Genomic DNA, 55819 nt, shown 5'->3' with positions numbered 1-55819 from the left:
CGACCAGCTCGGCGGGTACCGCATCTGGGAGCTGCGCGGGGCGATGGCGGCGCTCGGGGTCGTGGACGTCCGCTTCCTGGGCGGACCGGGGCGGTACCGCGACTCGGGGATGATGGGCACGCCGGCCAACGACCACCCGCGCGCGTTCTGGAACGCAGACCTCGACGAGGCGGTGGCGCACGCCGTCGCCGTCGTCCGCGAGGTCCGGCCGCAGGTCCTGGTCACCTACGACGAGTTCGGTGGCTACGGCCACCCCGACCACATCCAGGCCCACCGGGTGGCGATGCGGGCGGTCGAGGCCGCGGCCGACCCCGGCTACCGCCCCGATCTCGGCCCGGTCTGGGACGTGGCGAAGGTGTACTGGTCGGCCATGCCGCGCTCGGTGGTGCGGGAGGGCATCGAGGCCCTCGCCGCGCTCGGTGAGGCCTCGCCCTTCGAAGGGCTGGGGGACGTCGACGACGTGCCCTTCGTGGTCCCCGACGAGGTGGTCGACTGCGCCGTCGACGCCCGTGCGTACGCCGACCGCAAGGACGCCGCCATGCGCGCCCACCCGACCCAGATCACCGTCGACGGGCCGTTCTTCGCCCTGTCGAACAACCTCGGCCAGGAGGTGCTCGGCGTCGAGTACTACCGGCTGGTCAAGGGCGAGCGCGGACCCGGCGCCGGGCCGGACGGCCGGGAGGACGACCTCTTCGCCGGTCTGCCCGGGTGAGCCGACGAGGGCCGGTCGCGCGCGCCGGTCTGGGGGTCGCGGCGGTCGTGGTCGCGGCGTGGCTGGCGATCGTGGAGGTGTTCTGGCTGCCGCTGCGGGTCGGTGGCGTGCTGGTGCCCGTGTCGGTGGTCGCGGCGGTGGTGGGCAACCTGCTGCTGGTCCGCGCGGCGCTGTGGCTGAGCGGGTCGAAGGTCGTCGCCGCGCTCCCCGCGGTCACCTGGCTGGTCGTCGCGCTGGCGGCGATGCAGCGCCGCCCGGAGGGCGACCTGCTGCTGGTCTCCGGGGGTGCGCTGGGCGCGGCGAGCAGCGCGTTCCTGCTGCTGGGTGTGCTGGCCGCGGCCCTCGCCGTCGGCCTGGCCCTCGGCACGCCCGTCCGGCGGACCACGCCCGCGGGACCCGGCCGACGGGCTACGTCCGCGGAGCCCACCGGTGGTGCTCGGTGAATCCCGGCCGCGCGTAGCGGGCCGGCGCCGGGCGCAGCGCCTCAGTCCCGCCGAGGAGGCGTCACCGCACCGTGCGCGGCCGGCAGCGGGCGGGCGTTCAGCCAGCCCAGCACCCGCCCGGCCGGCATGGGCCGGGAGATGTGGTAGCCCTGGGCGACGTCGCAGCCCCACTCGCGCAGGGCGGCGAGCGCATCGGCGTCCTCGACGCCCTCGACCACCATGCTCATCCCGAGGTCGCGGCTCAGCTGAAGCGTGCTGCGCACGATCGCCGCCGCCCGCGGGTCGGAGGTCAGGTGCGTGACGAAGCTGCGGTCGAGCTTGAGCTCGTCGACCGGCAGCGCCCGCAGGTAGGACAGCGACGAGTACCCGGTGCCGTAGTCGTCCACCGAGAGACGCACGCCGAGCCGGCGCAGCCCCGCCATGACCTGCTGGCTGCGGGCGGCGTCGGCCATGAGCACGTCCTCGGTGATCTCCAGGACCAGCGCGCCGGCGGGCACCGAGCAGGCGTCCAGCAGCATCGCCACCTGCTCGGGCAGGGCGACGTCCTGCAGGTTGGACACCGACAGGTTCACCGCGACCGACAGGTCGTGGCCGTGGGTCCGCCAGGTGTGCAGGTCCCGCAGCGAGCGTTCCAGCACGCGCAGCGCCAGCCGGCGCATCAGACCGGCCTGCTCGGCCAGCGGCAGGAAGACGTCGGGGTAGAGCAGGCCGCGCTCCGGGTGGTTCCAGCGGACCAGCGCCTCCACCCCGACGACGCTGCCGGTCCGCAGGTCCAGCTGGGGCTGGTAGTGGTTGTCCAGCTGCTCGCCGTCGAGGGCGGACCGCAGCTGCTCCAGGGTCTCCAGCCGGTCGCGGGAGGCGGGGGTGCCGTCGGGTGCCCACACCTCGTAGCCGTGGCGCCCGCGCTTGGCCGCGTACATGGCGGTGTCGGCCCGGGCCAGGAGCAGCGAACGGTCCCGGCCGTGGTCCGGGCACAGGGCGATGCCGATGCTGGCGTCCACGTGCAGGGACGTCCCGTCGAGGACGAAGGCGTCGCGCAGCGCGGCGCCCAGGTCCTCGGCCACCTCGCGGGCCCGTGCGGCATCGGCGTCGGGCAGCAGGACGGCGAACTCGTCACCGCCCATGCGGGCCAGCAGGTCCGCGGGGCCCAGGGTCCGCTCCAGGCGGGGACCCACCAGGCACAGCAGGTCGTCGCCGACGCTGTGCCCGAAGCTGTCGTTGATCTCCTTGAACCGGTCGAGATCGATCATGAGCAGGGCGCAGCGCCGGTCGCGGTCGCCGTAGACGGTGGTCTCGACCGTCTCGATGAACTTGCGGCGGTTGGCCAGCCCGGTGAGCGGGTCGTGGTGCGCCTCGGTGGCCAGCTGCGCCAGGCGTTCCTGCTCGGCGGCGCGCAGCTCGGCGTTCTCCACCACCAGCGCCCCCTCGAGGGTGACCTGCCGGACGGCGTCGCGCACCGACGAGCTCCAGGTGCGGGTGGCACCGACCGATCCGGTGACCACCAGGCCCAGGAGCCGGTCGCCGGACATCAGCGGCACGCTGATGTAGGAGTTGACCTCCAGCGCCCGCACGAGCTCCGGATCGAGCAGGTCGGTGGCGGCGGCGTCCTCGACGAAGACGGCCGACTTCTCCTCGCTCGTGAGCCGCCACAGGGGGACGCCGCTCGCCGGGCGGCCGACCAGGCGGGTCTGCACCACGTGCTTGTGCTCCTCCGGCCAGTCGACGTGCCGGACCTCGCTGATCCGCCCGTCGCCGTCGACCAGGTAGGCCGCGCTCCGGTCGGTGCCGGCCAGCCGCTGGACGGCGCGGGCCAGCACCTCGGCGGCCGCGGCAGCCCCGGTCACCGCCGAGCCGTCCACCAGGAGCTGCCGGACGACGCGGGCGATCGTGAGCGACGCCGCACGGGCCTGGCTGGTGCGGGCCTGCTCGATGACGCCGCCGAGGTGCGCACCGGCGGCAGCGGCCAGCCGGCGGACGTCCTCGGAGAAGGGGCGGACCTGCGTGCTGTCCAGCGTGAGGACGCCGGCCAGGTCGGGGCCCCGGCCGAGCGGGACCGCCAGCGCGGAGGCGATGTGGAACGAGTCGGCCCACCACGCCGAGATCGACCCCGACTCGCGGTCGGCGGTCATGGGTGTGCCGGTGCGCAGCACGGTCTCGGCCAGCTCGGGGGCGACGGGCGCGTTGCGGAACTGCCGCCAGGTGGCGAGGTCCTGCCGGCCGTCGGCGTAGGCGGCCATGCGGGGGACGAGCCGGCCGTCCTCCAGCAGGAAGACGCAGGCGCGCTCGACCTCGCCGAGCTCGGCGAGCTGGCGGCAGGCCGAGCCGAGCAGGTGGTCCATCGACTGGGCCTGCGCGGCCGACTCGATCAGCTCCAGGAGTACGGCGGCCTGGGCCAGCCGGCGCTGCTGGGTGCGCCGGCTCCACGCCTCGGCCAGCGCCGCGGCGATCCGCGGGGCCACCTGGCGCAGCAGGTGGGGGGCTGCGGCCGCGGCGGGCTCCACGGTCAGGACGCCGACGACCTCGCCGCCGAGCACCAGCGGCTCGCCGTGCGCCGACCGGATGCCGACCTCGGCCAGGTGGCGGTCCTCGACGCGCCGCCCGTCGGCGTGGGCGACGATGCCCCGGCGACCGGTGACGACGGCGGAGAGGAAGGGGGAGTCGGCCAGCACGGCGGGGGTGCGCAGAGCCGGGTGCAGGGGGAGCGCGTCCTGGGTGGCGCAGCCGGACTGCCGGTACGGGACGACGAGGCCGGTCGTGGCCTCGTGCACCCACACCGACACCCGTGTCGCGCCGGAGGAGGCGCGCAGCCGGGAGAGCAGGTGCACCAGGGCGGCGTGCGCGTCGAAGGGGGACGCCGACGGCTCGGGCCGCGACGTCCCCTCCTCCTGCGTCGTCCGGGACACGTGATCGAGATCGGCGCCCCGGCCGGCTGCTTGAGCGGGGGCCGGTGACCCACCCCGATGGGGGGAGACCGCCCGGAGCTGCCTCTCCCGTGCCCCGGCCGGGGGACGCGGCGGGTGGCCCGTGGCACGTCGACCGGCGCGGGAGGTGATACTAGGGGTGCATCTGACGCGACCGGCCCCGGCCGGCGCGCCGCCCGAGAGTCCCCGGGAGGGAACCCCGTGACCTACGTCATCACCCAAGCCTGCGTCGACGTTCTCGACAAGGCGTGCATCGACGAGTGTCCGGTGGACTGCATCTACGAGGGCGACCGGATGCTGTACATCCACCCCGACGAGTGCGTCGACTGCGGGGCGTGCGAGCCGGTCTGCCCGGTGGAGGCCATCTACTACGAGGACGACGTCCCGGACAAGTGGAAGGACTTCTACAACGCCAACGTGGAGTTCTTCTCCGACCTGGGCAGCCCCGGTGGCGCCGCCAAGACCGGGAAGATCGGCAAGGACCACCCGCTGGTGGCCGCGCTCCCGCCCCAGGGCGAAGGCCACTGACCGCTCCGGTCCCCGGCGCGCCCCGGGCGCTTCCGGACTTCCCCTGGGACTCCCTGGCGGGTGCACGGGCGCGGGCCGCCCAGCACCCGGGCGGTGTGGTCGACCTGTCGATCGGCACGCCCGTCGACAGCACACCCGCGGTGCTGCGCGAGGCGCTCGCCGGGGCGGCCGACGCTCCCGGCTACCCGACCGCGCTGGGCACCGCGCAGCTGCGCACGGCCGCCGCGGACTGGCTCCGCCGGCGGCTGGGTGTGCACGTGGGCGACCCGCTGGGCGCCGAGCCCTCGCTCATCCCGACGGTCGGCTCCAAGGAGCTCGTCGCACTGCTCCCCACCCTGCTGGGGCTGTCCGGTGCCGCCGGCACCGTGGTCGTCCCGGAGGTCGCCTACCCGACCTACGAGGTCGGCGCCGTGCTCGCCGGCCTGGCCGTGCACCGGAGCGACACCCCGCCGGCCGACGCGGTGACGCCTGCCCACCCACCCGTCTCGCTGGTCTGGCTCAACTCGCCGGGCAACCCCCACGGGCGGGTGCTGACCGACGACGAGCTGCGGCGATGGGTCGCCTGGGGGCGAGCGCACGGCGTGCCCGTCGTGGCCGACGAGTGCTACATCACGCTGGGCTGGGACGTGGCGCCCCGGTCGATCCTGCACCCGGAGATCGCCGGCGCGGACCACACCGGCCTGCTGGCCGTGCACTCGCTGTCCAAGCAGTCGACGGCCGCCGGTTACCGGGGCGGCCTGCTCTCGGGTGACCCGGCGCTGGTGCGCCGTGCCTGGGAGGTGCGCCGCCACCTCGGCCTGCTGGTGCCGGGGCCGGTGCAGGCCGCCATGGCCGCCGCCCTGGACGACGACGCGCACGTCGACGCGCAGCGCGAGCGGTACCGCCGGCGGCGGGACCGGCTGGCCGCGGCGGTGCGCGCGGCCGGGATGCGGATCGACCACTCCGAGGCGGGCCTCTACCTCTGGGCCACCCGGGACGAGGACTGCTGGCTCACCATCGACCGGCTGGCCACCCTCGGGATCGTCGCCGCCCCGGGCAGCTTCTACGGCCCGGCCGGGGCGCGGCACGTCCGGCTGGCGCTGACCGCGACCGACGAGCGGATCGACGCCGCGGCGGAGCGCCTGGCCGCCTGACGAGGTCAGCCGGCCGTGGTCAGGTGCGGGGCCGGGACGGGGTCCGTCTCCGGAACCGTGGACGACCGCGCATGTGAAGCGGCGTCGCGGCAATGGACCGTCTCGCCCAGCGTCGCCTGTACTCGGGTCATGACATCGGAGGCCATCCTCGTGACCGGTGGTACCCGGACCACCGGGAGCCCCGTGGTGGGCGGCCGCCGCTCCCGGGTGGAGCCCGCCGGGGAGCACGTGGCGGCGCACGTGCGACCGGCAGTGCTCCGGTGACCGGGGTGCTGGTGCACGCCGGCGCGCTGGGCGCCGGCCTCGTCTCCGGGGCCTTCAGCGTCTTCAGCCTGGTGGTGATGCCCGCCCTGGTGGCCGTCCCCTGCCCGGTGGGGGTGGCGGCGATGCAGTCGGTGAACCGGACGGCGATCCGCCCGGTCTTCCTCACCCTGCTGTTCGGCACGGCGGTGCTGTGCCTGGCCGCCGGGGGCGCGGAGCTGGCCGGCGCCCGCCGTCCGGGCGTCCTCGCCGCGGGACTGCTCTACCTGGTCGGCGTCGTGGGCGTCACGGTCGCGGCCAACGTCCCGCTCAACGAGGCGCTCGCCCGGTGGCGGCCGGACGCCGCGGCTCCGGGGGACTGGACCCGCTGGGTCCGCCGGTGGACCTGGTGGAACGGCGTCCGGGCGCTGGCTGCCGCCCTCGCCGCCGTCCTCCTCGTCGGCCCGGCGTGATCCCCCCGGGCGGTCAGACGGGTTCGCGGTACTGGATCACGGTGCCGGGGCCGACCCGCCGCGCGGCGGTGAGGCTCAGCGTGGCGCGGCGGAAGATCTCGCCGGCCCGGCTGGCGGCGTCCACCGGCGCGATGCCCGCCGCCGCGGACACCCCCGGGATGCCCAGCGCGAGCACCGCCGAGACCAGCCGGGTGGCGGCGGTCTGCGCGGCCGGCACCGGACCGGCGAGCACGATGCCGAAGTCCGCGGGCCCGCAGGAGGCCACCCAGTCGTCCCCGCGGATGGAGCGGGCCAGGAGCGTGGTGACCTGCGCCAGCGTGTCCGGCGGGGTGGGCCACCCGTCGTCACGGCGCAGCAGGCCGAGCGCGATGAGGCTGGTGGGCTGCTGGCCGGCTGCCGGCAGCTCGTCGGCCAGTCGCTGGAGCAGCGCCTCCCGGGAGGGCAGGAGGGCGGTCACGTCGGTGGGTGCGGCGGGGACCGCGCGGGGGAGGTCGTCGGACGCGATCGTCATGGCGAGGACGTCGGTGCCGCCGAGGTGTTCGTTGAGCGTCGCGCCCGCCACGTCCCCCTGCCGGGGGACCCCGAGTGCGCCGGGACCGGGCGCCCGGCCGTCGTCAGGCGCAGTCGAGCGTCTCCGCGGCCAGGGCGGCCGTGAGCTGCTGCGCCATGCCCTCCCACTGCTGGTACAGCTCCGGGTACCCCGAGCGCTGCACGGCCTGGGCCATCTCGGTCAGCCGGCCCGCCTCCCACCCGGGGATGGTCACCAGCCCGTCGTAGAACTTGCCGGCGGCGTACACCGGGTCGCGCACCTGCTCGGGCGTGCCCCACCCCTGGGAGGGCCGCTGCTGGAACAGCCCCAGGGAGTCGCGGTCGCCGTAGTCGAGGTTGCGCAGCCGCGACTCCTGCTGGGCGGTGGCCAGCGCGATGACGACGGCCCGGTCGGGCAGCCCGCGTTCCCGGCCGACCCGGGCGATGGTGGCCGCGTTGGCGGCCTGCTCGGCGGTGACCGTGACCGAGCCGTCGGGCACGGTGCAGGTGCCGGTCGCGGGGGGCTGCCAGTGCCGTTCGGCGCCCCAGCCCGCGCCGGCGAGGAGGGCGGCGGTCACCAGCAGCGCCGGCCACCACCGGACCAGCCCGGTGGCGCCCCCGGACCGGCCGGACCGCTGGGCCGCCGGGCGGCGGGCCGGAGGGCGCCGGCGGGGGCGGCGCGCGGTGCCGCGGCGTGCGCCGCCGTGCCCGGCGGCGCGGCGGCGGGCGGCCGGCCGGGCACGGGTGGTGCTGCGCGCCCGGGCTGCGGCGTGGTGCGTCGCGGTGCGGGGGCTGGTCATCGTCCACCGACTGTAAGCGTCGTTCCCGGCCGTTCCTCGGACGCGGCCACGGTGCAGGGGCGCGAGGCGTGCCGGAGGTGGGACGCGCGGGCGAGCCCTCCGGGAGGGGCTGTTCCCACCCGGACGGCGCCGATAGCGTGTGCCCGCCGTCGAGGAGGAGCCATGGTTGACGTCCTGCTGCCCGGGATCACCGCCACGCGGGTGCCCACCCCGCGACTGACCCAGAACGTCGTGCACCCGGCCGCCGTGGAGCCGGCGGAGCTCGCCGCCGCCGGCGGCGAGGTCGTGCTCTTCGTGCACGGCAACGTCAGCTCCGCGCTCTTCTGGCAGCAGCCGCTGCTGGCCCTGGCCGAGGTGGCGCGCGTGCGGCCGGTCGCGGTCGACCTGCGCGGCTACGGCGACACCGATCCGCTCCCGGTGGACGCGCGCCGGGGCGTGCGCGACTGGGCCGACGACGTCGCGGCGCTGGTGGAGACCCTCGGCGTCGATCGGGTGCACCTGGTCGGCTGGAGCATGGGCGCGGGCGTCGTCCTGCAGTACCTGCTCGACGCGCCCGCGCGGGTCGCCTCGGTGACGCTGGTGGCCCCGGTATCGCCGTACGGCTTCGGCGGCACGGCTGGGCCGGAGGGGCGCCGCCTCGCCGAGGACGGCGCGGGCTCCGGGGGCGGTGCGGCCAACCCCGAGTTCGTCGCCGCGCTCGCTGCCGGCGACACGAGCGCCGACAGCCCGACCAGTCCGCGGTCGATCCTGCGGGCGTTCTACGTGGCTCCGGGGTCCCTGCCGCTGGACCCCGCGATGGAGGACGTCTTCGTCGCCTCGATGCTGTCCACCCGCACCGGTGCCGACCACTACCCGGGCGACTCCGTGCCCAGCCCGACGTGGCCGGGAGCGGCCCCCGGGGAGCGCGGCGTGCTGAACACGATGGCGCCGACGGTCATGGACGTGTCGGGTGTCGCCGAGCTGGCCGGCAAGCCCCCGGTGCTGTGGATCCGGGGGGATGACGACGCGATCGTGTCGGACACCTCGGTGTTCGACCTGGCCCACCTCGGACAGCTGGGTGCGGTGCCGGGCTGGCCGGGTGAAGCGGTCTGCCCGCCGCAGCCGATGGTCGCCCAGACCCGCGCCGTGCTGGAGCGGTACGCCGCGGCCGGGGGCACCTACCGCGAGGTCGTCCTGCCCGGGGTCGGGCACTCCCCGCACGTCGAGCGGCCCCAGGAGTTCGTGGTGGCCCTGCTGGAGCACCTCGACGTCCCCGCGGAAACGTCGGCCTGAGCCCCCGCCGACATGGGCTCGTCGCACCGAGTGGGACCCGGAGGGTTCCGCGCAGGCACGACCCGATGGCCCCCTGCAGGGTCCCGCCGCGAGCGTGCGAGCGGTGGGGGGCAGGGGGTCCTTCTCCTATGTGTTCGCGTGCAGGTCGGCGTTGAGCGCGCCCCAGTTGCCGTCGCGCGGGAGCGCCTCGAGCGCGCCGCTGACGCTGTTGCGCCGGAAGAGCAGGCCGCTGCGCCCGGAGAGCTCCTTGGCCTTCACCTGGGAGCCGTCGGGCAGCGTGACCCGTGACCCGGCGGTGACGTAGCACCCGGCCTCGACGACGCAGCCGTCCCCGAGCGAGATGCCGATCCCCGCGTTGGCGCCGAGCAGGCAGCCGCTGCCGATCGAGATGACCTGGGTGCCGCCGCCCGACAGGGTGCCCATGATCGAGGCGCCACCGCCGATGTCGCTGTCGGCGCCGACGACCACACCGGCGCTGATCCGGCCCTCCACCATCGAGGGGCCCAGCGTGCCGGCGTTGAAGTTGACGAAGCCCTCGTGCATGACCGTGGTGCCCTCGGCCAGGTGGGCGCCGAGGCGGACCCGGTCGGCGTCGGCGATCCGCACGCCGGACGGGATGACGTAGTCGACCATCCGCGGGAACTTGTCGACGCCGAAGACGGTCACGTGGCCGAGGGCCGCCCGCAGCCGGTGGGCGTTGAACGTCGCCGCCTCCACCGGCCCGGCGCTGGTCCAGGCCACGTTCGTGAGGAGGCCGAACACGCCGGTCATGTTCGCCTCGTGCGGCTTGATCCGGCGGGTGGACAGCAGGTGCAGCCGCAGCCACACGTCGTGGGTGTCCACCGGCGGCTGGGAGAGGTCGGCGATCACCGTGCGGACGGCGATGACCTCCACCCCGCGCGCCTCGTCGCGGCGCACCAGGCCGCCGTAGTCGGGCCCCAGCTCACCGGAGAGCTCGAGCGCGCCCAGGCGGGTGGTCCCCGTGGCCGCGCCCGCGGGGGCCTCGAGCCGCGGCTCGGGGTACCAGGTGTCCAGCACGGTGCCCGACGGCGTGACCGTGGCCAGGCCGGCGGCGGATGCGGAGACGGGGGCGGACGCTGCGTCAGTCACGACGACGACGCTACCCAGCGCCTCCCCGTGCCGCCGCGGCCGGTGGTGAGGGGCAGGAGCGGCCTGGCTGCAGGGACCCGGGGCGAGCGTCAGCGAGTCCTGGGGGGCAGTCAGGTCCTTTCACTAGGCTTCCTCGTCGTGAGCACACCGCCGCCGCTCGACCTGTCCGCCGACGTCCTCGCGCTCACCCGCGCCCTGGTCGACGCCCCGTCGGTGTCGGGCAGCGAGGCGGCCCTGGCCGACGCGGTCGAGGCGGCGCTGCGGGCGCTGGGCGGGCTGGAGGTCGAGCGCATCGGCGACGCCGTGCTCGCCCGCACCAACCTCGGGCGGCCGACCCGGGTGGTCCTGGCCGGGCACCTGGACACGGTGCCGATCGCCGACAACGTGCCCAGCCGGCTGGACGAGGCCACCGGCCGCCTCTACGGCTGCGGCACCAGCGACATGAAGGCCGGTGACGCGGTGATGCTGCGGCTGGCCGCCGTCTTCGGCGTCCCCGGGGCGGAGCCGGCCCACGACCTCACGTTCGTCTTCTACGACAACGAGGAGGTCGAGGCGGTGAAGAACGGCCTGGGTCGGGTGGCGCGCGAGCGGCGCGGCTGGCTCTACGGCGACCTGGCGATCCTGCTGGAGCCGACCGACGGCGAGATCGAGGCCGGCTGCCAGGGCACCCTGCGGGCCGTGCTGGCGACCAAGGGCCGCCGGGCGCACAGCGCGCGCAGCTGGCTGGGGGAGAACGCCATCCACGGGCTGGCCGGCGCGCTCGCCGTGCTGGCCGCCTACCGGCCGCGCGAGGTGGAGATCGACGGCTGCACCTACCGCGAGGGGCTCAACGCGGTGGGCATCGCCGGTGGGGTCGCCGGCAACGTGGTCCCCGACGCGGCGTCCCTCACCGTGAACTTCCGCTACGCCCCCGACCGCGACGAGGACGCCGCCGAGGCGCACGTGCGCGAGGTCTTCGCCGACGCGATCGCCGCGGGCGCGACGCTGACCGTCGTCGACAACGCCGGTGGGGCGCTGCCCGGCCTCGCGGAGCCGGCCGCCGCCGCGTTCGTGGCCGCCGTGGGCCGCCCGGCGCGCGCCAAGCTGGGCTGGACCGACGTCGCCCGGTTCGCCGCCTTCGGCATCCCCGCGATCAACTACGGGCCGGGCGACCCCCAGCTCGCCCACACGCGCGAGGAGCACGTCCTGGTCGACCGGCTGCAGCCGACCGTCGACGCCCTCACCGCCTACCTCTCCGGGAGCACCGCATGACCGCCACCCCGCCGTCCGACGGCCGACGGCCGCGGCCCACCCGCCACCGCGGCCCGATCATGCTGCGCGGCGGCGAGCCCGACCCGCAGCGGCAGGGGTCGACCACCGACCAGCGGTTGCTCGACAAGCGGGGCCCCAGCGACTGGGTGCACACGGACCCGTGGCGGGTGCTGCGGATCCAGAGCGAGTTCGTCGAGGGCTTCGGGCTGCTGGCCGAGTTGCCGCGCGCGGTCAGCGTGTTCGGCAGCGCCCGGACGCCGCGGGACCACCCGCACTACGCCACCGGCGTCGAGCTCGGGGCCGCGCTGTCCCGGGCCGGGTACGCCGTCATCACCGGGGGCGGCCCCGGGGCCATGGAGGCGGCCAACAAGGGCGCCTCCGAGGCCGGGGGCATGTCGGTCGGGCTGGGCATCGAGCTGCCGTTCGAGCAGGAGCTCAACGAGTGGGTCGACGTCGGCATCTCGTTCCGCTACTTCTTCGTCCGCAAGACGATGTTCGTGAAGTACGCGCAGGCCTTCGTGATCCTGCCCGGGGGCTTCGGCACGCTCGACGAGCTGTTCGAGGCGCTCACCCTGGTGCAGACCCGCAAGGTCACCCGCTTCCCGGTCGTGCTCATGGGCAGCGAGTACTGGTCAGGCCTGATCGACTGGATCCGCGACACGATGATCGCCGAGGGCACGATCAGCCCCGGCGATCTCGACCTGGTCACCGTGACCGACGACGTCGCCGAGGCGGTGGCGGTCATCCAGGCGGCCGAGGCGGCGCGCCAGGCAGGGGACAGCGGCGGGGGGATGCGGGCGCCCGTCGACACCCGCCCGTCCGACGCCTGACGTGCTCTCCTTCGTCCTCTTCGTGCTCGCCGTCCTGCTGGTCGGTGGCGCACTCTTCCTCGTGGCCTCGCTGCTCATGGGGCGGGGCGAGAGCCAGCCGCCGGCGGACCCGGGACGGTCGCCGGTCGAGCTGCCCGACGACCGGCGCGTGGTGGCCGACGACGTCCGGGCGCTGCGGATCGCGGTCACCGCCCGCGGCTACCGGATGGTCGAGGTCGACTGGCTGCTCGACCAGCTGGCGCAGACCCTGGACGAGCGGGACGCGGAGATCGCGGCGCTCCGCGCCGAGCTGGCCGCACACGGCCGGCAGGAGGCGCCGACCGATCCCGGCGTCGAGCGGACCGACCGGGAGGGGACGCGGGATGCCTGAGCTGGTGGAGCGGGTGGCGGTCGAGGCGCCTGCGGAACGGGTGTGGGCCGCGCTGACCGACTGGTCGCGGCAGGGCGAGTGGATGCTCGCGACCGACGTGCGGACCGTCGACGGGCCCGCGCAGGGCGTCGGCGGCCGGCTGGCCGCGCGTACCGGGCTGCCGGCGCCCGGCGGGTTCCGGTTCGGGTTCCTCGACACCATGGTGATCACGGCGTGGGACCCGCCGCGCCGGGTCGAGGTGCAGCACACCGGCCGGCTGGTGCGAGGGCCGGGCATCTTCGAGATCGAGCCGCGGGGCGAGCAGAGCACCTTCGTCTGGACCGAGCGGCTCGACCTGCCCTACGGGGTGCTCGGCCGGGTCGGCTGGGTGCTGGTCAGGCCGTTCGCCCTCCTGGGGATCCGCTGGTCGCTGCGGCGCTTCGCCGCCTTCGCCCGCACGTACTGACCTGCCGCGGGGTGGGACCGGCGATCGGTGAGGATGTGCCGGTGCGCGACGGGACGACGGAGGCGGGTTCGTGAGCCGGCGGGGCTGGGCCCTGTTCCTCACCATGTCGGTGATCTGGGGCGTGCCCTACCTGTTGATCAAGGTGGCCGTCGAGGAGGTGTCGCCGGTCGTGGTGGTCTTCGCCCGCTGCGCGATCGGAGCGGCCCTGCTGCTGCCCTGGACGGTCGCCCGCGGCCAGCTGCGCCCGGCGCTGCGGCACTGGAAGCCCCTGCTGCTGTTCACGGTGCTGGAGATGACCGGGCCGTGGCTGCTGCTCGCCTACGCCGAGCAGACCCTGTCCAGCTCGCTCACCGGTCTGCTGGTGGCCGCGGTGCCGTTCGTGGCGGCCCTGGCCGCCCGGCTCGCCGGGGAGGAGGAGCGGCTCACCCCGGTGCGGGTGCTGGGCATGGGCATCGGCGTGGTCGGGATCGCGGTCCTGCTCGGCCTGGACATCGACGGCGCGCAACTGCTGCCCCTCGTCGCCGTCGGGCTGGTGGTCGTGGGGTACGCCACGGCGCCGCTGGTGGTCAGCCGGGCCCTGCCCGAGGTGCCCGGCGTGGCCGCGAGCTCCCTCGCGCTGCTCGTGACCGCGGTGGTCTACGCGCCGTTCGCCGTCCCGCGGCTCGGCCAGGTGGCCGACGCGTCCGGGGAGGCGCAGCTGTCGCTGCTCGCCCTCGGCCTGCTCTGCACCGCGGTGGCCCTGGCCCTGTTCTTCGCGCTGATCCGCGAGGTGGGGCCGCAGCGGGCGCTGGTCATCACGTTCGTCAACCCGGCCGTGGCGGTGCTCCTCGGGGTGCTGCTGCTCGGCGAGCCGTTCACCCTCGGTCTCGCCCTGGGGCTGCCGCTGGTGCTGGTCGGCTGCGTCCTGGCGACCCGACGCGGGAAGCAGGGCCCCGAGCCGAGCGTCGAGGCGGTGGACGCCGCGGCCCGCTGAGCGGTGCGGAGCCCGCTGCCCGGCGGAGGGTCGTCGGTGGGCGGCGCTAGCGTCCGGGACGTGCAGCGCTGCGCCTGGGCCACGAGCGCCCCCGAGTACATCGCCTACCACGACGAGGAGTGGGGGGTCCCGCTCCACGGTGACGACGCGCTGTTCGAGCGGTTGTGCCTGGAGGCGTTCCAGTCGGGGCTCTCCTGGATCACCATCCTGCGCAAGCGGCCCGCGTTCCGCGCTGCGTTCGCCGGCTTCGCGATCGACGCGGTGGCCGCCTTCACCGACGAGGACCGGGCGCGGCTGATGGCCGACGCGGGCATCGTCCGGAACCGCGCCAAGATCGCGGCGGCCGTCACGAACGCCCGGGCGGCGCAGCAGCTGCCCGAAGGGCTGTCCGAGCTGCTGTGGTCGTTCGCGCCCGACGGTCCGCGTCCTCGCCCCGCCACCCTCGCCGACGTGCCGGCGACGAGCCCGGAGTCGGTGGCCATGGCCAAGGAGCTCAAGCGACGCGGCTTCGTCTTCGTCGGCCCGACCACGGCCTACGCGCTCATGCAGGCGACCGGGATGGTCGACGACCACGTCGCCGACTGCTTCCGGGCACACCCGGCCGAGGGTGCGAGGGCGGGCTGAGGTCACTCTGACGGACCTCCTGTTGGACGGAGCGCCCCCATACGGGATCATTGCCCCGGAGCTCACAGCATCGGACGCCTCGCTCCTGCCAGCAGGCAGGCGCGTGGCCGGCGAAGGAGGCACGCATGGCGGCCATGAAGCCGCGCACGGGTGAAGGTCCCCTCGAGGTCACCAAGGAAGGGCGCGGCCTGGTCATGCGGGTACCGCTGGAAGGCGGTGGGCGCCTGGTCGTCGAGCTGTCGCCCGACGAGGCGGCCGCTCTCTCGGAGGCCCTGAAGGGCGCGACCAGCTGATCTCTGCGCGGCTCCACCCCCGGGTGGCGGTGCGCAGGACACGACCCGGCCCCGGGCCGGGGCCGGCGCAGGGGTGCTGCTGAGCTGGCCGCGTGCCAGGAGCCGGGAGAAGCTGGACGGGTGGAGGAAGGCGCATGAGCGAGGACCAGGGGGTCGTGTTCCCGGCCGGGTCCGACGGACGCCGGAGCACGGCGGCGCTGGGCCGGGCCGTCGTCGCGGATGCACTGCGCCCCGCCGACGCCGCCGGCGCGCTGGCCGCCGAGCGGGAGACCAACTGGCGGGCGGGCTACCTGACGCACTTCCGCCGGCTGGTGGAGGCCGGGCTGCCCTCGCCGGAGGCGGCGCAGGCCATCGCCGCTGCCGGGCTGGCGTCCCTGCACTCGCGGATGCGGGTGGCCGGGCCCGAGGGGGAGGCCGACCTCGCCGGGCTGACCACCGCGCCCGCCGGCCGGGTGCTGCACACGGTCGAGGTGACCGGCACCGCCGAGCCGGAGCGGGAGCTGTCGCTGCCGTTCCGCGGCGGGCGGCTGCGGGGTGACGCCCTGCTGCGCCGGCTCGACGACTGGGTGGCCGCGGGGGTCGTGGAGCCGTCGTGCGCGGAGGCGGTGCGCACCGTGGCGGCGCACCCCGAGTGGCTGTCGCTGCCGGACACCACCGTGGTCGTGCTCGGGGCGGGCGCCGAGATGGGACCGCTCACCGCACTGCTGCGCTGGGGCGCCCGCGTGGCCGGGGTGGACCTGCCCCGCGCGCCGCTGTGGGAGCGGGTGCTCGACATCGCCCGGTCCGGCGCCGGCACCCTCCTGGTACCCGTGGCGGAGCCCGGGTCGGAGCCCGACCCGGCGCGCGCGGGAGCCGATCTGATCGCCGAGGTCCCCGCGGTGGCCGACTGGGTCGCGGGGCTGTCGGGCTCCCCGGTCCTGGGCAACTACGTCTACGCCGACGGTGCCACGAACGTGCGCGTCTCGGCGGCCGTCGACGCGCTCACCGTGCGGCTCGCGGGTGCGCGGCCGGAGCTCGCGCTGGCGTTCCTGGCCACCCCGACCGACGTCTTCGCCGTCCCCGCCGAGGCGGTGGCGCAGTCGGTGGAGGCGTACGCGCGCCGCAGCCGCACGGCGAAGCTGCTCGGCCGCCCGCTGCGGACGGTGTCGGGCGGCCGGCTCCTGCAGCGCGCCTACGTGCCCGGCACCGACCCGGGCATCGCCGACAGCCTGGTGGCGCAGCAGGGCCCCAACTACGCGCTGGCCAAGCGGCTGCAGCGGTGGCGGGCGACCGCCGCACGCGCGGCGGGCAGCACGGTGTCGATGAACGTCGCCCCGCCGACGCGGACCCGCTCGGTGGTGAAGAACCGGGCCCTGGCCGCGGCCTACGCCGGCGCCCACCGGTTCGGCGTGGAGATCTTCGAGCCGTCGACGTCGAACGTGCTCATGGCCGCGCTGCTCGTGCACGACCTGCACACCGGCGGCGGACCGGCGCACGAGCACCCGTGGCAGGACGAGGCGCACGAGGCCGCGCACGGCGGGTTGTGGCGCGCGGCGTACCAGCCACGCAGCGCGCTCGGGCTGGCCGCGCTGCTGGGCTACGGCGCGGCCCGCGGCTGACCGGACCGCGTCGCCGGTACTGGTGCGACGGGTCCGGGCGGACCACAGTGGGCTCCCCGAACGGTGGGAGCGCCAGATGGCCGGGTTGTTCAGCGCACGCACCCTGCTCACCGTCCTGCGGACCGGGAACGCCCGGGCCCGGTTGCGGGCCACCCGTGACGGGCAGGCCGCGGTCCGGCTGAACCTGGGCGCCGCGGCGCTGCACACCGGCGTCCTGGACGCGCTCGGCGACCGTGCGGTGGCGACCCCGGAGCTCGCCCGCCGGCTGGCGGTGGCCCGCGACGACCTGCTCGCAGCCTTCCTGCGGGTGCTCGCGGCCGCCGGCCTCGTCCGGGAGGACGCCGCCGGCTGGTCCCTGACCAGCGCCGGGCGCGCCCTGCGGGACGACGACCTGGTGCGGGCCTCCTACGAGGCGTTCGCCGGGTTCCACACCGGGCTCTACCGCCACCTCGGTGACCTGCTGGCCGGTGGCCCACCGCGGCGGGACGTCGCCGAGCAGGGGGCGGTCATCGCCCGGGTGTCGGCCGCCTTCGAGCCGTTCGTCGACGACGTCCTCCGGGAGACGGTGGCGGACGTGTCCCCGCGGCGGGTGGTCGACGTCGGGTGCGGCGCGGGGCTGCAGCTGGCCGCGGTGCTGGCGGCGGCTCCGCAGGCCGAGGGCGTCGGGGTGGACGCCGACGCCGACGCCGCCGCCCTCGCCGAGCGCACCCTCGAACGGCGCGGGCTGGCGGGACGGGCGCGCATCGTGCGGGCCGACGTCCGGGAGCTGCCCGACGAGGGCGGGTTCGACCTCGCGCTGCTGGCCAACGTCGTCTACTACGTCCCGGTGGCGGAGCGCGTCGCCCTGTTCGCCGACGTGGCGGGGCTGCTCGCGCCGGGGGGCACCCTCCTGGTCGTCACCACCGTGGCGACGCCGCAGCTGTTCAGCCGGCACTTCGACCTGCTGCTGCGGGCGCAGGAGGGCGGCATGTCGCTGCCGGGGGCCGCGGACCTGGTCGCGGGGCTGCGCGCGGCCGGGCTGCGACCGGGAGAGACCCGGCGGATCGCCCCGGGCGCCCCGCTCGTGGCCGTCGCGGCCGTCCGGCCGCGGTGACCGGACCGGTCAGGCCGGGCCGACGAGCTCCGCCACGATCTCCGCCGAGAGGCCCACCAGCGGCAGCCCCCCGCCGGGGTGCGCCGAGCCGCCGACCAGGAACAGCCCGGGGATGCGCGAGGCGTTGCCCGGGCGCAGGAACGCCGCCCGGGAGCCGTTGCTGGAGCTGCCGTAGATCGACCCGCCGACGCTGCCGGTGCCCCGCGCCAGGTCGGCCGGCGTCCGGATCTCCCGCCAGCGGAGGCGGTCCCGGACGTCGAGCCCGCGGCGGGCCATGACCGCCAGCACCCGGTCGGCGTACCGCTCGGCGAGCCCCGGGGCGTCCCAGTCCACCCCGTGCACCGGATCGTGCCGCGGCGCGTTCACCAGGACGAACCACGACTCGCTGTCGCCGTCGGGCACCAGCGCCGGGTCGTCGGGCGCGCTGACGTAGACGGTGGGATCGGGCACCGGGCACGGTCGGCCCGCGTACCGGCCGGTGCCGAAGACGGCGTCGAACTCCGCGTCGTAGTCGTCGGGGAAGAGCACCGTGTGGTGCTCCAGCCCCGGGGTCCGGCCGCGCAGCGCCAGCAGCAGCACGAACCCCGACAGCGACGGTGTGGCACGGGCCAGGTCCCGCCGGACGCCGCGGGTGCGCCGGTCGGTGGGCAGCAGGTCGGCGTGCAGCGCGGCGGCGTCGACGCCGGAGACGACGACGTCGGCGCGCAGCCGCTCGCCGTCGGCCAGCTCCACGCCCGCAGCCCGGCCGCCCGCCACCAGCACCCTGCGCACCGCGCAGCCGGTGCGGACCGCGGCGCCGCCCGCGACGGCCCGGTCCCGCACCGCCGTCCCGAGCCGGTGCAACCCACCCCGCACGTACCAGGAGCCGAAGGCCTGCTCGGCGTAGGGGACGGTGGCCAGCACCGCCGGCGCCCGGCGCGGGTCCGAGCCGGAGTAGGTGGCGTAGCGGTCCAGCACGGTGCGCAGGTGCGGGTGGCGCAGGTGGCGGTGACCGAGGCCGCGCAGCGACCGCCACGGCGCGATCGCGGCGACGTCGGCCGGGCGCCGGGCCAGCCGCGCCAGCGTCGTCGCCCCGGCCAGGGGGGTGCGCAGGAACGGCTCCTCGCTGATCCGCCACATCGCCGCGGCCCGCTCCATCAGGGCGGCCCACTGGGCTCCGGCGCCGGCCCCCAGCGCGTCGTCGAGCGCGGCGGGGACGGCCTCTGCGCGGCCGGGCACGGTCAGCCGGGTGCCGTCGGCGAACCGGTAGCCGACCGCCGGGTCCAGCCGGACCAGGTCGACGGTGTCCTCGAGCCGGCTGCCGGTCGCGGCGAACAGGTCGCGGTACACCTGCGGCAGGGTGACCAGGCTCGGCCCGGTGTCGAAGGCGTGCCCGTCGCGGGTGAACCAGCCGAGCTTCCCGCCGACGTCGGGCGCCTGTTCCACGACGGTCACCGCGTGTCCGAGGGCCGCCAGCCGCGCGGCGGCCGCCAGCCCGCCGAGCCCGGCGCCCACGACCACCACCCGCGCCACCGACCCACCGTAGCCAGCCGGCCCGGAGCGCGTCGGCGGGACGGGGCCCTCAGCGCGGGACGGCGAGCGCCAGCACGGCGAGGTCGTCGGGCTCGTAGCGGGAGCCGGCCAGCTGGGCCTCGACCGCGGCCGAGATCGCGCCGACGGCCGCTTCCGGATCGGCGACCGGCGCGCCGGCGACGACCCGCAGCAGCGCGTCCTCGCCGAACTGCCGCCCGGCGTCGTCCCGCGCCTCCGTGACGCCGTCGGTGTAGAGCACCAGGGTCGACCCGGGAGGCAGGTCCAGCGTGGTCTCGGTGAGCTCGACGTCGGCATCGATCCCGAGGGGTGGGCCGGCGGTCCCGACCGGACGGGCGTCGGAGTCCGCATCGGAGACGACGGGGAGCGGGTGCCCGGCGACGGCGAGACGGACCCGGTGGCCCGGCCCCGCCGGTTCCAGCACCAGGCAGCAGGCGGTGACGAACCGCAGCGGCCCCGTCCCCTGTTCGTGCAGCAGCGCGGTGTTGACCGCCCGCAGGATCTCCGCCGGGCTCCCCGTGGCCGCGGCGCGGGCGGTGTGCCGGGTGACCGCCGTGACCGCCGCCGCCTCGGCTCCGGTGCCGCAGACGTCGGCGATCAGCACCATCCAGCGGCCGTCGGGCAGGGGGGTGACGTCGTAGGTGTCGCCGCCCACGAGGGCGGAGTCCCCGCCCGCGCGGTAGCGGGCCGCCAGCTCCACCCCGGGGATCGTGGGCAGGTGGGAGGGGAGCAGGCTGCGCTGCAGGGTGTCGGCCAGGTCGCGGATCACCGACTCCGCGCGCAGCCGGGCGAGGAACTGGCCGATCTGCCGGCCGGCGTGCCCGAGCACCTCCAGCAGCTCGGGGGGCACGGGCCGGGACTGCGTCGAGAACAGCTCGCAGACGGCGAGCAGCGTGTCGCCGCTCAGGACCGGGAACGCGACGCCGGTGCCGAGCCCGTCGGCCCGGACGACGTCGCGGCGGACCACCCGGGGGTCGGCGGCGAGGTCCTCGGCCACGACCGGGACCCGGTGCAGCCAGGCGCCCCCCGGCAGGCCCTCACCACGGCGGAAGACCCGGCGGGGGGCGTCGGCGGCCAGCGCCGGCACGTCCGCGCCGGGAGCGGCCCAGGTGCCCGCGTGCACGAGCCGGCCGTGCTCGGTGTCGGCCTGCCACAGCAGGGCGGCGTCCCAGTCCAGCTCCGTGCACAGCGTCGGGAGCAGCTGCTGGAAGGCGACGTCGGCGTCGCGCGCCTCGGTCAGCGCCGCCGTCACCCGCAGCGTGGCGGCCAGGTAGCGGCTGACGGCGAACTGCCGTTCGAGGAGGATCGTGGTGCTGGCGTCGCGGAGCACGGCGACCACGAGCGCCTCGTCCGGCGACGCGCCGTCCGCCGGGGTCAGGCGCGACAGGGTGAGGTCGACCGGCACCTCGTGACCGGCTGCGTGGAGCGCCGGCAGCTGCGTGGTCGCGCCGACGAGCTTCCCCTCGCCGGTGGCCCGGTACCGGGAGAAGCCCTCGTTGTGGCCGTGCCGGAGCCGCTCGGGCATGAGCAGCTGCAGCGGCCGGCCGATCAGCGCCGCCGGGTCGTGACCCAGCAACGTCTCGACGGCCGGGCTCACGTACGCGATGCGCCCGTCGCCGTCGGCCACGATCACGGTGTCGGGCAGCGCGGCCAGCAGCGTCGCCGCCGGTACGCCAGAGGTGGACCCGGGCACTCTTCCCCCTGCGTGACGTTCCCCGACGGAACGTAACGGCTCCGTCACGATGAGCCTCTCACAGGTCGGGTGGGGGTGCCGACGCGAGATGTCGACATGTGGTCATGCCGACATTTCGCCATGTCGGCCCCGGGCGGCAGCGGCTCAGAACGCGTAGCGGATGCGCAGCCAGGGGGCGTGCCGGGTGACCAGCTCGCGCAGTCGCGCGACCGCCGCCCGCTTGATCCCGGCGCGGTAGCGCACGTTGTCCTGCCCGTTGGAGCTGCGCTTGGGCTCCTGCAGGTCGGGGCGCCAGAGCAGCTGCTCGGCCGTCGGGTGCCACCCGAGGTTCACCTCGTGCAGGGCCTCGTTGTGGGTCAGCATGATCACCTCGGCGGCGGCCTGCGCCTTGGCCGCCGCGCCGAGCTCGTCGTCCAGCCGCGCCAGGAGCCGACCCCAGTCCTCCTCCCAGCCGGCGTGCAGGACCACGGGCGAGAGGTTCAGGTGCACCTCGTACCCCGCGGCCACGAAGTCGTCGACGGCGGCGATGCGGTCGGCCACCCGGCTGGTGCGCACGTCGAGGACCCGTGCGTCGTCCTCGGGCATCACCGAGAAGCGCACCCGGGTGCGACCGGCCGGGTCGAGGTCGAGCAGCTGCCGGTTCACGTACTTGGTCGCGAAGGACGCCTTCGCCGTCGGCAGGCCGCGGAAGGTGCGCACCAGGTCGGCGACGTTGTCGCTGACCAGCGCGTCCACCGAGCAGTCGCTGTTCTCGCCGATGTCGTAGACCCAGCTCTCCGGGTCGCACTGGTCGGGCTCGGTCTTCGGTCCCTGCCGGGCGACGTGCCGGCGCAGGTGCCCGGCGATCTGGTCGATGTTGGTGAAGACGGTGATCGGGTTGGCGAAGCCCTTGCGCCGGGGCACGTAGCAGTAGGCGCAGGCCATGGCGCAGCCGTTGGCCGTGCCGGGGGCGATGAAGTCCGCGGAGCGGCCGTTGGGCCGGGTGACCAGCCCCTTGCGGACGCCGAGCACCAGCGTCTCGGTCTTCACCCGCACCCAGCGGTAGACGTTCCCGGCGTTGCCGTGCAGCTCGGGGATCTGCCAGTGCGAGGGCACCTCGATCACCTCGGCGTCGGGGAACCGGCCGAGCACCTGGCGGCCACGCGGGGACTCCGTCGCCGCCGGTTCGGCGTAGATGCGGCGGACCTGCAGGAGGTGGTTGGGCGGCATCGGCGCCGGCGGCGGCCCGACCTCGAAGAGCGTGAGCGGCTCGGCGGCTCCCATACCGGGTGCAGCACCCGCGGGGCGGCCGCCATTCCGGTGCGAGACTGCGCGGGTGAGCGCACCGGGCGGCCCCCGCATCGATCTCAACGCCGACCTGGGGGAGGGCTTCGGCGTGTGGCGGCTGGGCGACGACGACGCGTTGCTGGAGGTCGTCAGCAGCGCCAACGTGGCCTGCGGGTTCCACGCCGGGGACCCGGTCACGATGCGTCGCGTGTGCGGTGCCGCCGTGGCCGGGGGCGTGGCCATCGGCGCCCAGGTCTCCTACCGCGACCTGGCCGGGTTCGGCCGGCGCTTCGTCGACGTCGCCCCGGACGAGCTCGCCGCCGACGTCCTCTACCAGCTCGCCGCGCTGGACGGCGTGGCCCGCACGGCCGGGGGGCGGGTCTCCTACCTCAAGCCGCACGGGGCCCTCTACAACGCCGTCGTGCACCACGCGGCGCAGGCCCGCGCCGTCGTCGAGGCGGTCGCCGCCTACGACGCCGGGCTGACCGTGCTGGGGCTGCCGGGCTCGGAGCTGCTGCGCACCGCCGCGGCGGCCGGGCTGCCCACCGTGGCGGAGGGGTTCGCCGACCGCGGCTACGCCCCCGACGGCAGCCTCGTGCCCCGCGGGTCGGTGGGAGCGCTGGTGCACGAGCCGGAGGTGGTCGCCGAGCGCGCGGTCCGCATGGCCGCCGAGGGCAGCGTGGTCGCGGTGGACGGCAGCGTGGTGCCGGTCGAGGTGGGGTCGGTGTGCGTGCACGGGGACACGCCGGGCGCGGTGGAGCTCGCGCGGTCGGTGCGGGCAGCGCTGGAGGGGGCCGGGCTCGCGGTCGCCCCGTTCACCGGGTGAGCGGTCAGTCGCCGGGGCGCAGGTCCTCCATCGAGCGGCGCCCGGAGAGCAGGGCGGCGGCGACCTCGTCCACGGACCGCCCCGACGTGTAGGCCTCGGTCCGGAGCAGGGCCAGCGCCTCCTCCGGATCGATGTCGTGGGCGACGCCCAGCTTGCCCACCGCCTCCCACACCGCCGCCCGCTGCCGCGGTGCCGCGCCGCGCAGCCAGTCCGGTCCCTCCGCCGGCGTCCAGGTCGACCAGACCGCGGCGTCGCTGAGCGCGGAGCTGACCAGCTCGCCCACCGCCACCGCCGCGAAGACGTCGAGCTCCACGACGGCGGCCGACCGCCTGAAGTACAGGTCGAGGGCCCCTTCCCCGGCGGGACCCGGGTGCAGGGGGAGGGCGACGACCGCGCGGAAGGGGGTGCCGCGCAGCAGCAGGTCGGCGAAGACCGGCCACCGGCGTCGCAGGTCGTCCTCGACGGCGAACACCGGTTGGCCGGTGGCCTGGGCCGTCGCGCACGGCCCCTCGCCGACGGTGAACTGCATCCGTTCGGCGCTCGCGGCCGCCGGGTCGCTGGCGCCCAGCGGGAGCCGGCGGCCGGTGCCGTCCACCAGGACCAGGCCGGCACCGTCGACCCGGAGCAGTTCGGCGCACACGCGGCTGAGTCGCAGCGGCAGGGCCTCGGGCCCGGCGAGCGCGGGATCGGACTGCCGCGCCAGAGCGGCGTCGAAGCGCGCCCCGATGGTCATGCCCGATTGTCCATCGGTGTGGCGGTGCGTACATCCCGGCCGGTATGGAGCCCCGTCCGGTCGCCCGGACCGGCCGATCCCGGCGGGGTCACAGGGTTATCTGGTTCTCGCGGCCGGTCCGCCACTCGACGAGCACGATGGTGGCGTCGTCCTGCAGCCGGCCCGCCTGGTGGGCCATCACGCTGCGCATCAGCCGGCGGAGCGTCTCCGGCGGGGGGTCGCCGGCCGTCTCGGCGCGGACGACGAAGTCCGCGAGGCGCTCCTCGCCGAAGAAGTCGCCCGCCGGCGATCGCGCCTCGGTGACGCCGTCGGTGTGCAGCAGCACCCGGTCGCCCGGGCGCAGCTGCACCTCGCACGTCCGGGCGGGCCCCTGCTGGAGCCCGAGCGGCAGGTCCGGGCGGCAGCTGCGGGCGGGGATGAGGACGCCGTCGCGCACGACCAGCGGGGAGCCGTGCCCCGCGTTGACCCAGGTGAGCAGGCCGGACTCCAGGTCGAGCCGGGCCAGCAGCGCGGTGGCGAACCGGCTGCCGGGGAACTGCCCGGCGATCGCGGCGTCCATCGCCGCCGACGTCGCGGGAAGGGAGAGCTCGTGCCGGCGGGCCGAGCGGTAGGCGCCGACGGCGACCGTGGTCAGCAACGCGGCGGGCAGACCGTGGCCCACCGCGTCGAGGACCATGAGGTCGGCGACGGGGCCGTTGACGGCGTAGTCGAAGGTGTCCCCGCCGATCTCGTACGCGGGCTCCAGCGCCGCGGAGATGACGATCCGGTCGGTGCCGAAGGTCAGCGGTGGGATCAGGTCCCACTGGATCTCCGCGGCCAGGCTCAGCGGCCGGGTGCGCCGCAGCCGCGCGAACACGTCGCTGTAGGCGTCCCGGGTGACGCAGAGCTCGGCCACCAGTGCGGCGAAGGCGCGGCGTTCCTCGTCCTGCTCCGCGGGAGGCCCGGTGTCGAACAGCAGCTCCAGGACGCCGACCCGCTCGGCGCCGTCGAGCAGGGGGAGCCAGAGGCGCACGGCAGCGTCGTCGCCGGGGCTCGGGGAACGGGTCTCCTCGACCCGGCGGAAGGCGAGGCCGCCGATCGAGCCGTCGACGGACAGCCCGGTGCGCGGCGGAACGTCCTCGCCGGCCACGGGGACCAGGGAGGACTGTTCGTAGTCGGCCAGGTAGATGACGGCCGCGCGGGCGCCGAGGAGCCTCGCGTGCCGGGAGACGACCGAGCCGAGCTCGTCGGCCGTCAGGTGGTGCGACGACCGGAGCAGCGACCGCAGCGGGTCCTGCCCGGAGGCCGTCGTCGAGGTCACGGCGGTCCAGCATTCCACCGGCGTGCGGACCGGGCGAACGGAGTTGCGCGGCGGAGGGGCCGTCACGGGCCCGGGGGATGCCCGATCATGGGCGGGTGGGCGACGGTGGGGGAGCGGTGCGTGCGCTGCCCTACGGCGATCGCGCAGTACTGCTCGAGGTGGCCGACGTCGCCGCGATCCCTGGGCTGCGGGCCGCGCTGCTCGCCGCCCCGCTGGCCGGGCAGGTGGACCTGGTGCCCGCCGCCCGCACCCTGCTCGTCCTGCTCGATCGGCCGGTCACCGACCTCGACGTGACCACCCTGTGCCGACTGGCCCCCGCAGCGCCCGCGGCCGGACCGGCGCGCGCGGCCGTGGTGCTGCCGGTGGTCTTCGACGGACCGGACCTCGCCGAGGTCGCCCGGCTCACCGGGCGGACGGCGGACGCCGTCGTCGCCGCGCTGACCGGCACCGCGCTCACCGTGGCCTTCGGCGGCTTCGCCCCGGGCTTCGGGTACCTGACCGGGCTGCCGGAGGAGCTGCACGTGCCGCGCCGGGCCACCCCGCGCACCCGGGTCCCGGCCGGCTCGGTGGCGCTCGCCGGCCCGTACGCGGGCGTCTACCCGCGTGCCTCGCCAGGGGGCTGGCAGCTGGTCGGGCGCACCGACGCGGTCCTCTTCGACGTCGGGCGCGACCCGCCGGCGCTGCTCGCCCCGGGCACCACGGTCCGCTTCCGGGCGGTGGCCTGAGTGCTCACCGTGCTGACCCCGGGGCCGTTCGCGACCGTGCAGGACGCCGGGCGGATCGGCTGGGCGTCCGTCGGGGTGCCCCGGTCCGGCGCCGCGGACCGGCCGGCGGCGGCGCTGGCCAACCGGCTGGTGGGCAACGCGCCGGCGGCCGCGGTCGTCGAGGCGACGGGCGGGGGGCTGCGGGTCCGCGCCGAGCGCACCCTCCTGGTGGCGGTGACGGGTGCCCCGGTGCCGGTCGTCGTGGACGGGCGCCCGGCGCCGTTCGCCGCGCCCACCACCGTGCGCCCCGGCGCCGTGCTGGGGCTGGGCCCCCCGCGCGCCGGCCTGCGCAGCTACCTCGCGGTGCGGGGCGGCGTCGACGTCTCGCCGGTGCTGGGGTCGCGCAGCACCGACACCCTGTCCGGCCTCGGGCCGGCCGTCCTGACCGCGGGCACGCGGCTGCCGGTCGGCGGGCTGGCGGGGGAGGAGCCGGTCGTCGACGTCGCGCCCGTGGGTGCGCCGTCGGACCGGCCGGTGCTGCGGGTGCTGCCCGGGCCGCGGCGGGACTGGCTCGACGACGCCGCGTGGCCGGCCCTGCTGGGAGCCGGCTGGGCGGTCGGTGCCGACAGCGACCGGGTGGGGTTGCGGCTGGCAGGTCCCCGGCTCGGTCGGGCCCGCGACGGGGAGCTGCCCAGCGAGGGGCTGGTGCCCGGGGCGCTGCAGGTCCCGCCCGACGGCGCCCCGGTGCTGTTCCTCGCCGATCACCCGGTCACCGGTGGCTATCCGGTGCTCGCCGTCGTCGTCACCGCGGACCTGCCCGCCGCCGCCCAGTTGCGGCCCGGGGACGTGGTCCGCTTCCGCGCGGCGCGCTGACCGGCATCAGCTCCCGCGCACCGGCAGCACCGCGGGCCCGTGCGGGCCCGGCACGATGCGGGCGCGGGCGCCGTAGTGCTCCGCCAGCACGGCGGCGGTGAGTACCTCCGCCGGGCTGCCCTCGGCGGCCACCCGCCCCTCGGCGAGGAGGGTGAGCCGGTCGGCGTACTGCCCGGCGAGGGTGAGGTCGTGCAGGGTGCTCACCACGGTGAGCCCGTCCTGCCGCCGCAGCCGGTCCAGCAGGTCGAGGACCTGCTGCGCGTGCCCGAGGTCCAGGGCGGCGGTGGGCTCGTCGAGCAGCAGCACTCGCGGTCGCTGGGCCAGCGCCCGCGCGAGGACGGCGCGCTGCTGCTCCCCACCGGAGAGGGTGACGACCGCCCGATCGGCCAGCTCGTCGAGCTCCAGCCGGTCCATCACCTCGGCGACGACCTCGCGATCGACCCGCCGGGGTGCGGCCAGCAGCGGACGGTGCGGGGTGCGGCCGAGCAGGACGTAGTCCCGCGCGCTGACGCCCTCGGGCAGCACCGGCAGCTGCGGCGCGTAGGCCAGCAGGCGGGCCCGGTCGCGGCGCGGCATCCCGGTGAGCGGGACGCCGTCGATGCGCACCTGGCCCTCGTGCGGGTGCAGGCCCAACACCGAGCGCAGCAGCGTGGACTTGCCCGACCCGTTGGGGCCGATGATGCCCAGCCAGCCGCCGGCCGCCACGGTGAACCGGACACCGGCGAGCACCGGGCGCCGTCCGTAGCCGGCGTCGAGGCCCACGACCTCCACGCGCGCGCCGCCGGCACCGCGCGGGCCGGGTGGTCCTCCGCTCACCGTCGCCGCGCCCCCGCCCACAGCAGGCCCGCGAAGAACGGCGCGCCGACGAACGCGGTGACCACGCCCAGCGGCAGCTCCGCGGGGGCGAGCACGGTGCGGGCGAGCAGGTCGGCGAGCACCAGGAACGCGCCACCGGCCAGCAGGGACACCGGGAGCACCCGGACGTTGGCGCCGCCGACCAGCCGGCGGACGATGTGCGGCACGACCAGCCCGACGAAGCCGATCAGCCCGCTGACCGCCACGGCCGACGCGGTGGCCAGCGACGCGGCGACCACGACCAGCAGCCGCAAACGGCCGGGGTGCACGCCGAGCGAGCGGGCCTCGTCGTCGCCGACCGCCAGCACGTCCAGGGGGCGGGCGCACAGCAGCAGGGCGACCACCGCCACCCCCAGGTAGGGGAGGACCAGGCCCACGTCGGACCACTGCGCGCCGCCCAGGTGCCCGAGCAGCCAGCCGTAGATCTCCCGCAGGTCGTCCGTGTTCTGCTGCTGCACCAGCGTCTGCGCCGCCGCGAGGAAGGCGGCGACCGCGATGCCTGCCAGCAGCAGCGGCGCGCTCTGCGAGCCGCCGGCCGCGTGACCGAGGGCCAGCGCGCACCCCACACCGACGAGCGCGCCGACGAAGGCGGCCAGCGGGACCACCCCGACCGGGCCGACCTGCTGGCCGGGTGCGTAGGCGAGGACCAGGGTGGCGCCCAGCCCGGCCCCGGCCGCCGCGCCCAGGAGGTAGGGATCGGCGAGCGGGTTGCGGAACACCCCCTGGTACGCGGCGCCGGAGACGGCCAGCCCGGCGCCGACCAGCACCGCGAGCACGACGCGGGGCAGGCGGAGCTCCAGCAGCACCGCTGCGCGGGTCCCCTCCAGGGTGCCGGGGACGTCGAGGCCCACGGGCGCCAGCGCGCGGTCGAGCAGCGTGGCGACGACCGTGCCGGGCGGCAGCGGCACCGCGCCCACCCAGACCCCGGCGAGCGCCGCGGCCACGAGGGCGGCGGTGACGCCGGCTCCGGAGAGGAGTGCGGAGCGCGGTGACCGCACGGCACCCGGCCCCGCCGCGGTGCGGCCGGGCCGGGTGCCGTGGGTGGTGCTCATGCCGCCGGGCTCAGTCCTGCAGGGCCCCGGCGACCGCCTCGGCGAAGTCGGCCACGCGCGGACCCCACCGGGAGGCGATGTCGTCGTCGACGGCGAGGACCCGCCCCTCGGTCACCGCGGGCACCGAGCCGAACGCCGGCCGCTGGGCCACCGTCTCGGCGCTCTCGCCGCAGCACTCGGTGTCGGCCAGCACGATCAGCTCGGGCGCCTGGTCGACGACGTACTCGGCCGACAGCTGGGGGTAGCCCCCGGCCTCGGGGGCACCGTCGGCGATGTTCTCCAGGCCGAAGAGGGAGTAGATCCCGCCGATGAACGTCTCGCTCGTCGCGGAGTAGAACGACGGGTCGAGCTCGTGGTAGACGCGCATCCCGGCGACGGCGTCGGGCACGGACGCGACGGCGGCGTCGATCCGGTCCTGCACGTCGGCGACCACCTCGGCCGCCTCGTCGTCGTGCCCGGTCGCCGTCCCGAGGGTCTCCAACTGCGCGTAGGTGTCGTCGAGGTCCTCGGCGGCCTCGAGCAGCAGGACCGGGACGTCGAGCGTCTCGAGCGCGTCGACGATGCCGTTGATGTCGTTGCTGAGCACCACCAGGTCGGGGTCGTACCCGGCGACGGCCTCGGCGTTGGGCGTGAACGCCGACAGCTCCGTGGTCGGCGCCTCGGCCGGGTGGTCGGAGTTGTCGTCGACGGCCTCCACCTGCTCCCCGGCGCCGATGGCGAAGAGCATCTCGGTGGCCGTCGGCGACAGGGAGACGATGGCCTCCGGCCGCTCGTCGAGGGTCAGCTCGCCGTTGTCGCCGGTGACCGTCACGGGGAAGTCGCCGGCGGCCGTGGTGGGGTCCGCGTCGTCACCGCCGTCCGAGGCCCCACCGCAGGCGGGCAGCGCCAGGACGGGGGCCGCCAGGAGGGCGAGGACGGCGCGCACGGGTCGCCGCGGGGCGCGCGAGGTGCGCGCCGCCCGGGAGGAGGTGCCGAGCAAGGAAGAGCCTCCAGAGGAGGCGGCGGGCGTCGCCCCCGAGCTGACCCGACGCCCGATGCGCGACCCCTGCCGCGGGGGTCGGTTGCACGGCGCAGGGCAGGCGATCTGGCTCGGGCCCGCACGGGGCCATCACAGTTGCGGGACAGCGCCGGGTTCGCACCGGGCTTCGCTGCGGCTGCACCGCCGGCAGACGCCGGCGGGCTGAAAGGTACCAGCGGGCGGGACGCGGACGGCCGGAACCGCGGCGGTCGGCTCACCCGCGGGCGGCGAGCACCTCCGCGTAGACGTCCACGGTCTGCCGGGCGATCGCGGCCCAGCCGAACTCGGCGACGACCCGCTCGCGGCCGGCGGCGCCCATCGCGGCGGCGCGCTGCGGATCGGCGAGCAGCTCGCCGGTGCGCGCGGCCAGGCCGGCGGCGAACCCGGTCGGGTCCGCCTCGTCGTAGGGCACCAGGAGACCGGTGCGGCCGTCGTCGACGACCTCCGGAATGCCGCCCACGGCGCTGGCGACGACGGCGGTGCCGCACGCCGCCGCCTCCAGGTTGACGATGCCCAGCGGCTCGTACACCGACGGGCACACGAAGACCGTGGCACCGGTGATCAGCGGCACCAGCTGCTCGCGCGGCAGCATCGCCTCGATCCACACCACGCCGTCGCGGCGGGACTGCAGCTCGGCGACGGCGTCGGCGACCTGCTGCCGCTCGGCCGGGGTGTCGGCGGCCCCGGCGCACAGCACGAGACCGGCATCGGCCGGCAGCTGGTCGGCCGCGGCCAGCAGGTGGGCCAGCCCCTTCTGCCGGGTGATCCGGCCGACGAACAGCGCGTACGGCCGGTCGGGGTCCACCCCGAGCCCGCGGACCACCTCCGGGGCGTGCACCGGGCGGTAGGCCTCCGCGTCGACGCCGTTGTGGACAACGTGCACCCGGGCCGGGTCCAGCTCGGGGTAGACGGCGAGCACGTCCTCCCGCATGCCCGCGCTCACCGCGACCACCGCGTCGGCGGCCAGGTAGGCGGTGCGCTCGGCCCAGGAGGACAGCCGGTAGCCGCCGCCCAGCTGCTCGGCCTTCCACGGCCGGCGCGGTTCCAGCGAGTGGGCGGTGACGACGTGCGGCACGCCGTGCACCAGCGCGGCGAGCAGCCCGGCCGTGTTGGCGTACCAGGTGTGGCTGTGCACGAGGTCGGCTCCGGCGAGCGCGGCGGCGATCTCGACGTCGACCCCCAGCGCCTGCAGGGCCCCGTTGGCGTCGGACAACCCGGCGGGCACGGCGTGGGCGGTCGCGTCCGCCCGTGCGCCGCCGAAGCAGTGGACGTCGAGCTGCGGCCCGTCGGGCAGGGCACGCAGCGCCGACACCAGGTGCTCGACGTGCACCCCCGCGCCGCCGTAGACGTCCGGCGGCCACTCTCGCGTGACGATCCCGATGCGCACGCCGTCACCCTAGAAGGACCACCTTTCCCCCCGCGCCTCGCAGGCTCGGCGCGGGCCCCTGAAAGGTGGCCGTTCCAGCGCGTCACCGGGCTCGGCGCGGGACCCAGACGGGTGGCCTCCGTGCGGTTCGTGCTGTGCCCGCGTCGGCCAACGGATACGTTTCTGGCATGCGCGGCGGTCCACGGGTGCTCGGCATCGTCCTGGCGGGCGGTGAGGGGAAGCGGCTGTCTCCGCTGACCCAGGACCGCGCGAAGCCGGCCGTCCCCTTCGGCGGCAACTACCGGCTCATCGACTTCGTCCTCTCCAACCTGGTCAACGGCGACATCCGGCACATCGCCGTCCTCACCCAGTACAAGAGCCACAGCCTGGACCGTCACATCACCCAGACCTGGCGGATGTCCAGCCTGCTCGGCAACTACGTGACACCGGTGCCGGCGCAGCAGCGCCTCGGCCCCCGCTGGTACACCGGCAGCGCCGACGCGATCTTCCAGAGCCTGAACCTCATCTACGACGAGCGCCCGGAGATCGTCGTCGTCTTCGGCGCCGACCACGTCTACCGCATGGACCCGGCGCAGATGATCGACCAGCACCTGCAGACCGGTGCGGGCGTCACCATCGCGGGGCTGCGGGTGCCGCGGCGGGAGGCGACCGAGTTCGGCGTCATCGACTCCGACGCGGCGGGCAAGGTGCGGGGGTTCCTGGAGAAGCCCGCAGAGCCGCCCGGCCTGCCGGACTCGCCCGAGGAGAGCTTCGCCTCCATGGGCAACTACGTCTTCACCACCGACGCCCTGCTCGAGGCGCTGCGCACCGACGCGGAGGACCAGGACTCGGTGCACGACATGGGCGGCTCGATCATGCCCATGCTGGCCGACGCAGGAGAGGCGTGGGTCTACGACTTCTCCACCAACGTGGTGCCCGGCGCGACCGAGCGGGACCAGGGGTACTGGCGCGACGTCGGGACGATCGACTCCTACTACGACGCGCACATGGACCTGGTGTCGGTCTCGCCGGTGTTCAACCTCTACAACGAGCGGTGGCCGATCTACACGCTGCCGCCGCAGCGCCCGCCGGCGAAGTTCGTGCTGGGGGGCCGCGCCGAGGAGTCCATGGTCAGCGCCGGCGCGATCATCGGCGGCGGCTCGGTGCACAACTCCGTGATCTCGCCGGGGGTGCGCGTCGAGCGGGGCGCCCGGGTCGAGGACAGCGTCGTCATGGACGGCGCCTACATCGGGGAGGGTGCGCAGGTCCGGCGGGCGATCCTGGACAAGAACGCCGTCGTGCCCGCGGGTGCGCGGATCGGTTTCGACCACGACCTGGACCTGGAGCGCTACCACGTCAGCGCGGGTGGGATCACCGTGCTCGGCAAGGGCGCCCGCGCCTACCTGTAGGCCCCGTCCGGAGGCTCGCCGCGAGCTCGCGAGTGGTCGGGAGGCCTCGGTGCAGGGTCCCGCCGCGAGCCTGCGAGTGGTGGGGGGACCGAGGTCCTTCTGGGGGTCCTTCCTCGCGTTACCCGCGCTTGGTGGCGACGAGCAGGCCGGTGCCGATCGGCAGGACGGCGGGCAGCAGGGTCTCGTCGTCCCGGATCGTGCGGGCGATCTCCCGCCAGGCCACCGACTGGGGGTCGCGGGCGGTGCGGTCGGCGACCCGGCCGCCCTCGAGCAGCCCGTGGCAGGTCAGCGTGCCGCCGACCCGGACCAGGGCGAGCAGTGCGGCGAGGTGCTCGGCGTACTCCCGGGGCGGGCCGGCGCAGCACACCATGTCGTAGCCGCCGGGCGAGAGCCGGGGGAGGACCTCCCCGGGGGTGCCGAAGATCAGCCGTGCCCGGCTGGCCGGCACGCGGGCCTCGGCGAGGGCGGCACGTGCCGCGCGCAGCTGCTCGGGATCGCCGTCCAGCGCGGTCAGCACCCCGTCGGACCGCATCCCGCGCAGCAGCCACAGCGCGGCCAGCCCCCCGCCGCTGCCGATCGAGACCACCGAGCGGGCAGCGCTCGTGGCGGCGAGGACGGCCAGGGTGGCGCCCACCGGGGGCTCCACCGGGCCCGTCCCGGGTAGGAACTGCGCGCGGCGCCGGGCGGCCACCATCTCGGGGGACTCGGCGGCGAAGCGGTCGGCGTAGGCGGCGCCCGGGTCGGTGCCGCCTCCGGGCGGCGGCTGATCGGCGCTCATCACCGGCCGAGGGTAGTTGCCCGCACCGCCGCCGCCGCGTGCGCGGGCGCACCTGTGCGTCTGCTGGGAGTCCCGGTGCGCGGGAACACGGGTGTGCCGATCGACCGTTGACCAGGACGTGCGATTCACGCGTGCCGCGTCCGGTCCCGCCGACGCCGGGGAGGTCGCGGGCGGCCCCGTCTGCGATCCTGGTGGCGTGCCCGAGGCCACCGCCCCGCAGTCCGCCGCTCCCGCGGAGCAGCCGGGCTGGGTGGCGCCGTCCTGGGAGCAGGTCGTCCGCGACCACTCCGCCCGGGTGTACCGGCTGGCCTACCGCCTGTCGGGCAACCCCCAGGACGCCGAGGACCTGACGCAGGAGACCTTCGTCCGGGTGTTCCGCTCGCTGGCCGACTACTCGCCGGGCACCTTCGAGGGCTGGCTGCACCGGATCACCACGAACCTGTTCCTCGACATGGTCCGGCGTCGGCAGCGGATCCGCTTCGACGCGCTGCCTGACGACACGGAGCGGCTGCCCGGCCGCGCGCCGAGCCCGGAGCAGGTGTACGCCGACACCCACCTCGACCCCCAGGTGCAGGCGGCGCTCGACGCGCTGTCCCCGGAGTTCCGGGTGGCCGTCGTGCTGTGCGACATCGAGGGGCTGACCTACGAGGAGATCGCCGCCACGCTGGGCATCAAGCTCGGCACCGTGCGCAGCCGCATCCACCGGGGGCGGGTGCAGCTGCGCGAGGCGCTGGCACACCTGGCCCCGCGCCGGGCGGGCGTCCCGGGGGAGGTGGGGGCATGAGCATCCCGGAGAGCCACCTGGCGCAGGAGGCGATCGCCGCACTGGTCGACGGCGAGCTGTCCGCCGGGCCCGCCGGTCGGGCGGCCCGCCACCTCACCGCCTGCGCCTCCTGCCGGATGGCCGTGGCCGCGCAGCGCGAGGCCAAGGAGGCCCTCCACGGCTCCGCCGACGTGGCCATGCCCGGTGATCTGCTGTCCCGGCTCCGCGCCATCCCCTTCACCGCCGAGGTACCGGGGGCCGGTGCCGGCACCGGGGGGCTGAGCGCCTCGGCCGGGGAGCTGACGGTCACGGGCAGCACCGGCGCCTTCTCCGTCGACCTCACCGAAGGGGCGCACCGGCGCACGTCGTCCGACCACCGCTGGTTCCGCCGCGGCGTCGCCGGGACGATCGTCGGCCTGGGCGCCGGGGTGACGGCGCTGGCGCTCACCCTGCCGCCCGACGGCGGCCGCGCGCCCGCGGCCGATCCGGTGCGGCCCGAGCAGCACACCGAGGTCGCGCCGCCGGTGCTGCGGACGGTGACCATCGGCACCGTCGGCGGCCTCGGCTCCCCGGGCGGGACCCCCTGAGCAGCACGCGGCGCGACGCCCCGGAGGACGGCGACGCCGCCTACGCGCGGCCCGAGGGCCAGGCCGGCGCCTTCGACGAGACGACGGCCCCCCGGGTGGCGCCCGGCCCGGTCCGCGCCCCCCAGCCCAGCCCCGCGCAGGCCACGGCCTTCGGACGCCCGGAGCGGGTGACGGGCAGCTTCGCCGGCGACCGCCCGACCCTCCCGCCGCGCCCGGTGCCGCCCCCACCGCCCGAGGCGCTGCTGCGCGCCTTCGGCCCACCCGCTCCGGGGCGGGGCGGCCTGCAGGAGCCGCCGGGTGGCCGCCCCGGACGGCGGCGCACCGCCACCGGCCCGTGGTGGAAGGCCGACGCGCGTGAGGACCCCTGGCGCGACCCGTCGTCCCCCGCCGCGCTGGGCGCTCCCGCCGTGTACGACGAGGACCGCCAGCCCGGCCCCGTCGTCGTGGACGCCCGCGGCCGCCGCAAGGTGCGGCTGCGGGACCTCTCGATCCGCCTGACCACGCTCGCCGTGCTCGGCCTGCTGGTCGTCGGCCTCGTCGGTGGCGGCGTCGGCTGGTACCTCACCCGCACCGCGGACGAGACGCCCCTCCACACCCCGGGCACCACCCTCACCCAGGTCGATCCGGGCGGGCCCCGCGAGCAGGGGTCGGTGTCGGGCATCGCCGAGGCGGTGATCCCGGCGGTCGTCTCGATCGAGGTGCGCGTCGGCCAGGCCGGTGCCACCGGTTCCGGGGTCGTGATCGACGGCGAGAACGGCTACATCGTCACGAACAACCACGTCATCTCCGGCGCCGACGACGTCGAGGGCGCCGAGATCCGGGCGGTCTTCTCCGACGGCAGCGGATCCGCCGCGCGCATCGTGGGCCGCGACCCGGCCAGCGACCTCGCCGTCGTCAAGGTGGAGAAGCCCGGTCTGGTGACGGCCGCGCTGGGCCGGTCCGGCGACGTCGTGGTCGGCGACCCGGTGGTGGCGATCGGCTCGCCGCTGGGGCTGGCGGGCACCGTCACCAGCGGGATCGTCAGCGCGCTGGACCGCCCGGTCCGGCTCTCCGGCGAGGGCACCGACACCAATGCGGTGATCAGCGCGGTGCAGACCGACGCCCCGATCAACCCGGGCAACTCCGGTGGGGCGCTGGTCGACGGGAGCGGGGCGCTCGTCGGCATCAACACCGCGATCGCCTCGACCGGCGCCGGTGGGTCGATCGGCCTCGGTTTCGCGATCCCGGTGGACACGGTGAAGCGGATCACCGAGCAGCTCATCGCCACCGGCTCGGCCGTGCACGCCACGCTCGGCGTCAACGCCCGCTCGGTCACCGACGGCACGCGCGACGGCGCCCTGGTCGTCAACGTCGAGCCGGGCAGCCCCGCGGCCGAGGCCGGCATCCGTGAGCAGGACGTCATCATCGCCGTCGGGGACACGCCGGTCGGCAGCTCCGAGGAGCTGGCCGTCGCCGTCGACGCCCGGCAGCCGGGGGACGTCGTGACCGTCGAGCTCGTGCGCGGCGGGAGCTCGCGCACGGTCGAGGTGACGCTCGCCGCCGCATAGGCCCGGCGGCGGCTACGCTGACCCTCGGTAGCGCTGGCGGCCGGAGGAACAGGGAGCACGGTGTTCGACTCGATCGGCTGGGGCGAGATCTTCGTGCTGGCGCTCGCCGCCCTGTTCATCTTCGGGCCCGAGCGGCTGCCCGACCTGGCGCGCGAGGCCGCCGCCGGGCTCAAGCGGTTGCGCAGTGCGGTCACCGGCATGCGCACCCAGGTCAACGACTCCCTCGGCGACGACTTCGCGGAGCTGCGCGACCTCGACCTGCGCAAGTACCACCCGCGGACGTTCATCCGCGAGCAGCTGCTGGGTGACGACGACGACGCCCGGGTACCCGCCGCCACGGCGAACGGGGCGACGGCCGCCACGGTGGTCGCCGCGCAGCTGCGCGACCGCAGCGTCCCGCCGCCGTTCGACATCGACGCGACCTGACCCCCTGAGCCGGGCGGCGCAGGACGACCCCTGCCACGACTCTGGGGGTGTTCCTCCCGCTGCTGGACTCCTGAAGGACGCCGACAGCGGGAGGAACACCCCCAGAGCGGGTGGCTCAGCTCAGTGCTTGACGGGGGTGAGCCCGAGGCTCATCCCGGAGAGCCCGCGCTGGCGGACGGCGAGCCCGTCGGCGATCTTCTCCAGCGCCTTGGCGGCCGGGGTCTCGGGGTCGGCGAGGACGATCGGCGCACCGGCGTCGCCGGCCTCCCGGAGCCGGGTGTCCAGCGGGATCTGACCCAGCAGCGGGACGCGCGCACCGAGGGTGCGGGTGAGCGCGTCGCTGACCGTCTGCCCTCCGCCGGAGCCGAAGACCTCGACGCGCGAGCCGTCGGGGAGCTCCATCCAGCTCATGTTCTCGATGACGCCGACGACCTGCTGGTGGGTCTGCGTGGCGATCGCACCGGCGCGCTCGGCCACCTCGGCCGCGGCCAGCTGCGGGGTGGTGACGACGAGGATCTCGGCGTTGGGCAGGAGCTGCGCGATGGAGATCGCGACGTCACCGGTGCCCGGGGGGAGGTCCAGCAGCAGGACGTCGAGGTCGCCCCACCACACGTCGGCGAGGAACTGCTGCAGCGCGCGGTGCAGCATCGGCCCGCGCCACACGACCGGGGTGTTGCCCGGGGTGAACATGCCGATCGAGATGACCTTCACGCCCATCGACTGCGGCGGCATGATCATGTTGTCGACCTGGGTGGGCTTGTCGTCGACCCCGAGCATGCGCGGCACGGAGTGGCCGTAGATGTCGGCGTCCACGACGCCGACCGACAGCCCGCGCTTGGCCAGGGCCGCGGCGAGGTTCACGGTGACGCTGGACTTGCCGACGCCGCCCTTGCCCGAGGCGACGGCGTAGACGCGGGTGAGCGAGCCGGGCTGGGCGAAGGGGATCACCGGGTCCGCGGCGTCGGTGCCGCGCACGGTCTTGCGCAGCTCGGCGCGCTGCTCGTCGCTCATCACGTCGAGGGCGACCTGCACCGAGGTCACGCCGGGGACGGCGCCGACGGCGGCGGTGACCCGGTTGGTGATCGTCTCCCGCATCGGGCAGCCGGCGACGGTCAGGTACACCTCGACGTCGACCGAGCCGTCGGGCCCGATCCGCACGTCCTTGACCATGCCGAGCTCGGTGAGCGGGCGGTTGATCTCCGGGTCCTGGACGGTGGCCAGAGCGGCGTTGACGGCGTCGAGCGCCGGGGTGCCGGTCAGCTGGTCGGACATGGTGTTCGTCTGTCTCCTTCGACGGGGGACCGGCGTCCGGCGGTCTGCGGCCAGAAGCGGCGACCTGCGCGATCGGTCGCCTGCCACTGTACGGCGGGTGGCGGCCCGGCCTGCCCGGCGGAGGGTGATCTACCGCGCAGCCGGCCGCGTCCTAGGGTCGGGGTCGTGCCGGCCGACCGCTCCCAGACCCTGCGCGACGCCGTGGGGCTGGGCCTCGCGGTCGGGCTGTACGGCATCGCCTTCGGAGCCGCCGCCGACGCGGCCGGGCTGGACGTCTGGCAGGCGATGACCCTCTCGGCGCTGATGTTCACCGGCGCGTCGCAGTTCGCGCTCGTCGGCGTCCTGGGGGCCGGCGGGAGTGCGGCGGCGGCCGCGGGCAGCGCGCTGCTGCTCGGCACGCGCAACACCGTCTACGGCGTCCGCATGGCCCCGCTGCTGGCGCCCCGGGGACCGGCCCGGCGGGCCGGTGCGGCGCACTGGGTGATCGACGAGACGACGGCGATGGCCGTGGCCGCGCCCGACCGCGAGCTGGGCCGGCTGGCGTTCTGGGCCACCGGCGCCACCATCTACCTCGGCTGGAACGTCACGACGCTGATCGGCGTGCTCGGCGCCTCGGAGCTCGGCGGGGCGGCGGAGGCGGCGCTGGACGCCGTCGTTCCCGCGGCCTTCCTCGCGCTGCTGTGGCCCCGGCTGCGCGCGGGCTTCCCGGAGGCGCAGGTCCAGCGCCGCGTCGCCCTCGGGGGAGCGGTGGTGGCGCTGGCCCTGACGCCGTTCGTGCCCGCCGGCGTGCAGGTCGTCGCCGCGGTGGTGGCGGTCGCGCTCGCCGGCCGGCCGCGGTCGGAGGTCCGCCCGGCATGAGCGCTACCGCGGTGTGGACGGCGGTCCTGGTGGCCTCGGCCGGCTGCTACCTGCTGAAGCTGGCCGGCCTGTCGGTGCCGGCGGCGTGGGTGGAGCAGCCGTGGGTCGCGCGGGTCGTCGACTTCGTGCCCGCCGCCCTCCTGGCCGCCCTCGTGGTGGTGCAGGCCCTCACCAGCGGCGACCGGCTCGTGCTCGACGGGCGGCTGGCCGGGCTGGCCGTCGCTGCCCTGGCCCTGGCGCTGCGGGCGCCGTTCATCGTGGTGCTGGTGCTCGCGGGGGCGGCCGGGGCGCTCGTGCACGTCGTCACCGGCTGACCGGTACCGCGGCGCGCCGGAACCGCAGCTCACCCGCCCCTCGGCCAGGATCGCGGGGTGACAGAGCTGACCGAGGCTGCGACGCCGGGGCGGGCGGCCGCCCGGCGGGAGGCGTTCCTGCGGCTCGCCGGTCTCGCCGTCCTGGGCGGGGTCGCCGGCGTGGCGGCCAAGCTCGGCGACGAGTCGGGGTGGCGGTGGGCCGCCGATCTCGGCACCTACCCGGCGGCCTGGGTGCTCGTGGTGGCGCTGATCGGGCGGTTCGCGCCCGGCGTCGCGTCGGCCGCGGTCCGTGCGGCCGTCTTCTTCGCCGCGATGACCGCCGCCTACTACGGCTGGGCGGTCCTCGTGCTCGGCTTCGGCTACGACCCCGGGCTGATCGCCGCCTGGCTGCTGCTCGCGGCCACCGCGGTGGCGGTGTTCGCGGCGGTCTGCTGGTGGGCCTCCCGCCGGCCGGGTCCGCTGGCCGGGGCGCTGCTCGCGCTGGCCGCGGGGACGGCCCTGGCGAACGGCGCGCTCCGCGGCTTCTGGCTGGATTGGACCGGCAGCGACGTGGTGCTGCACCCGGTGCAGGCGGTCGTGGAGGTCGTCGTCGTCCTGGTCGTCGTCCTGCTGCTGCCCCGCCGGCGCAGCACCCGGCTGTGGGCGCTGGGACTGCTGCTCCCCATGGCCTGGCTGGCGCAGGAGCTGCTCGACCGCCTGTACGGGACCGGCCTCGTCCGCTGACCGGCGGCACGGGGTCGCCCGGGGATTGGGGGGCCGATCGGGGGGCACGGCAGCGGGTGCCCGACCCCGACGATCGGAGGGACCCCGTGCAGTACCGCGAGATCACCACCCCGGGAACGAGTGCGGAACGCGAGCGCACCTACGTCGTGATCCTCGACGAGGGGGACGAGGCGGTGGCGGCGCTGACCTCGTTCGCCCGGGAGGAGCAGCTCTCCGCCGCCCAGGTCACCGCCGTCGGCGCGTTCCGGCGCGCGGTGGTCGGCTGGTTCGACCGGCAGACCAGCGACTACCGGCGGGTCACCGTCGGCCAGCAGTGCGAGGTGCTCTCGCTGATCGGCGACGTCGCCCTGGGCACCGACGGGAACCCGGCGCTGCACCTGCACGCCGTCCTCGGCCTGCCCGACGCCACCACGCGCGGCGGCCACCTGCTCGAGGGCGAGGTGTGGCCCACGCTGGAGGTGGTGGTCCGGGAGAGCCCGGCGCAGCTGCGCAAGACCATGCGCCCGGAGATCGGGCTGGCGCTGATCGACCTGGACCGCGCCGAGCACTGAGCGGGCTCAGGCGACCGGGTCGCGCTTCCGCTTGCCCTTCTTGTCGCGCCGCTCCCGGTCCTCGCCCTCGTCCGGCACCAGCCGGTTGAGCTCGCCGCGGATGAAGTCCCGGGTGGCCAGCTCGCCGACGGCCACGCGGAGCGCGGCCAGCTCGCGGGCCAGGTACTCGGTGTCGGCGCGGTTCTGCGCCGCCCGGGCGCGGTCCTCCTCGGCCTGCACGCGATCGCGGTCGGCCTGCCGGTTCTGCGCCAGCAGGATGAGCGGGGCGGCGTACGCGGCCTGGGTCGAGAACGCCAGGTTGAGCAGGATGAACGGGTACGGGTCCCAGCGCAGCTGGACGGCGAAGACGTTCAGCGAGATCCAGACGACGACGAGGATCGTCTGGACGGCCAGGAACCGCCCCGTCCCCAGGAAGCGCGCGATGCCCTCGGCGAACTGCCCGACCGCGTCGGGGTTGAGCCGCAGGAAGCTGCCGAACCGGCGGGCGCCGCCGCGCGGGACGTCCAGCCGGGGCGTGTCAGCCACGGCGCGCCCGCTCCCGCCAGTCATCGGGAAGCAGGTGGTCGAGGACGTCGTCGACGCTCACCGCGCCGACCAGCCGGCCCTGCGCGTCGACCACCGGCGCGGCGACCAGGTTGTAGGTGGCGAAGTAGCGGGTGACCTCGGCGAGCGGCGCCTCCGGCCTGAGCGGCTCCAGGTCGTCGAGCACGCCGCTCACCAGGGTCGAGGGTGGCTCGCGCAGCAGCCGCTGGATGTGCGCGAGCCCTAGGTACCGCCCGGTCGGCGTGGCCGACGGCGGGCGGCAGACGTACACCTGACTGGCCAGCGAGGGGGTGATCTCCTCCTGCCGCACCCGGGCCAGCGCCTCGGCGACGGTGGCGTCGGGGGAGAGGATGACCGGCTCGCTGGTCATGATCCCGCCGGCGGTGTCCTCCGAGTACTTGAGCAGCTGGCGCACCGACTCGGCCTCGTCGGGCTCCATCAGCTCGAGCAGCCGGTCGCGGTCGACGTGGTGCAGCTCGGAGAGCAGGTCCGCGGCGTCGTCGGGGTCCATCTCCTCCAGGACGTCGGCCGCGCGGCCCTCCTCCAGCGTGCCGAGGATGGTGATCTGCTCGGCCTCGGGGAGCTCGCCCAGGACGTCGGCCAGCCGCACGTCGTCCATGGCCTCGGCGACCTCGTGCCGGCGTTTGATCGGGAGCTCCTGGAGCGCGTGCGCCATGTCCGCTGCGTTCAGCTCCCGGTAGGTGGCGATCAGCGTCTCGGCGCCCTGCCCGGCCGGCGAGAGCGCCAGCCCGGTGACCTCGCCCCACTCGAGCTGGTGCAGCTGCCCGCGCCGGCCGATGCGACCGGGCTCCTGTACGGCGACCCGGGACAGCAGCCAGTCGCCGGTGCGGGTCTGCTCCATGCCGGCGTCGACGACCGTGGCCGGGCGGCCGGACTCGTTGATCGTCACCTGCCGGTCGAGCAGCTCGCCGAGCACGAGGGTCTCGCCGCCCCGCTGCTCGAACCGCTTGAGGTTGAGGGTGCCCGACGCGAGCATCACCGCTCCCGGGTCCAGCGCCGTCACCCGGCCCATCGGCACGAAGATCCGCCGCCGGGCGACCACCTCGACCACGAGGCCGAGGACGCGGGGGCAGGCGGTGCCCACCCGGAGCCCGACGACGACGTCGCGGACCTTCCCGACCCGGTCGCCGTTGGGGTCGAAGACGGTCAGCCCGGCAAGCCGGGAGACGTACGCCCTGGTCGCCGTCGTCACGGATCGGAAGGCTACCGTCGGCGCCGTGACTGCCCCGGTTGCGCTGGAGTACGAGGTCGTCGACGTGTTCGCCCCGCGGGCGTTCGCCGGGAACCCGCTGGCGGTGGTCTTCGCCGCCGACGAGCTCACGACGCAGCAGTGCCAGGCCCTCGCGAACGAGTTCCAGCTCTCGGAGACGTCGTTCCTGTGCGCCCCCACGGAGCCCGGCGCCGACTACCGGGTGCGGATCTTCACGCCCTACGCCGAGCTGCCCTTCGCCGGCCATCCGAGCGTCGGCGCGGCGCACACCCTGGTCCGCACCGGGCGGCTGCCGGCGGGGACGCTGCGCCAGGAGTGCGGTGCCGGGGTGCTCGACGTGGTGGTCGACGACGGCGGCGCGACCCTCTCCGGTGGCCGGCCGACGCTCCAGGACGGACCCGCGCCGGCTGTGCTGGCCGCTGCGCTCGGGCTCGACGAGGCCGACGTCACCGGGGTTCCCTCGGACGTCGCCGGCTGCGGCCTGCCCTTCGGCTACCTGTCCGTGTGCCCCGACGCCGTCGACCGGGCCGACCCCGACCGGGCCGCGCTCGCCGGGCTCGACGTCGGTGAGGGCGTGTCGGTGCTCTCCTGGGACGGCGCGACCGCGACCGCCCGCGCGCGCGTCTTCGCCCGCGACCTGAACTGGGGCGAGGACCCGGCCACCGGCTCCGCCGCGCTGGGCGCGGGGGTGTGGCTGGTCGAGAGCGGTCTGGTGGCCGGGGAGGGGACGACGTCGTTCACCGTGCGGCAGGGCGAGCGGATGGGGCGCCCGTCGGTCCTCGGGTGCACCGTCACCGCGGCCGGCGGGCGGGCGGTCGCGACCACCGTGCGCGGTGCCGTCGTCCCGGTGGCGAGCGGCCGTATCCGGGTGCCGTCCTGGTGAAGGGCCCTCCTGCGCCCCGCCACTCGCCCGCTCGCGGTGGGGCGCTGCAGGAAGGCCACGCGTCCTCCGCCTGGGCGCTGCACCGACCCGGGAGCCGGGACGTGGGCCTGCTCTCCCTCGCGGTCGTGGGGGTCTCGCTGTCGGCGCCGCTGACCGCGATGGTCACCGCGCCGATGCTGGCGCTGGCGTTCTGGCGCAACGCAGCGGGCGCGGCCGCGCTCGTGCCCGTGCTGCTCACCCGCGAGCGGGCCACGCTGGCCGGCCTGCGGGCGCGTGACCTGCGCAGCTCGGTCGTCGCGGGGCTCTTCCTCGCGGCGCACTTCGCCGCGTGGCTGCCGAGCCTGTCGATGACGACGGTGGCCGCCTCGGTCGCGCTGGTCACCACCACGCCGATCTGGACGGCGCTCGCGGCCCGGATCTCGGGGGTGCGGCTGCCGGCCGCGGTCTGGTGGGGCCTGCTCCTCGCGTTCGCCGGCGTCGTGCTGATCGTGGGCGTGGACGTCACGGTGAGCGCCGAGGCGCTCGCGGGCGATGCGCTGGCCCTGCTCGGGGCGATCTGCGCCGGCGGGTACGTCCTGGCCGGGGCGCGCGCCCGGCGGCGGCTGGCGACCTCGGCCTACGCCGTCGTCTGCTACTCCGTGTGCGCCGTGGTGATCGCGGTCGCCGCGCTGGTCGTCGACGCACCGCTGGGCGGGTTCGAGGCCCGGGACTGGTGGCTGATCGCGGGCATCACCGTCTCCGCGCAGCTGTTCGGGCACACGCTGCTCAACCTGGTGCTCTCGTCGGTGGGCCCGACCGTGGTGAGCCTCGCCGTCCTGCTCGAGGTGCCCGGCGCGCTGCTGTTCGCGCTCGTCCTCCTCGGCCAGGTGCCGCCGCTGCTGGCGCTGCCCGGGGTCGTACTGGTGGTGGCCGGGGTGGCGCTGGTGGTGCGGGCCGGACGTCCGGCGACCCTGGTCGAGCCCGCCACCTGAGCAAGGACCCCCAGAAGGACCTCGGTCCCCCTGCCACTCGCAGGCTCGCGGCGGGACCCTGCACCGAGGCCTCCCGACCACTCGCAGGCTCGTGGCGGGCCCCTGCGACGGGGCCGACGGCCGATGATCAACGCGGCAGCGCGGGCGTGCGACGCCGTCGCTACCCTCCGGTAGCCGAACTTTCCGACCCACACGCGGAGGCACCGTGGCCGAGCTCCGATCCCGTCGTTCCAACCTGGCCGTCCCGGGCAGCAACCCCCGGTTCCTGGAGAAGGCCAAGGGCCTCCCCGCCGACCAGGTGTTCCTCGACCTGGAGGACGCGTGCGCGCCGCTGGCCAAGCCCGGCGCCCGCAAGAACATCGTCGCGGCGCTGAACGAGGGCGGTTGGGGCGACAAGATCCGCACCGTCCGGGTCAACGACTGGACGACGGAGTGGACCTACCGCGACGTCATCGAGGTCGTCGAGGGCGCCGGCGCGAACCTCGACTGCATCATGCTGCCGAAGGTCGTCGACGCCGCCCAGGTGCGCGCGCTGGACATCCTGCTCACCCAGATCGAGAAGACCAACGGGCTGCCCGTCGGGCGCATCGGCATCGAGGCGCAGATCGAGACGGCGCAGGGCCTGATCAACGTCAACGACATCGCGTTCGCCAGCGAGCGCATCGAGACGATCATCTTCGGCCCGGCCGACTTCATGGCCAGCATCAACATGAAGTCGCTGGTGGTCGGCGCCCTGCACCCGGACTACCCGGGTGACCCCTTCCACTACATCCTCATGCAGATCCTCATGGCCGCCCGCGCCCGTGGCGTGCAGGCCATCGACGGCCCGTTCCTGCAGGTGCGCGACGTGCCGGCGTTCGAGGAGGTCGCGAAGCGGTCGGCCGTCCTCGGCTTCGACGGCAAGTGGGTGCTGCACCCCGGCCAGATCGACGCCGCCAACGAGATCTACGCGCCGTCGCAGGAGGACTACGACCACGCCGAGCTGATCCTCGACGCCTACGACTGGTACACGTCGGAGGCCGGCGGCAAGAAGGGCTCGGCGATGCTCGGCGACGAGATGATCGACGAGGCCAGCCGCAAGATGGCGCTGGTCATCGCCGGCAAGGGCCGCGCCGCGGGCATGTCCCGGACGTCGTCCTTCACGCCCCCCGAGGACTGAGACGCCACGACGCGGCGGCTCCGGAGCGGTCCGGGGCCGCCGTTCGTCGTTCCCGCTACCTCCGCCAGAACAGGTGGTGGGTCACGCCGCTCGGGCTCGGCACGACGTCGCGGTGGAAGCGGTCGAGCAGCTCGTCCGGCGACTCCCACAGCCGGACGCCGGAGCCGAGCTGCACCGGCGAGACGGCCACGTGCAGGGTGTCGACGAGGTCGGCGGCGAGGAACTCCCGGATGACGGTGGCGCCGCCACCGAGCCGCACGTCCTTGCCCTGGGCGGCCGCACGCGCCTGCGCGAGCACCGTCCCGGGGTCGGCGTCCACGAAGTGGAACGTGGTGTCCGAGAGCGTGAACGAGGGACGGACGTGGTGGGTCATCACGAACACGGGCGTGTGGAACGGTGGTTCGGCGCCCCACCAGCCCTGCCAGTCGAGGTCGCGCCACGGCCCGCGGTGCGGGCTGAACTTGTTGCGGCCCATGATCTCCGCGCCGATGCCGTGGGCGAAGTCGCGGGTGAAGTAGTCGTCGAGCCCGCGGCTGCCCCCGGGTTCGGAGCGGTTCGGGAAGCTCGCCGTGGCGAGGGCCCAGGCCATCAGCTCGCCGGGGTCGGCGTGGCCGAACGGCCGCTCGAGGCTCTGTCCCTCGCCGGCGCCGAAGCCGTCGCTGGAGACCGTGAAGTTCTGCACCCTGAGCAGTTGAGCCACCGTTGCCCCTCTCGTCGTCGGTGGAGGGGGGACCGCTGGAGCGCCCGGAACTCATCGCCGCCAACGGCGAGCGGCGATCAGGGGCCGAAGCCGGTGCTGGTCAGCGCCGCGAACGCGACGATCCAGAGCACGATCATGAGCACGAAGAAGCCGGTGACCAGGCCGCCGACGATGATCCCGGCCAGCGCCAGGCCGGCCCCCTCCTCGCCGGTCTCGCGGATCTGCCGGCGGGCGATGATGCCGAGCACCAGCCCGACGGGCGCGAAGACGAACGCCATGACCAGGGCGAGGATCGCCAGGGTGTTCGTCGGCCGGCCCCACTGCGGCGGGCCGTACCCGGGCGGGGGGCCGTAGCCGGGCGGACCGTAGGGCTGCCCGTAGCCGGGGGGCGGGCCGTATCCCGGCGGTGGGCCGTAGCCGTCCTGCGGCGGGTCGTCACGGTAGGTCACCGCCGCACGCTAGCCCGCCTCGGTTTCCTCCGGCTCGACCACCGCGCCCTCGCCCGGCATCCCCCGCTCCCGGCTCCGCGGCGCTCCGCCGCGCGGCCACTCCCGGAAGCGGGTGAACGCGATCGGGAGCCCGCGGGCGACGGTCAGGTCGGCGCTGTCCATGGCCTGCAGGTGCAGGTGCGGCTGGGTCGAGTTGCCGGAGTTGCCGCACCCGGCCAGGTGCTGTCCGGGGTGGACCGCATCACCCACCGAGACGCGGAGCGAACCGGATCGCAGGTGGGCCAGCGCGACGAACCGGCCGGACGCCGGCAGCTCGATGACGACGTGGTTGCCCGCCACGGCGGGAACCCCCTGGCGCAGTCGCCCGGCCTGGCCCAGCGCGTAGCCGAGCAGGGCGAGCTGGGAGCGGCGCGCCCCGTGGTCGGGCTCGCCGTCGTGCACGTGGACGACGACGCCACCGGCCGGGGCGAGGACCGGCCGGTCGAAACCCACGAAGCGCTCCGGCGGTTCGACGGCCAGGAGCGTGCGCCAGTCGCGGGTAGCGGCCGTCCGGTGCCGGTCGTCGACGGGGACGAAGTCGACGGCGTACCGCTCGCCGAGCACGTCCACGCCGTGGGACGGCACCCGCCGCGCCGGGCTGTTCTGCGTCAGCCAGCGGCCGCGGAACGGCAGGGCGAGCTCCACCTCGGGCGGTCCGCCCACCGGCGCCGATGCCTCGCGCATGCCGCCGAGCCTAGGGGCCGGGGCGGGTCGCGCGCGCCGGTCCGCCGCGCGCGGGAGTGACCGAGCGCACGCAGAGCCCGGGGACCGGGTGCCCCATACTCACCGGTAACCCGGACACCGGAGTCCCCGAGGAGCGAACCTGTGACCCGCTTGGCCCAGACCGCTGATCTGACCGACATCCAGCGCGAGATCCTGTCGACGGTCAGGAGCTTCGTCGACCGCGAGATCATCCCGAACGCGCAGGAGCTCGAGCACGGCGACGTCTACCCGCAGGAGATCGTCGACGGGCTCAAGGAGCTGGGCATCTTCGGGCTGATGATCCCCGAGGAGTACGGCGGCCTCGGCGAGTCGCTGCTCACCTACGCGCTGGTGGTCGAGGAGATCGCCCGCGGCTGGATGAGCGTCTCCGGCGTCATCAACACCCACTTCATCGTGGCGTACATGCTCAAGCAGCACGGCACGCAGGAGCAGAAGGAGTACTACCTGCCCCGCATGGCCACCGGCGAGGTGCGCGGCGCCTTCTCGATGTCCGAGCCGGGGCTGGGCTCCGACGTCGCCGGCATCCGCACCAAGGCCGTGAAGCAGGCCGACGGCGGTTACGTCATCGACGGCCAGAAGATGTGGCTGACCAACGGCGGCAGCTCCACCCTGGTCGCGGCGCTGGTGCGCACCGACGAGGGCGCCGAGAAGGCCCACCAGAACCTGACGACGTTCCTGGTCGAGAAGCCGGCCGGGTTCGGCGAGGTCAAGCCCGGGCTCACCATCCCCGGCAAGATCGACAAGATGGGCTACAAGGGCGTCGACACCACCGAGCTGGTGTTCGACGGCTACCGGGCGGAGGCCTCCGACATCCTCGGCGGCGAGCCGGGCCGCGGCTTCGCCCAGATGATGGACGGCGTCGAAGTCGGCCGGGTGAACGTCGCCGCCCGCGCCTGCGGCATCTCGATCCGCGCCTTCGAGCTCGCCGTCGCCTACGCCCAGCAGCGGGAGACCTTCGGCAAGCCGATCGCCCAGCACCAGGCGATCGCCTTCCAGCTGGCCGAGATGGCCACCAAGGTCGAGGCCGCCCACCTGATGATGGTCAACGCCGCCCGCCTCAAGGACGCCGGCAAGCGCAACGACGTCGAGGCCGGCATGGCCAAGCTGATCGCCAGCGAGTACTGCGCCGAGGTCACCACGCAGTCCTTCCGCATCCACGGCGGCTACGGCTACTCCAAGGAGTACGAGATCGAGCGGCTCATGCGCGAGGCGCCGTTCCTGCTCATCGGCGAGGGCACCAGCGAGATCCAGAAGACGATCATCAGTCGCGGTCTGCTCAAGGAGTACAAGCTCAAGGGCTGAGAACCCGTTGAACGCCTGAGGCCCAGAACCACTTCGGTTCTGGGCCTCTCGCGTTCACTCCTGCGTGCGCGTGTATGCAGGAGCCATGCGTGCAGCGGGAGTGACCGAGTTCGGCGGGCCGGAGGTCCTGCACATCGTCGAGGTGGAGCCGGAGCCCCTGGGTCCGGGCCAGGTGCGGCTGCGGGTCGAGGCGGCCGCGGTGAGCCCGACCGACACCCACGCCCGCAGCGGCGCCTACGCCGGGCGCGACCCGGTGAAGAACCCGCCGTGGGTGCCGGGGATGGACGTCGCCGGCGTCGTCACCGAACTCGGCGAGGGCGTCGACCACCTGTCCGTGGGTGACCTGGCGATGGGGATCGTCGTGCCCTTCGGGCCCTACGGCGCCTACCGCGAGGACAAGGTGCTGCCGGGCGGCTCCGTCGTCCGCGCGCCGGCCGGGGCGACCGCCGTGGAGGCGTCGACCCTGCCCATGAACGGGCTCACCGCCCGGCTCGCCCTGGACCTCATGGCGCTGCAGCCGGGTCAGGTGCTCGCGGTGACCGGCGCGGCGGGCGCCTTCGGCGGCTACGTGGTGCAACTGGCGAAGGCCGACGGGCTGACCGTGGTGGCCGACGCCTCCGAGGCCGACGAGGAGCTGGTACGGGGGCTGGGCGCCGACGTCGTCGTCCGGCGCGGGGACGACGTCGCCGACCGGATCCGCGAACACTTCCCCGAGGGCGTCGACGGGCTGGCCGACGGATCGGTGCAGGACGAGCAGGTGCTGCCCGCCGTCCGCGACGGGGGGGCGGTGGCCACGGTGCGCGGCTACCGCGGCAACGGCGAGCGCGGCCTGCGCTTCTTCCCGACCATGGTGTGGAAGGTCGCCGAGGACCGGGCGGCGCTGGACCGGCTCCGCCAGCAGGTCGAGGAGGGTGCGGTGACCCTCCGGGTGGCCCGCACGTTCCCCGCCGAGCAGGCGGCCGAGGCGCACCGGGTGCTGGAGGCGGGGGGCGTGCGCGGACGGCTCGTGCTCACCTTCTGAGGCGGCGGGCCCGGTTGAGCGCCGGCCGGGGCGGGCACCTGCGGCGGGACGACCGACGACGGACGCAGATCCCCGCATGACCTTCTCGATCGTGGCCCGCTGCCCGCACACCGGTGAGTTGGGAGTCGGTGCCCTGACCGCGCTCATGGGTGTCGGCAAGCTCGTGGGGCACGCATCGCCGGGCGTCGGCGCCGCCGCGTCGCAGGCGTCGATGAACCCCTACCTCGCCATCGACGGGCTGCGGCTGATGGCCGAGGGGCTGGAGGCGCCGGCCGCGCTGGACGAGGTGCTCCGCCGGGATCCCGGTCGCGACGTGCGGCAGTGCGGCTTCGTCGACCGCAATGGCTGCACGGCCGCGTGGACCGGTGGGCGCGCCCTCGGCTGGTCAGGGCACATCGAGGACGACGCGGTGGTCGTCTCGGGCAACCGGCTGGTCGGCCGGCACACGCTCGAGGCCGCCCTCGAGGCGTTCCACGCCCACCGCGACCGCGAGCTCGCCGAGCGCCTGGTGCTCGCCGTGGAGGCCGGCGAGGCGACCGGCGCCGACACGGAGGGCTCCCGCTCCGGGCACGTGCTGGTGCTGGGGTCGGAGGCCTACCCCCTCTGGGACATCCGCGTCGACTCGGACAAGGACCCCGCGCTGCGGCTGCGCGAGCTGTTCGAGGAGTACCGCACCGACTTCCTGCCCGAGGTGCAGCGGCTGCCCACCCGCCGCGACCCGGTGGGCGCGGCCACCCGCGACCTGCTGGAGGCCTGACCGGGGAGCGCCGCCCGGGCGGGGAACCTGCGGGCGGGGGTTTTCCACAGCCGGCGTTGGACCGGTTCGGCGCCGTCCGCCTACGGTCCCGGCGTGCGCGTCCAGGTCAGCGTCGGGCAGACCGACGGCACGCTGCTCGACGTCGCCGTCGACGTGGACGACGACCTGCCGGTCGGCCGCCTGGCCGCGGAGCTGGGCCGGGTCGCCGGCCTGCCCGCCGCGGGGGTGTGGCTCGCCGGCGGCCGGCTCGACGACGAGCAGCCGGTGGGGGAGAGCGAACTCGTCGACGGCGCCGTCGTTCACCTGACCGCGCCCGTGGTCGCGCCGGCCGGCCCGCGTGGCTGGCAGCTGCGGGTGCGCAGCGGCCCGTGCAGCGGGCTGGTCGCCGCGCTGCCGATGGGCGAGCACGAGCTCGGCCGCAGCGGTCCGTTCGGCTTCACCGACCGCGCGATGTCCCGCCGGCATGCGGTGCTGCGGATCGGCGCGGACGGCGCGACGCTGCGCGACCTCGGCTCGGCCAACGGCACCACGATCGAGGGTGCGTCGGTGCCCGAGGACGACGACGTGGCGCTGGCCCCCGGTCAGGTCGTGCAGCTCGGTGACACCCAGCTGGTCGTCGAGCCGGCCCCCGTCGCCGACGCCGCCGTCGAGCCGGCCGGCCCGGGGGCGCGTGCCTTCGTCCGTGCCCCCCGGCTGCTCCCCTCGGCACCCGAGGTGCGCATCCAGCTGCCGCAGGAGCCGGCGACGCGGGAGCCCCGCCGGTTCCCGCTGGTGATGGTCCTCCTGCCGCTGCTCGTCGGCGTCGTGCTGGCGGTCGTCCTGCGCTCGCCGCTGTACCTGGTGTTCGCCGTCGCCGGCCCGGTGGTGATGATCGGCAACACCGTGGCCGACCGCCGGCAAGGCGCCCGTGAGGAGCGCCGGGCGCGCGAGGAGCACGCCCGGGAGCTCGCCCGCGCCCGGGCGCGGATCGACCGCGCCGTGGCCGAGGAGACCGCCCGCCGGCGCGACGCGCACCCGGACCCGGCGACCGCGCTGCTCACCGCCGTCCTGCCCGGCCGCCGGCTGTGGGAGCGGCGCCGCACCGACCCCGACGCCCTCGACCTGCGGCTGGGCGCGGCCGACCTGCCCGCCCGCGTGGTGGTCACCGACCGGTCGGGGCGCGACGAGCCGCCGCAGCAGCGCACCGTGCACGCCGCGCCCGTCGTGGTGCCGCTCCGCGAGGCCGGTGTCGTCGGCCTGGCCGGCCCGGCCGCCCCGCTGGCCGGCCTGCTGCGGTGGGTGGTGCTGCAGCTGGCGGTCACCCACCCGCCGCGCGACCTGGCGCTCACGCTGCTCACCGCGCGCAGCCAGGCGGACTGGAGCTGGGTGCGCTGGCTGCCGCACGCCCGGCCGGCCGACGGCGAGGGCCCGGTCGCGTTCGTCGGGAACGATACCGAGACGGTGGCCGCCCGGGTCGCGGAGCTGGCGGCGCTCGTCCGCACGCGCCGCTCGGCGACGGCCGGCGGCGGGCGCGTGCTCCCGGAGTTCTTCCCGGCGCACGTGCTCGTCGTCCACGGGTTCCGGTCGCTGCGTGCCACCCCCGGGCTGGCCCAGCTGCTGCAGGACGGCCCCGCGGTCGGGGTGTACGCCGTCTGCGCCGACGAGGAGGAGCGCTTCCTGCCGGAGGCGGCCACGGCGACCGCGGTCCTCGACCCGGGCGAGGAGGCGCGGCTGGTCGTCCGGCGCAGCGGCCGCGACCCGGTGCCGGGCGTGCTGGCCGAGCCGGTGCCCGCAGAGCTGGCCGAACGGGCGGCCCGGGCGCTGGCCCCGTTGCGCGACGTGAGCCCGGAGGAGGACGACGCCGTCCTGCCCGACAGCGTGCGACTGCTCGACCTGCTCGGGCTCGAGCCGCCCACCGTCGACGGCGTGCGTGCCCGCTGGCAGCTGTCGGGCCGGAGCACGCGGGTGGTGGCCGGCGCGGGTCTGCACGGGCCGTTCACCCTCGACCTGCGCACCGACGGCCCGCACGGGCTGGTCGCCGGGACCACCGGCGCGGGGAAGTCGGAGCTGCTGCAGACGATGATCGCGTCCCTGGCGGTGGCCAACCGCCCGGACGCGCTCAACCTCGTGCTGGTCGACTACAAGGGCGGCAGCGCGTTCAAGGACTGCGTGCACCTGCCGCACACCGTCGGCATGGTCACCGACCTCGACGCCCACCTCGTCGAACGGGCGCTCACCTCGCTCGGCGCGGAGCTCAGGTACCGCGAGCACCGGCTGGCCGCGGCCGGCGTCAAGGACATCGAGGACTACGTCGACCTGCAGGCCCGCGACCCCGGCTCGCCGCCGCTGCCCCGGCTGCTCATCGTCATCGACGAGTTCGCCTCGCTGGCGCGGGAGCTGCCCGACTTCGTGGCCGGGCTGGTGAGCATCGCCCAGCGTGGGCGGTCGCTGGGCATCCACCTGCTGCTGGCCACCCAGCGGCCCAGCGGCGTCGTCTCGCCGGAGATCCGGGCGAACACGAACCTGCGCATCTCGCTGCGCGTCACCGACGCGGCCGACAGCAGCGACGTGCTCGAGGCCCCCGACGCCGCGCGCATCGCCCGGTCCGCGCCCGGCCGCGGATTCGCCCGGCTCGGGCACGGCGCGCTGGTGCCCTTCCAGGCGGGCCGCATTGGGGGCCGGCGTCCCGGCCAGGGCGCCGTGGCCGCGGCGGCGCCGTTCGCCGTCCCCCTCGGCTGGCACCAGCTGGGGTACGCGCCACCGCGGCGGCCGGCGACGGCGAGCCGGGCCTCCGACGTCGAGGTCACCGACCTGTCGGTGCTCGTCGACGCCGTCCGCGGCGCGGCGCAGGCCGAGGGCGTGCCCGCGCAGCGCAGCCCGTGGCTGCCGGCGCTGCCCGCACGGGTGCTGGTCGCCGACCTGGCGGACCCGGTGGACGGCCGGGCGACCTGGCTGCCCTACGGCCTGCAGGACCTCCCCGCGACCCAGGAGCGGCGGGTGGCCGCCTTCGACCCCGCGGTCGACGGGCACCTGCTGGTGGTCGGCTCGCCGAAGAGCGGCCGGTCGCAGCTGCTGCGCACCCTGGCCTGGGCCGCCGGCGCGCGCTGCTCGACCGCCGACGTGCACCTGTACGCCCTCGACTGCGGCAACGGCGCGCTGCTGCCGCTGGCCGACCTGCCGCACTGCGGCGCGGTGGTGACCCGCACCCAGACCGAGCGCGCCACCCGGCTGCTCGACCGGCTCGCCCGCGAGCTGGAGCGCCGCCAGCAGGTGCTGGCCGAGGGCGGCTTCGCCGACGTGAGCGAGCAGCGCCGATCGGTGCCGCCGGGGGAGCGGCTGTCGCACGTCCTGCTCCTGCTCGACCGCTGGGAGGGGTTCACGCCGACGCTCGGCGAGGTCGACGGCGGCCGGCTCTCCGACGTGCTGACGACCCTCCTCCGGGAGGGGGCCTCCGCCGGGATCTCGGTGGTGGTCACCGGCGACCGGTCGCTGGGCACCGGCCGGCTGTCGTCGCTCACCGACAGCCGGCTGGTGCTGCGGCTCGCGGACCGGGGCGACTACCCGCTGGTCGGCGTGCCCGGCCGGCAGGTGCCCGGGGAGCTGCCGCCCGGGCGGGCGGTCACCGTCGAGGGGGCGATCGAGACGCAGGTCGCGCTGCTCGCCCCCGACGAGTCGGGGCAGGGGCAGGCGGCGGCGCTCGCCGAGATCGCGAAGGCGGCGCACGTGCGCGACGCGATGGTGCCGCGGGCGGCCCGCCCCTTCCGGGTCGACGCGCTGCCCGCGCACCTGGGCTTCGCGGCCGCCTGGGAGCTGCGCCCGGCCGGCGCCGGCGCGGGGTTCGCCCTGGTCGGCGTCGGTGGCGACGAGCTGGCCGCCGCCGGCCCCGACCTGGTCGAGCGGGGGCCCGCGTTCGTCGTCGCCGGGCCGGCGCGCTCGGGCCGGAGCACGGTGCTGGCCGTCATGGCCGAGTCGCTGCTGCGGCAGGGCACGTCGGTCGTCGTGTGCGCGCCGAAGGCCTCACCGCTGCGGGCCCTGGCCGGCCGGCCCGGCGTGCTGGACGTCGTGCTGGACGCGGCGGCCCCGGCGGAGCGCTGGCAGGAACTGCTCCGCTCCGCACCCGGCCGGCCGCTGATCCTGCTCCTGGACGACGGCGAGGTGCTGCGGGACTGCCCGGCGGGTGAGGTGTTCCGCGAGGTCGTGCGCGGCGCCGTCCCCGGCTGCGGCCTGGTGCTGGCCGGGAACGCCGACGGCATCTGCACCGGCCTGTCGGGCTGGCAGGTGGAGGCGCGGAAGGCGAGGCAGGGCGTGCTGCTGTCGCCGCAGGGGAGCACCGACGGCGACCTGATCGGCGTGCGCCTCCCGCGCGGTGCCGTGGGCGGGCCGCTCCGGCCGGGTCGCGCGCTGCTCCACCTGGGCGACGGCGAGCTGCGGACCGTCGCCGTCCCGGCTCCTCCGGCCGCGCCCTGACCCGACCGGCGACGGCGGCCCGGGGACGACGACGGCCGCCTCGCGCGGGGCGGGGCGGCCGTCGTCGGGCGGTGGGCTGCTCAGCGGCCGAGCGCACCGGCCAGCTGGGCGTCGGCGTCGCGGAAGGTGGCGGCGGCCTGGGTCAGGTACTGGGCCATGCCGTCGAGGCCCGCGACCATGTTCCGGGCGCCGGTGGTGAACTCGTCGTAGGAGGCGGAGAAGCTGCGGCTGGAGGCATCGGTGACGTAGCCCTCGGCTACGAGCTGGTCGACGAGGGCCTTGAGCTGGCCAAGCATGCCGTCGATCTCGCCCCGCCCGTTGGTGAGCCGGCCGGCCGCGTCTTCCATCTGCTGGTAGGTGACGTTGACGTTCGCCATGGTGAGTCCAATCGGGAGGTCCGGGTGCTCCGGGCACCGGAGGATGCGGATACGCGGCGGAACGTAACAACGGAGGCCGGTCGACCGGGCCGCTCCGCGGGAACCTGTGGACAACCCGCGCGGGGAGCCTGCCGGACTCGCGCCGGAGGCCGATGCCCTGTTTGCTGGCGGGCGTCGGACCTGCGGAGGGAGCTCGGAATGGTGCACAGGCTCGTGGTCAGCTACGGACAGCCGGAGGACCCGGCCGCCTTCGACGCGTACTACCGGGAGACGCACACGCCCCTGGCGCTGCGGCAGCCCGGCCTGGTGCGGCTGACCTACGGCAAGCCGGTGTCGCTGGACCCGGCGCAGCCCGCGCCCTACCTGATCGCCGAGCTCGACTTCGACTCCGAGGAGACGATGGGGCAGGCCATGGCCTCGCCCGAGGGGCGCGCGGCCGGCAAGGACCTCGCCAACTTCGCCACCGGCGGCGCCACCTTCGTGCACTTCGACGTGCAGCAGGCGAGCTGAGCCGGTGAACGGTGCACAGGCGCTCATCCGGACGCTGGTGAGCGCGGGCGTCGACGTCTGCTTCGCCAACCCCGGGACGTCGGAGATGCACTTCGTCGCCGCGCTGGACGACGTGCCGGAGATGCGCGGTGTGCTGACCCTCTTCGAGGGCGTGGCCACCGGCGCGGCCGACGGCTGGGCGCGGATGACCGGCCGGCCCGCCGCGACGCTGCTGCACCTGGGGCCGGGCATGGGCAACGGGCTGGCCAACCTGCACAACGCCCGCCGGGGCACGGCGCCGATGCTCAACGTCGTCGGCGACCACGCCCGCTCGCACAAGCGCCTCGACGCCCCGCTGGAGTCGGACATCGACGCCGTCGCCGGGACCTTCTCGGCCTGGCTGCGCCGGTCGCTGTCACCGGCCGACGTCGCCGCCGACGCCGCCGAGGCGGTGGCCGCCGTCGCCACCGGTGGCATCGCGACGCTCATCCTCCCGGCCGACGTCTCCTGGGAGGAGGGCGCCGCCGTCGCGGAGCCGCTCCCGGTGGGGGGGGGGGGGGCCGGCGGGCGGGGCGTGGTGGTGGTGGTGGGGTCGGTGGGGGGGGGGGGGGGGGGGGGGGGGGGGGGGGGGGGGGGGGGGGGGGGGGG

58 protein-coding genes (1 of these 58 cut by a window edge) are annotated in these 55819 nt (G+C 75.8%); 37 read left to right on the top strand and 21 right to left on the bottom strand.

Annotated elements, in window-relative coordinates; translation table 11 throughout:
- Together mshB and ACI79K_RS10975 are read left to right on the top strand one after the other, a co-directional pair.
- Positions 1-712, top strand: the 3' portion of a protein-coding gene (gene mshB, locus ACI79K_RS10980) for an N-acetyl-1-D-myo-inositol-2-amino-2-deoxy-alpha-D-glucopyranoside deacetylase (RefSeq protein WP_456587296.1). Its footprint begins 182 nt before the window's first position; 712 of the gene's 894 nt are visible here — the last part of the coding sequence; its start codon lies off the left edge, out of view; it ends in the stop codon at positions 710-712.
- Positions 709-1155: a hypothetical protein gene (locus ACI79K_RS10975; protein ID WP_456599707.1), complete on the top strand. Its 447-nt coding sequence runs from the start codon at positions 709-711 to the stop codon at positions 1153-1155. Before mshB ends, ACI79K_RS10975 begins: the two co-directional genes overlap by 4 nt.
- A 41-nt stretch (positions 1156-1196) precedes the next feature.
- Here ACI79K_RS10975 and ACI79K_RS10970 read toward each other — a convergent pair whose 3' ends face one another.
- Positions 1197-4058: an EAL domain-containing protein gene (locus tag ACI79K_RS10970; protein WP_456599706.1), complete on the bottom strand. Its 2862-nt coding sequence runs from the start codon at positions 4056-4058 to the stop codon at positions 1197-1199.
- Positions 4059-4277: 219 nt separating this feature from the next.
- Between ACI79K_RS10970 and fdxA the strand changes: the two genes are divergently transcribed.
- From fdxA to ACI79K_RS10950, 4 genes are all read left to right on the top strand, one after another.
- Positions 4278-4604, top strand: coding sequence for a ferredoxin (gene fdxA, locus ACI79K_RS10965; RefSeq protein ID WP_012947287.1), 327 nt, complete (start codon positions 4278-4280; stop codon positions 4602-4604).
- On the top strand, positions 4601-5737 hold the full coding sequence (gene dapC / locus ACI79K_RS10960) for a succinyldiaminopimelate transaminase (protein WP_456599743.1): 1137 nt from the start codon (positions 4601-4603) through the stop codon (positions 5735-5737). Before fdxA ends, dapC begins: the two co-directional genes overlap by 4 nt.
- 129 nt (positions 5738-5866) lie before the next feature.
- Positions 5867-6001 carry a hypothetical protein gene (locus ACI79K_RS10955; protein WP_456599705.1) on the top strand — a complete coding sequence of 45 codons (135 nt, stop codon included), beginning with the start codon at positions 5867-5869 and terminating at the stop codon, positions 5999-6001.
- The gene (locus ACI79K_RS10950; protein ID WP_456597434.1) at positions 5998-6450 is read left to right on the top strand and encodes an anthrone oxygenase family protein; all 453 of its coding nucleotides are present in this window, start codon (positions 5998-6000) and stop codon (positions 6448-6450) included. Before ACI79K_RS10955 ends, ACI79K_RS10950 begins: the two co-directional genes overlap by 4 nt.
- A gap of 13 nt (positions 6451-6463) precedes the next feature.
- Here ACI79K_RS10950 and ACI79K_RS10945 read toward each other — a convergent pair whose 3' ends face one another.
- Positions 6464-7012: a hypothetical protein gene (locus tag ACI79K_RS10945; protein ID WP_456599704.1), complete on the bottom strand. Its 549-nt coding sequence runs from the start codon at positions 7010-7012 to the stop codon at positions 6464-6466.
- 52 nt (positions 7013-7064) lie between these two features.
- Entirely contained in the window at positions 7065-7778 is a 714-nt protein-coding gene (locus ACI79K_RS10940) for a hypothetical protein (protein WP_456587301.1), read from the bottom strand.
- A gap of 162 nt (positions 7779-7940) precedes the next feature.
- On the opposite strand from ACI79K_RS10940, the gene ACI79K_RS10935 reads away from it, so the two are divergent.
- Positions 7941-9050, top strand: a complete 1110-nt coding sequence (locus ACI79K_RS10935) for an alpha/beta fold hydrolase (RefSeq protein WP_456599703.1) — start codon at positions 7941-7943, stop codon at positions 9048-9050.
- A 126-nt stretch (positions 9051-9176) separates the two neighbouring features.
- Here the strand turns inward: ACI79K_RS10935 and dapD are convergent, their stop codons facing one another.
- Positions 9177-10160 (bottom strand): 2,3,4,5-tetrahydropyridine-2,6-dicarboxylate N-succinyltransferase, encoded by a 984-nt coding sequence (gene dapD / locus ACI79K_RS10930; RefSeq protein WP_456599702.1) that lies wholly within the window; start codon positions 10158-10160, stop codon positions 9177-9179.
- Between the two features lie 138 nt (positions 10161-10298).
- Here dapD and dapE point away from each other — a divergent pair, with 138 nt between their 5' ends.
- The 9 genes from dapE (at position 10299) to ACI79K_RS10885 (ending at position 17637) form a co-directional block, all read left to right on the top strand.
- Positions 10299-11411, top strand: coding sequence for a succinyl-diaminopimelate desuccinylase (dapE, locus tag ACI79K_RS10925; RefSeq protein ID WP_456599701.1), 1113 nt, complete (start codon positions 10299-10301; stop codon positions 11409-11411).
- Positions 11408-12241, top strand: coding sequence for an LOG family protein (locus tag ACI79K_RS10920; protein WP_456587305.1), 834 nt, complete (start codon positions 11408-11410; stop codon positions 12239-12241). Before dapE ends, ACI79K_RS10920 begins: the two co-directional genes overlap by 4 nt.
- 1 nt (position 12242) lies before the next feature.
- Positions 12243-12611 carry a DivIVA domain-containing protein gene (locus tag ACI79K_RS10915; protein ID WP_456587306.1) on the top strand — a complete coding sequence of 123 codons (369 nt, stop codon included), beginning with the start codon at positions 12243-12245 and terminating at the stop codon, positions 12609-12611.
- Positions 12604-13056: an SRPBCC family protein gene (locus tag ACI79K_RS10910; protein WP_456587307.1), complete on the top strand. Its 453-nt coding sequence runs from the start codon at positions 12604-12606 to the stop codon at positions 13054-13056. Before ACI79K_RS10915 ends, ACI79K_RS10910 begins: the two co-directional genes overlap by 8 nt.
- Before the next feature lie 70 nt (positions 13057-13126).
- On the top strand, positions 13127-14029 hold the full coding sequence (locus ACI79K_RS10905; protein ID WP_456599700.1) for a DMT family transporter: 903 nt from the start codon (positions 13127-13129) through the stop codon (positions 14027-14029).
- A 60-nt stretch (positions 14030-14089) separates the two neighbouring features.
- Positions 14090-14653 carry a DNA-3-methyladenine glycosylase I gene (locus ACI79K_RS10900; RefSeq protein ID WP_456599699.1) on the top strand — a complete coding sequence of 188 codons (564 nt, stop codon included), beginning with the start codon at positions 14090-14092 and terminating at the stop codon, positions 14651-14653.
- A gap of 125 nt (positions 14654-14778) precedes the next feature.
- Positions 14779-14946, top strand: coding sequence for a DUF3117 domain-containing protein (locus ACI79K_RS10895; RefSeq protein ID WP_012947303.1), 168 nt, complete (start codon positions 14779-14781; stop codon positions 14944-14946).
- Between the two features lie 134 nt (positions 14947-15080).
- The gene (locus ACI79K_RS10890) at positions 15081-16544 is read left to right on the top strand and encodes a hypothetical protein (protein WP_456587310.1); all 1464 of its coding nucleotides are present in this window, start codon (positions 15081-15083) and stop codon (positions 16542-16544) included.
- Positions 16545-16686: 142 nt separating this feature from the next.
- Positions 16687-17637 (top strand): SAM-dependent methyltransferase, encoded by a 951-nt coding sequence (locus tag ACI79K_RS10885; RefSeq protein WP_456599742.1) that lies wholly within the window; start codon positions 16687-16689, stop codon positions 17635-17637.
- A 9-nt stretch (positions 17638-17646) separates the two neighbouring features.
- On the opposite strand, the gene ACI79K_RS10880 is transcribed toward ACI79K_RS10885, so the two are convergent.
- From ACI79K_RS10880 to ACI79K_RS10870, 3 genes are all read right to left on the bottom strand, one after another.
- Positions 17647-19149, bottom strand: a complete 1503-nt coding sequence (locus ACI79K_RS10880) for a phytoene desaturase family protein (protein WP_456599698.1) — start codon at positions 19147-19149, stop codon at positions 17647-17649.
- 49 nt (positions 19150-19198) lie between these two features.
- On the bottom strand, positions 19199-20860 hold the full coding sequence (locus ACI79K_RS10875; protein WP_456587313.1) for a SpoIIE family protein phosphatase: 1662 nt from the start codon (positions 20858-20860) through the stop codon (positions 19199-19201).
- 144 nt (positions 20861-21004) lie between these two features.
- Positions 21005-22123: a spore photoproduct lyase family protein gene (locus tag ACI79K_RS10870; protein WP_456599697.1), complete on the bottom strand. Its 1119-nt coding sequence runs from the start codon at positions 22121-22123 to the stop codon at positions 21005-21007.
- A 52-nt stretch (positions 22124-22175) separates the two neighbouring features.
- On the opposite strand from ACI79K_RS10870, the gene ACI79K_RS10865 reads away from it, so the two are divergent.
- Positions 22176-22952 carry a LamB/YcsF family protein gene (locus ACI79K_RS10865; RefSeq protein WP_456599696.1) on the top strand — a complete coding sequence of 259 codons (777 nt, stop codon included), beginning with the start codon at positions 22176-22178 and terminating at the stop codon, positions 22950-22952.
- Positions 22953-22956: 4 nt separating this feature from the next.
- On the opposite strand, the gene ACI79K_RS10860 is transcribed toward ACI79K_RS10865, so the two are convergent.
- Positions 22957-23685: a GAF and ANTAR domain-containing protein gene (locus ACI79K_RS10860; protein WP_456599695.1), complete on the bottom strand. Its 729-nt coding sequence runs from the start codon at positions 23683-23685 to the stop codon at positions 22957-22959.
- Positions 23686-23773: 88 nt separating this feature from the next.
- Positions 23774-24985, bottom strand: coding sequence for a PP2C family protein-serine/threonine phosphatase (locus ACI79K_RS10855; RefSeq protein ID WP_456599694.1), 1212 nt, complete (start codon positions 24983-24985; stop codon positions 23774-23776).
- Between the two features lie 95 nt (positions 24986-25080).
- On the opposite strand from ACI79K_RS10855, the gene ACI79K_RS10850 reads away from it, so the two are divergent.
- Positions 25081-25710: a 5-oxoprolinase subunit B family protein gene (locus ACI79K_RS10850; protein WP_456599693.1), complete on the top strand. Its 630-nt coding sequence runs from the start codon at positions 25081-25083 to the stop codon at positions 25708-25710.
- Entirely contained in the window at positions 25711-26562 is an 852-nt protein-coding gene (locus ACI79K_RS10845) for a 5-oxoprolinase subunit C family protein (protein ID WP_456599692.1), read from the top strand.
- 6 nt (positions 26563-26568) lie between these two features.
- Here the strand turns inward: ACI79K_RS10845 and ACI79K_RS10840 are convergent, their stop codons facing one another.
- From ACI79K_RS10840 to glgA, 4 genes are all read right to left on the bottom strand, one after another.
- Entirely contained in the window at positions 26569-27333 is a 765-nt protein-coding gene (locus tag ACI79K_RS10840; protein WP_456599691.1) for an ABC transporter ATP-binding protein, read from the bottom strand.
- Positions 27334-27374: 41 nt separating this feature from the next.
- Positions 27375-28469 (bottom strand): FecCD family ABC transporter permease, encoded by a 1095-nt coding sequence (locus tag ACI79K_RS10835; RefSeq protein ID WP_456599690.1) that lies wholly within the window; start codon positions 28467-28469, stop codon positions 27375-27377.
- A gap of 10 nt (positions 28470-28479) precedes the next feature.
- The gene (locus ACI79K_RS10830; RefSeq protein WP_456599689.1) at positions 28480-29448 is read right to left on the bottom strand and encodes an ABC transporter substrate-binding protein; all 969 of its coding nucleotides are present in this window, start codon (positions 29446-29448) and stop codon (positions 28480-28482) included.
- Positions 29449-29701: 253 nt separating this feature from the next.
- Complete coding sequence (gene glgA / locus ACI79K_RS10825; RefSeq protein ID WP_456587323.1) at positions 29702-30874, bottom strand: glycogen synthase; 1173 nt, start codon at positions 30872-30874, stop codon at positions 29702-29704.
- A 167-nt stretch (positions 30875-31041) separates the two neighbouring features.
- On the opposite strand from glgA, the gene glgC reads away from it, so the two are divergent.
- Positions 31042-32262, top strand: a complete 1221-nt coding sequence (gene glgC / locus ACI79K_RS10820; protein ID WP_456587324.1) for a glucose-1-phosphate adenylyltransferase — start codon at positions 31042-31044, stop codon at positions 32260-32262.
- A gap of 118 nt (positions 32263-32380) precedes the next feature.
- Here glgC and ACI79K_RS10815 read toward each other — a convergent pair whose 3' ends face one another.
- Positions 32381-33040: an O-methyltransferase gene (locus ACI79K_RS10815; protein ID WP_456587325.1), complete on the bottom strand. Its 660-nt coding sequence runs from the start codon at positions 33038-33040 to the stop codon at positions 32381-32383.
- A gap of 196 nt (positions 33041-33236) precedes the next feature.
- Here ACI79K_RS10815 and sigE point away from each other — a divergent pair, with 196 nt between their 5' ends.
- The 4 genes from sigE to ACI79K_RS10795 all read left to right on the top strand — a co-directional run bounded on the left by sigE (position 33237) and on the right by ACI79K_RS10795 (position 36363).
- The gene (sigE, locus tag ACI79K_RS10810; protein WP_456587326.1) at positions 33237-33824 is read left to right on the top strand and encodes an RNA polymerase sigma factor SigE; all 588 of its coding nucleotides are present in this window, start codon (positions 33237-33239) and stop codon (positions 33822-33824) included.
- On the top strand, positions 33821-34390 hold the full coding sequence (locus ACI79K_RS10805) for an anti-sigma factor family protein (RefSeq protein WP_456587327.1): 570 nt from the start codon (positions 33821-33823) through the stop codon (positions 34388-34390). The genes sigE and ACI79K_RS10805 overlap by 4 nt, the downstream gene beginning before the upstream one ends.
- A 167-nt stretch (positions 34391-34557) precedes the next feature.
- Positions 34558-35937 carry a S1C family serine protease gene (locus tag ACI79K_RS10800; RefSeq protein ID WP_456599688.1) on the top strand — a complete coding sequence of 460 codons (1380 nt, stop codon included), beginning with the start codon at positions 34558-34560 and terminating at the stop codon, positions 35935-35937.
- 60 nt (positions 35938-35997) lie between these two features.
- Positions 35998-36363, top strand: coding sequence for a twin-arginine translocase TatA/TatE family subunit (locus tag ACI79K_RS10795; protein ID WP_456587329.1), 366 nt, complete (start codon positions 35998-36000; stop codon positions 36361-36363).
- 120 nt (positions 36364-36483) lie between these two features.
- Here ACI79K_RS10795 and ACI79K_RS10790 read toward each other — a convergent pair whose 3' ends face one another.
- Complete coding sequence (locus tag ACI79K_RS10790) at positions 36484-37635, bottom strand: Mrp/NBP35 family ATP-binding protein (protein WP_456587330.1); 1152 nt, start codon at positions 37633-37635, stop codon at positions 36484-36486.
- A 165-nt stretch (positions 37636-37800) separates the two neighbouring features.
- Between ACI79K_RS10790 and ACI79K_RS10785 the strand changes: the two genes are divergently transcribed.
- The 4 genes from ACI79K_RS10785 to ACI79K_RS10770 all read left to right on the top strand — a co-directional run bounded on the left by ACI79K_RS10785 (position 37801) and on the right by ACI79K_RS10770 (position 40081).
- Entirely contained in the window at positions 37801-38493 is a 693-nt protein-coding gene (locus tag ACI79K_RS10785) for an AzlC family ABC transporter permease (RefSeq protein ID WP_456587331.1), read from the top strand.
- Entirely contained in the window at positions 38490-38807 is a 318-nt protein-coding gene (locus tag ACI79K_RS10780; protein ID WP_456587332.1) for an AzlD domain-containing protein, read from the top strand. The genes ACI79K_RS10785 and ACI79K_RS10780 overlap by 4 nt, the downstream gene beginning before the upstream one ends.
- Before the next feature lie 57 nt (positions 38808-38864).
- Entirely contained in the window at positions 38865-39530 is a 666-nt protein-coding gene (locus ACI79K_RS10775; RefSeq protein ID WP_456599687.1) for a DUF6518 family protein, read from the top strand.
- 86 nt (positions 39531-39616) lie between these two features.
- Positions 39617-40081 (top strand): PPC domain-containing DNA-binding protein, encoded by a 465-nt coding sequence (locus tag ACI79K_RS10770; RefSeq protein ID WP_456587334.1) that lies wholly within the window; start codon positions 39617-39619, stop codon positions 40079-40081.
- 6 nt (positions 40082-40087) lie between these two features.
- On the opposite strand, the gene ACI79K_RS10765 is transcribed toward ACI79K_RS10770, so the two are convergent.
- Positions 40088-40606 carry a DUF1003 domain-containing protein gene (locus tag ACI79K_RS10765; protein WP_456587335.1) on the bottom strand — a complete coding sequence of 173 codons (519 nt, stop codon included), beginning with the start codon at positions 40604-40606 and terminating at the stop codon, positions 40088-40090.
- Entirely contained in the window at positions 40599-41837 is a 1239-nt protein-coding gene (locus ACI79K_RS10760) for a magnesium transporter MgtE N-terminal domain-containing protein (protein ID WP_456587336.1), read from the bottom strand. The genes ACI79K_RS10765 and ACI79K_RS10760 overlap by 8 nt, the downstream gene beginning before the upstream one ends.
- A gap of 25 nt (positions 41838-41862) precedes the next feature.
- Between ACI79K_RS10760 and ACI79K_RS10755 the strand changes: the two genes are divergently transcribed.
- From ACI79K_RS10755 to ACI79K_RS10745, 3 genes are all read left to right on the top strand, one after another.
- Entirely contained in the window at positions 41863-42738 is an 876-nt protein-coding gene (locus ACI79K_RS10755) for a PhzF family phenazine biosynthesis protein (protein WP_456587337.1), read from the top strand.
- A gap of 101 nt (positions 42739-42839) precedes the next feature.
- Positions 42840-43709, top strand: coding sequence for a DMT family transporter (locus ACI79K_RS10750; protein WP_456599686.1), 870 nt, complete (start codon positions 42840-42842; stop codon positions 43707-43709).
- A 205-nt stretch (positions 43710-43914) separates the two neighbouring features.
- Positions 43915-44868, top strand: a complete 954-nt coding sequence (locus ACI79K_RS10745) for an HpcH/HpaI aldolase/citrate lyase family protein (protein ID WP_456587339.1) — start codon at positions 43915-43917, stop codon at positions 44866-44868.
- Between the two features lie 55 nt (positions 44869-44923).
- On the opposite strand, the gene ACI79K_RS10740 is transcribed toward ACI79K_RS10745, so the two are convergent.
- The 3 genes from ACI79K_RS10740 to ACI79K_RS10730 form a co-directional block, all read right to left on the bottom strand.
- Positions 44924-45568, bottom strand: a complete 645-nt coding sequence (locus ACI79K_RS10740; protein ID WP_456587340.1) for a dihydrofolate reductase family protein — start codon at positions 45566-45568, stop codon at positions 44924-44926.
- A gap of 77 nt (positions 45569-45645) precedes the next feature.
- Positions 45646-46017, bottom strand: a complete 372-nt coding sequence (locus ACI79K_RS10735) for a DUF4190 domain-containing protein (RefSeq protein WP_456587341.1) — start codon at positions 46015-46017, stop codon at positions 45646-45648.
- A gap of 9 nt (positions 46018-46026) precedes the next feature.
- On the bottom strand, positions 46027-46740 hold the full coding sequence (locus ACI79K_RS10730) for a M23 family metallopeptidase (protein WP_456599685.1): 714 nt from the start codon (positions 46738-46740) through the stop codon (positions 46027-46029).
- Positions 46741-46881: 141 nt separating this feature from the next.
- Here ACI79K_RS10730 and ACI79K_RS10725 point away from each other — a divergent pair, with 141 nt between their 5' ends.
- The 4 genes from ACI79K_RS10725 to ACI79K_RS10710 all read left to right on the top strand — a co-directional run bounded on the left by ACI79K_RS10725 (position 46882) and on the right by ACI79K_RS10710 (position 54305).
- Positions 46882-48081, top strand: coding sequence for an acyl-CoA dehydrogenase family protein (locus tag ACI79K_RS10725; protein WP_456599684.1), 1200 nt, complete (start codon positions 46882-46884; stop codon positions 48079-48081).
- A gap of 85 nt (positions 48082-48166) precedes the next feature.
- Positions 48167-49102: a quinone oxidoreductase family protein gene (locus ACI79K_RS10720; protein ID WP_456599683.1), complete on the top strand. Its 936-nt coding sequence runs from the start codon at positions 48167-48169 to the stop codon at positions 49100-49102.
- A gap of 76 nt (positions 49103-49178) precedes the next feature.
- Positions 49179-49859 carry a DUF1028 domain-containing protein gene (locus tag ACI79K_RS10715; protein ID WP_456599682.1) on the top strand — a complete coding sequence of 227 codons (681 nt, stop codon included), beginning with the start codon at positions 49179-49181 and terminating at the stop codon, positions 49857-49859.
- Between the two features lie 93 nt (positions 49860-49952).
- Positions 49953-54305: an FtsK/SpoIIIE domain-containing protein gene (locus ACI79K_RS10710; protein ID WP_456599681.1), complete on the top strand. Its 4353-nt coding sequence runs from the start codon at positions 49953-49955 to the stop codon at positions 54303-54305.
- Positions 54306-54385: 80 nt separating this feature from the next.
- On the opposite strand, the gene ACI79K_RS10705 is transcribed toward ACI79K_RS10710, so the two are convergent.
- A complete protein-coding gene (locus ACI79K_RS10705) occupies positions 54386-54682 on the bottom strand; it encodes a WXG100 family type VII secretion target (RefSeq protein ID WP_456599680.1) in 297 nt (98 codons plus the stop codon).
- Positions 54683-54880: 198 nt separating this feature from the next.
- On the opposite strand from ACI79K_RS10705, the gene ACI79K_RS10700 reads away from it, so the two are divergent.
- Both ACI79K_RS10700 and ACI79K_RS10695 read left to right on the top strand, forming a co-directional pair.
- Positions 54881-55192 carry an EthD family reductase gene (locus tag ACI79K_RS10700; protein ID WP_456599679.1) on the top strand — a complete coding sequence of 104 codons (312 nt, stop codon included), beginning with the start codon at positions 54881-54883 and terminating at the stop codon, positions 55190-55192.
- Positions 55193-55196: 4 nt separating this feature from the next.
- On the top strand, positions 55197-55819 hold a 623-nt coding region (locus ACI79K_RS10695; RefSeq protein WP_456599678.1), incomplete at its 3' end, for a thiamine pyrophosphate-binding protein.

It is taken from the genome of Blastococcus sp. SYSU DS0616 (genome assembly GCF_054051015.1).
Note: the sequence above shows the minus strand (reverse complement) of the source record. Positions and strands in the feature narration are given on the sequence as shown.

What these genes read in the sequence shown, in the direction of transcription:
- ACI79K_RS10780 (WP_456587332.1), top strand. Translation starts at nt 38,490, where the DNA reads ATGAGCGCTACCGCGGTGTGGACGGCGGTCCTGGTGGCCTCGGCCGGC.
- ACI79K_RS10860 (WP_456599695.1), bottom strand. Translation starts at nt 23,685, where the DNA reads ATGACCATCGGGGCGCGCTTCGACGCCGCTCTGGCGCGGCAGTCCGAT.
- ACI79K_RS10705 (WP_456599680.1), bottom strand. Translation starts at nt 54,682, where the DNA reads ATGGCGAACGTCAACGTCACCTACCAGCAGATGGAAGACGCGGCCGGC.
- ACI79K_RS10790 (WP_456587330.1), bottom strand. Translation starts at nt 37,635, where the DNA reads ATGTCCGACCAGCTGACCGGCACCCCGGCGCTCGACGCCGTCAACGCC.
- ACI79K_RS10715 (WP_456599682.1), top strand. Translation starts at nt 49,179, where the DNA reads ATGACCTTCTCGATCGTGGCCCGCTGCCCGCACACCGGTGAGTTGGGA.
- ACI79K_RS10920 (WP_456587305.1), top strand. Translation starts at nt 11,408, where the DNA reads ATGACCGCCACCCCGCCGTCCGACGGCCGACGGCCGCGGCCCACCCGC.
- ACI79K_RS10805 (WP_456587327.1), top strand. Translation starts at nt 33,821, where the DNA reads ATGAGCATCCCGGAGAGCCACCTGGCGCAGGAGGCGATCGCCGCACTG.
- ACI79K_RS10955 (WP_456599705.1), top strand. Translation starts at nt 5,867, where the DNA reads ATGACATCGGAGGCCATCCTCGTGACCGGTGGTACCCGGACCACCGGG.
- ACI79K_RS10935 (WP_456599703.1), top strand. Translation starts at nt 7,941, where the DNA reads ATGGTTGACGTCCTGCTGCCCGGGATCACCGCCACGCGGGTGCCCACC.
- ACI79K_RS10720 (WP_456599683.1), top strand. Translation starts at nt 48,167, where the DNA reads ATGCGTGCAGCGGGAGTGACCGAGTTCGGCGGGCCGGAGGTCCTGCAC.
- ACI79K_RS10895 (WP_012947303.1), top strand. Translation starts at nt 14,779, where the DNA reads ATGGCGGCCATGAAGCCGCGCACGGGTGAAGGTCCCCTCGAGGTCACC.
- ACI79K_RS10890 (WP_456587310.1), top strand. Translation starts at nt 15,081, where the DNA reads ATGAGCGAGGACCAGGGGGTCGTGTTCCCGGCCGGGTCCGACGGACGC.
- ACI79K_RS10835 (WP_456599690.1), bottom strand. Translation starts at nt 28,469, where the DNA reads ATGAGCACCACCCACGGCACCCGGCCCGGCCGCACCGCGGCGGGGCCG.
- glgC (WP_456587324.1), top strand. Translation starts at nt 31,042, where the DNA reads ATGCGCGGCGGTCCACGGGTGCTCGGCATCGTCCTGGCGGGCGGTGAG.
- ACI79K_RS10870 (WP_456599697.1), bottom strand. Translation starts at nt 22,123, where the DNA reads ATGGGAGCCGCCGAGCCGCTCACGCTCTTCGAGGTCGGGCCGCCGCCG.
- ACI79K_RS10940 (WP_456587301.1), bottom strand. Translation starts at nt 7,778, where the DNA reads ATGACCAGCCCCCGCACCGCGACGCACCACGCCGCAGCCCGGGCGCGC.
- ACI79K_RS10700 (WP_456599679.1), top strand. Translation starts at nt 54,881, where the DNA reads ATGGTGCACAGGCTCGTGGTCAGCTACGGACAGCCGGAGGACCCGGCC.
- ACI79K_RS10815 (WP_456587325.1), bottom strand. Translation starts at nt 33,040, where the DNA reads ATGAGCGCCGATCAGCCGCCGCCCGGAGGCGGCACCGACCCGGGCGCC.
- ACI79K_RS10910 (WP_456587307.1), top strand. Translation starts at nt 12,604, where the DNA reads ATGCCTGAGCTGGTGGAGCGGGTGGCGGTCGAGGCGCCTGCGGAACGG.
- ACI79K_RS10730 (WP_456599685.1), bottom strand. Translation starts at nt 46,740, where the DNA reads ATGCGCGAGGCATCGGCGCCGGTGGGCGGACCGCCCGAGGTGGAGCTC.